We start from the raw sequence: 57,671 nt of genomic DNA on the forward strand, positions 1-57,671 counted from the left end.
TGTCGGTAACGGTGGTCGAAACCGGGGTTTTGTCAGCGACCAGATTTTCGTAGTTGCCACCGGTGACGCCGGTAATCGAGTTGGTCAGCGGCTCGTGACCATTCAGCGCATCGTTCGGTGCGGTGGCGGTGACGGTACCGGTGGTTTTGCCGACTTCGATAGTGATGGTCTGGCCGTTCGCCAAGGTCACAACAACCGGCGAGCCGGTTACCGGTGCACCGACGGTGGCGGTGTAAGTGACAGTCCCGCCCTCAGCGACCGAAGTGTCGGCGGTGAGTTTGACCGTCGACGTATCGATGGTATCGGTAACTTCGGTAACAGCCGGAACGGTGCTCGGCACCAGGTTCTCGAAATTGCCGCCTGCGGCGTCTTTGATCGTGACTTCAACCTTGCCAGCGTCTTTGTAAACGTCATCGGCTGGTGCTGGAACGGTCACGGTGCCGGTAGTTTTACCGGCTTCGATAGTGATCACCGAGCCGTTCGACAAGGTCACGGTCACCGGCGTACCGGCCGGATTGGTCAAGGTCGCGGTGTAAACGATCGAACCACCTTCGGCAACGGAGCCAGTGGCGCTCAACGTCAGGTCGGTGGTGTCGACGGTGTCGGTAACGGTGGTCGAAACCGGGGTTTTGTCAGCGACCAGATTTTCGTAGTTGCCACCGGTGACGCCGGTAATCGAGTTGGTCAGCGGTTCGTGACCGTTCAGCGCATCATTTGGCGCGGTGGTGGTCACGGTGCCGGTGGTTTTGCCCACTTCGATGGTGATGTTCTGACCATTGGCCAAGGTCACGACTACAGGCGAGCCGGTTACCGGAGCACCGACGGTGGCGGTGTAGGTGACGGTGCCACCTTCAGCCACCGAGGTATCGGCGGTCAGCTTGACGGTCGAGGTGTCGATGGTGTCAGTCACTTCAGTGACCGCAGGGACGGTGCTCGGCACCAGGTTCTCGAAATTGCCGCCGGTTGTTCCGGTAATGCTGACCTCAACCTTGCCGGCATCTTTGTAGACGTCATCGGCTGGCGCCGGAACGGTCACGGTGCCGGTGGTTTTACCCGCTTCGATGGTGATGACGGAGCCATTGCTCAGGGTCACGGTTACCGGCGTGCCGGCCGGATTGGTCAGGGTCGCGGTGTAGATGATCGAGCCACCTTCAGCCACGGTGCCGGTCGCAGTCAGCGACAGGTTGGTGGTGTCGACGGTATCGGTGACGGTGGTGCTGACAGGGGTTTTGTCGGCCACGAGATTTTCGTAGTTGCCACCGCTCACGTCAGTGATCGCGTTGCTCAGTGGCTCATGACCATTCAACGCATCGTTCGGCGCGGTGGTGGTCACGGTGCCAGTGGTTTTGCCCACTTCGATGGTGATGGTCTGACCGTTGGCCAAGGTCACAACCACCGGCGAGCCAGTCACCGGCGCACCAACCGTAGCGGTGTAAGTGACAGTGCCGCCTTCAGCGACCGAAGTATCAGCGGTCAGTTTGACGGTCGAAGTATCGATGGTGTCAGTGACTTCGGTGACAGCCGGAACGGTGCTCGGAACAAGGTTCTCGAAATTGCCACCGCTGGTTCCGGTAATGCTGACTTCGACTTTGCCGGCATCTTTGTAGACGTCATCGGCAGGCGCCGGAACGGTCACGGTACCGGTGGTCTTACCGGCCTCGATGGTGATGACGGAGCCATTGCTCAGGGTCACGGTCACCGGGGTGCCGGCCGGGTTGGTCAGGGTCGCGGTGTAGACAATCGAACCGCCTTCAGCGACGGAGCCAGTGGCGCTCAACGTCAGGTTGGTGGTGTCGACGGTGTCGGTCACGGTGGTGCTGACCGGCGTCTTGTCGGCGACCAGATTTTCGTAGTTGCCACCGCTCACGCCAGTGATCGAGTTGCTCAGCGGCGCCTGGCCGTTGAGCACGTCGTTCGGTGCGGTGGTGGTCACGGTGCCAGTGGTTTTACCCACTTCGATGGTGATGGACTGACCGTTGGCCAGAGTCACGACAACCGGCGAGCCCGTCACAGGCGCACCAACGGTCGCGGTGTAAGTGACGGTGCCACCCTCGGCGACGGAGGTGTCAGCGGACAGTTTGACCGTCGAAGTGTCGATGGTATCGGTCACTTCGGTGACCGCAGGGACAGTGCTTGGCACCAGATTTTCGAAGTTGCCGCCGGTTGCACCGTTGATGGTGACTTCGACTTTGCCGGCATCTTTGTAGACGTCATCCGCAGGCGCCGGAACCGTCACGGTGCCGGTGGTTTTACCGGCTTCGATGGTGATCACGGCGCCGTTGCTCAGGGTCACGGTGACCGGCGAGCCGGCAGCATTGGTCAACGTCGCGGTGTAAACGATCGAACCGCCCTCAGCCACGGTACCGGTCGCGCTCAACGACAGGTTGGTGGTGTCGACGGTGTCGGTAACGGTGGTCGAAACCGGAGTTTTATCGGCGACGAGGTTCTCGTAGTTACCGCCACTGACATTGGTGATGGCGTTGGTCAGCGGTGGGTTGCCGGTCAACGCATCGTTCGGCGCGGTGGTGGTCACGGTGCCGGTGGTTTTGCCGACTTCGATGGTGATGGTCTGACCATTGGCCAGGGTCACGACAACCGGCGAACCGGTCACAGGTGCACCGACGGTGGCGGTGTAAGTGACGATGCCGCCCTCAGCGACTGAGGTATCGGCAGTCAGTTTGACGGTCGAGGTATCGATGGTGTCGGTGACTTCGGTGACCGCCGGAACGGTGCTCGGCACCAGGTTCTCGAAATTGCCGCCGGTGGTGCCGGTGATGCTGACTTCGACCTTGCCGGCGTCTTTGTAGACGTCATCCGCAGGCGCCGGAACGGTCACAGTGCCGGTGGTTTTGCCAGCCTCGATGGTGATGACGGAGCCATTGCTCAACGTCACGGTCACCGGGGTGCCGGCCGGGTTGGTCAGGGTGGCGGTATAAACGATCGAGCCGCCTTCAGCGACGGTGCCGGTGGCACTCAGCGACAGGTTGGTGGTGTCGATGGAGTCGGTGACGGTGGTGGTCGCCGGCGTGGTGTTCGGCACCAGATTCTCGAAGTTGCCGCCGGTCGCACCGGTAATCGTGGTGCTGACGGTGCCGCCGTTGTTGTAGACGTCGTTCGGCGCGGTCGGCACGTTGACCGTGCCAGTGGTCTGGCCGGCTTCGATGGTGATGGTCGAACCGTTGGACAGGGTGACGGTGACCGGGGTCTGTGCCGGATTGGTCAGGGTCGCGGTGTAGGTGATCTGGCCACCTTCGACCACGCTGCCGGTGGCGGTGAGGGTCAGGCCGGTGGTGTCGCGCGAATCGACGATGTTCGTCACGGCTGGCGTCGTGTTCGGCACCAGGTTCTCGAAGTTGCCGCCGGTGGCACCGGTGATGGTGGTGCTGACGGTGCTGCCGTTGTTGTAGACGTCATTCGGCGCGGTTGGCACGTTGACGGTGCCGGTGGTCTGGCCGGCTTCGATGGTGATGGTCGAACCGTTGGACAGGGTGACGGTGACCGGTGTCTGCGCCGGGTTGGTCAGTGTCGCGGTATAGGTGATCTGACCGCCTTCGGTGACGCTGTTGCCAGCGGTCAGGGTGACGGTGGTGGTGTCGATGGTGTCGGTGACCTGAGTCGTCGCCGGGGTGGTCGGCGGGGTCACGGTAATGCCGTTGCCGCCGGTGGTGCCGGTGACGGTCACGTTGATCTGGGTCGGGTCGTTATAAACGGTGTCGTTCGGTGCCAGCGGCACGTTGACGGTGCCGGTGGTGGAGCCGGCCGGAATTACGATCACCGAGCCGTTGGACAGAGTGATGGTCAGGTCGGTCAGCGGCGCCTGGGTCAGGGTCGCGGTGTACACCAGCACGCCGCCGGCTTCGGTGATGGTCGGCGTGGCGCTGAGGCTCAGAGTCGACTCACGCAGGGCGTTGGTGGTGGTGTCGGTGGTCTGGCCACCGGTGATGTTCTGTGCCGCTTGTGCACCGGCGTTGATGCCCGCGGTCGGGAAGCCGATGGTCGGGTCGACGCGGCCAGCCGTGGCATCGAGCATCACGAAGCTGTGGCCGCCGCCTGCCGCGCCGCCAGTCCCTGCGGCGGTAGCGCCGGCAGCGGTGGCTTCAAGGGCGGTGGTCGGGTCGGCACCGGCGGCGATGGCCTGCTGCAGCTCGGCTACGGACGGTGCGGCCTGCGCGGTGGCCTCGGCCAGGTCAGTGCTGGAGTCGGGCGCGTTGGCGCTCCACTGGGTTTCACGGCCCAGGTCCAGGGTGCGGCCATCCGCCAGTTCCAGCGACACGGCGCCGGAGAGGCCGGTATCGATCTGGTCGCCGACGAACAGGCGATCGCCTTCAACGAGCACGCGGCGTACACCCTCGGGGGAGACCACGAATACCTGACCGACAATGCTTTTGACGATGGCAACAACACTGCTCATTGAAGACTCTCCGGGTGTCACGTTCAGTTGACTTCCATAGCCTGATGGCTTCGGCGCCGATTCAGTCTGGACGTACTTTAAAAATTTGCGAATCAAGATTGACGCTGTTCTTCGTCAATAATTTGGCTAGATTCTTTCGCTATTAACTTTATGCCAAACTATTGACCTTCTGGGTGCCATCCTAAACAATCGCCCCACTAATGTCACATTGATATTTCCGCGGCGACCTGTCCCTCAGCGTGTGATCCAGTTCCTATTTTGAACTTTCCGACATACGGTCATTCCGGTTGCCAATCATCCGACGCAGCAGCACGTTTTGCTGTGATTCAAGACAAGAAGTCCTGGGAAATCTTTACCATGCGTTTGCACTTGTTCAAGGCTCTACCGTTCGCCCTCGCCGCCTCTTTCGTCCAAGCACAATCCTTACCAGAAGCCATGCAACAGGCACTGGATGTCCATCCGGAAATCCAGGCGGGGGTCAACAGTCGTTTGGCCGCGGATTATCAGTTAAAGGCAGCCAAAGGTGGATACCTGCCCAAGGTAGATCTGCTGGGCGGTTATGGCCGTGAGGGCACTGACAGCGTGACCACGCGCGCCAACGGTGGCGGCAACCACTGGGAAACTTTGAACCGCAGCGAGTCAAGTTTACGTCTCTCGCAAATGGTTTTTGACGGTTTTGCCACGTCCAGCGAAGTCGGGCGTCAACAAGCCACCGTCAACTCCCGCGCCTACTCGCTGCTCGGCACTTCCGAGCGCACCGCGCTGACCGTCGCCCAGGTGTACCTGGACGTGCTGACCCGCCGCGAATTCGTGCGTCTGGCCGAAGAAAACCTCAAAAGCCACCAGCGCATCTATGATCAGATCCAGCTACGCACCCAGCGCGGCGTTGGTAGCGGCGCTGACCTTGATCAGGCTGAAGCGCGGATGGCTCAGGCCCGCAACAACCTGATCACCGAACAGACCAACCTCGCCGACTCCGAGACCAACTTCCTCAGTGCCGTCGGCCAGATGCCTGACCAGTTGGAGCGCCCGGCGCCGTTCATGGCGATGATGCCGGCCAACCTCAATGAAGCCCGTACGCAGATGCTGGAAAACAGCCCGATCCTGCGCTCGGCCGAGTCCGATATCGCCGCTGCCGAGAAGCAGTACGAAACCGCCAAGTCGACGTTCTACCCACGTTTCGACGCCGAGCTGGGACGCACCGCCGACAACGATCTCGATGGTCAGAACGGCCACAACAACGAGTGGCAGGCGATGCTGCGCATGCGCTTCAACCTGTATTCGGGCGGCAGCAACAAGGCCGATCTGGAATCCAAGTCGTACCTGTCGAACCAGGCGCTGGACATCCGCAACAACGCCCTGCGTCAGTTGAACGAAGAACTGGGCCTGGCCTGGAACGCCCTGAACAACGCCAATGCGCAGGTGCCGATCGCGCAGCAGTACGTTGATCACAGCACCGCCGTGCGTACCGCCTACCAGCGTCAGTTCAGCCTCGGCGAGCGCACCCTGCTCGATTTGCTCGACAGCGAAAACGAGTTGTTCACCGCTTCGCGCCGTCTGGCCGAGATCAAGAACATTCAGTTATTTACTCAGTATCGAATCAAGGCGACCATGGGCGAGTTGCTCAAGAGCCAGGGAGTGGTCGCACCATTGGCATCCGTCGTGCAGAACGATGTGAAGCCGAAGGTCCAACTGCCGGGTATGAATTGAGCAGAACCTTCATTGTTCAATTGTTAGCCAAGAGTGCCGAGCGTGGAATCAGAAGTCAGTCGAGTTCAACTCATTCATGATCCGCGCGCGATGCACGACGATCCGTTACTGGATGGCTTGCTCGCTCTATGCATGTTGCACCAGAAGCCGGCCAGTGCCGCGATGCTCACCACTGGCCTGCCGTTGCCCAAGCAGCGCCTGAGTGTCGAGTTGCTGCCCCGCGCAGCGGCTCGCGCCGGGCTGCAGGGTCGGGTGCTGCAACGCAAGCTGGAAGAGATTCCGGCGATTGCCATGCCGGCGCTGTTGCTGCTCAAGGATGGCCGCAGCGCCGTCCTGCTCGGCTGGCAAGGTGACAACGAAGCCCGGGTGCTGCTCAGCGAAAGCGACGGCGGCGAATCGGTGGTCAGCCGCGAACTGCTGGCTGACGACTACACCGGCAAAGTGTTCTTCGCCCAGCCGCAGCACAAATTCGACGTCAACCACGGCACGCTGATCCCGCGTGCGCGCTCGTGGTTCCGCGACACCCTCAAGCGCTCGCGCTGGCTGTATGCCGATGCGATCGCCGCCAGTTTCCTGATCAACATCATCGCCATGGCCGCACCGCTGTTCGTGATGAACGTCTACGACCGCGTGGTGCCGAACCAGGCCGAAGCGACCCTGTGGGTGCTGGCGCTGGGCATCACCGGTGCCTACATCTTCGACCTGATTCTCAAAAGCCTGCGCAGCCTGTGCCTGGATCTGGCCGGCAAGAAAACCGACCTGATCATCTCCGCAACGCTGTTCGAGCGTATCGTCGGCATGGCCATGAAGTACCGCCCGGCGCGGGTCGGCAGCTTCGCGCAGAACATCCATGAGTTTCAGAGCCTGCGCGACTTCCTCGCCTCGCTGACCCTGACCAGTCTGATCGACCTGCCGTTCACCATCCTGATCTTCATCGTCATCGCGATTCTCGGCGGGCATCTGGTGTGGATTCCGGTGCTGGCGTTCCCGATTGCGCTACTGATCGGCTACGCGTTGCAGAAGCCGCTGGTCGCGACCATGGAACGCACCATGGCGCTCGGTGCCGAGCGTCAGTCGAGCCTGATCGAAACCCTCGCCGGCCTCGACGCGGTCAAGGTCAACAACGCCGAAAGCGAACGCCAGTATCAGTGGGAGCAGACCATCGGCACCCTCAGCCGCCTCGAACTGCGGGTGAAAATGCTCTCCGGTCTGGCGATGAATATCACCCTGCTGATCCAGCAACTGGCCGGGGTGATCATGATCGTCTTCGGCGTGTACCAGATCATCGCCGGCAACCTGAGCATGGGCGGTCTGATTGCCTGCTACATGCTCAGCGGCCGCGCGCTCAGCCCGCTGGCGTCGCTGTCCGGTCTGTTGACCCGCTACCAGCAGGCACGGGTAACCATGACTTCCGTCGACCAGATGATGGAGCTGCCGCAGGAGCGCAATTTCGAAGAACGTCCGCTGAGCCGCAAGGTGTTGCAGGGCGCGATCGAGTGCCGTCAGTTGAACTTCACCTACCCGGAACAGCAGAACCCGGCGCTGAAGAACATCAACCTGGTGATTCGTCCCGGCGAGAAGATCGGCATCATCGGTCGCAGCGGTTCGGGCAAAAGCTCACTGGCGAAACTGCTGGTGGGCCTGTATCAGCCGGACGACGGCGCGTTGCTGGTGGACGGCGTCGACATCCGCCAGATCGACGTCAGCGAGCTGCGCTACAACATCGGCTACGTGCCGCAGGACATCCAGCTGCTGGCCGGCACCCTGCGTGACAACCTGGTCTCCGGCGCGCGCTATGTAGAAGACGAGCTGGTACTGCAAGCCGCCGAACTGGCCGGCGTGCACGAATTCGCCCGCCTGCACCCGCAGGGTTATGAGCTGCAAGTCGGCGAGCGCGGGCAGAACCTGTCCGGTGGCCAACGGCAGAACGTTGCTCTGGCGCGGGCGCTGCTGCTCAATCCGCCGATCCTGCTGCTCGACGAACCGACCAGCGCCATGGACAACACCGGCGAAGAACGCCTCAAGCAACGCCTGGCCGCCGTCGTTGAAAACAAGACCGTGGTGCTGGTGACGCACCGGGCCTCGCTGCTGTCGCTGGTCGACCGCCTGCTGGTGGTCGACCGTGGACAGATTCTCGCCGATGGCCCGAAAGCCGCCGTGATGGAAGCGTTGAAGAAGGGGCAGATCAGTGTTGCTTAAGTCGGGTGTCAAAGAGTCGATCCGTCGCTACTTCAAGGGTTCTGCCTCGCTGCAGGGCCAGCCGCTGCCGGAGGTCAACAAGGCGCTGATCGAGGACGCCCCGCGCGTCGTGCGCCTGACCATCTGGGCAATCATCGGCTTCTTCCTGTTCCTGCTGCTGTGGGCCAACTTCGCCGTGATCGACGAAGTGACCAAGGGCGACGGCAAGGCGATTCCGTCGTCGAAGATCCAGAAAATCCAGAACCTTGAGGGCGGGATCGTCTCGGAAATGTTCGTCAAGGAAGGTCAGATCGTCGAGGCCGGCGCACCGCTGATTCGTCTGGACGACACGCGATTTGCTTCCAACGTCGGCGAAACCGAGGCTGATCGGCTGTCGATGCTGCTGCGCGTCGAGCGTCTGAGCGCCGAGGTCGATGACCGTCCGCTGAATTTCCCTGAAGACGTGCTCAAAGCCGTGCCGGGCCAGGCGAAAAGCGAAGAATCGTTGTACATCAGTCGTCGTCAGCAACTGCACGACGAGATCGGCGGTTTGCAGGAGCAGTTGATCCAGCGTCAGCAAGAGCTGCGCGAGTTCAGCTCCAAGCAGGCGCAGTATCGCCAGCAACTGGGCCTGCAACGTCAGGAAATCAACATGTCCGAGCCGCTGGTGGCTCAGGGCGCCGTATCGCCGGTAGAAGTGCTGCGGCTCAAGCGTGCCGAAGTCGAAACCCGTGGTCAGCTCGACGCCACCACGCTGGCGATCCCGCGCGCCGAATCGGCCATCAAGGAAGTCCAGCGCAAGATCGACGAGACTCGCGGCAAATTTCGCAGCGATGCGCTGACCCAGCTCAACGAAGCCCGCACCGACCTGAACAAGGCCCAGGCCACCGGCAAGGCCCTGGAAGACCGGGTCAGCCGGACGCTGGTCACCTCGCCGGTACGCGGGATCGTCAACAAGTTGCTGGTCAACACCATCGGCGGCGTGATCCAGCCGGGCAGCGACATGGTGGAAATCGTGCCGCTGGATGACACCTTGCTGGTCGAAGCCAAGATCCGTCCGCAGGACATTGCGTTCCTGCACCCGGGGCAGGAAGCGATCGTCAAATTCACCGCGTACGACTACACCATTTATGGCGGGCTGAAAGCCAAACTGGAGCAGATCGGTGCCGACACCATCACCGACGAAGACAAGAAAACCACCTACTACATCATCAAGGTGCGCACCGAGCGCAGCCACCTGGGCACTGATGAAAAGCCGTTGCTGATCATCCCGGGGATGGTGGCGTCGGTGGATATCATCACCGGCAAGAAATCGGTGTTGAGCTATCTGCTCAAGCCGATCATTCGGGCGCGGGCCGAGGCACTGCACGAGCGGTAGGTCTTCAGCGCGGCACATGGCCCCTTCGCGAGCAAGCCCGCTCCCACAGTGGATCCCGGTCGAACACAGAACTTGTGTCCACTGAAGATCAAATGTGGGAGCGGGCTTGCTCGCGAAGGGGCCAGCAAAATCACCACACCCCTGTCAGTAAGTGACACAAATCGTCACTCACCATCCAGTCCATTCCTCACCATCTGCCATATCGTTATTCATTAACGGTATTTAATTTCCAGTTCTTATAGCTTTAAAGTCATCCACCTGCGTACCTGCCGACCAATCGGCGCGCCGCACGACCTGAACCAACACGCAATCCAGCGTGAGTGTCTGATCGACGTGCGCGCCTGTGAGCGCGCCGTGCGTGGGAGATTGAAAGATGTCCGCAGCTACTGCCACCCCAAGCGCCGCGACTGCCGCGCCGCAAACCTTTGAAATTCGTCCGTTCAGCGGTGCCGTCGGTGCCGAGATCATCGGCCTGGACCTGACCCGGCCGGTCAACGATCAGGACTTCGCGCGCATTCATCGTGCGCACCTGGATCACCACGTGGTGGTGTTCCGCGATCAGCGCATCACCCCGCAACAGCAGATCGATTTCAGCCGTCGCTTCGGCGTGTTGCAGATTCACGTGCTCAAGCAGTTCCTGCTGGCCAATCACCCGGAAATCCTCATCGTTTCCAACATCGTCGAGAACGGCCAGAACATCGGCCTCGGCGATGCCGGCAAGTTCTGGCACTCCGACCTTTCCTATAAAGAGCTGCCGAGTCTCGGCTCGATGCTGCATGCGCAGGAATTACCGTCCGAGGGCGGCGACACCTTGTTTGCCGACATGCACAAAGCCTGGGACAGCCTGCCCGAAGCGCTGCGTAAAGCCGTAGAAGGGCGCTCCGCCGCACACTCCTACACCGCGCGTTACAGCGAGACCAAATTCGAGGGCAACTGGCGCCCGACCCTGACCCCGGAACAACTGGCGCAGGTCGCCGAAGTGGTGCATCCGATCGTTCGCACACACCCGGAAAACGGCCGCAAGGCGTTGTTCGTCAGCGAAGGCTTCACCACCCGCATCGTCGGTCTGCCGGAGGACGAGAGCCAGCACCTGCTGGCCGAGCTCTACGCCCACAGCGTGCTGCCGCAAAACATCTACCGCCATCAGTGGCAGCCCCACGACATGGTGTTCTGGGACAATCGTTCGCTGATCCACCTCGCCGCCGGCTGCCCCGCGCACCTGCGCCGCAAGCTGTATCGCACGACCATTCAGGGCGACGCGCCTTTCTGATTTGCCGGAGATTCGATCATGTCCAAACGTCTTCCATTTGCACCGCTGGCGGCGGCCATTGGCCTCGGTTTCAGTCTCATCGCCGGCAGCCTGGTGGCGCCGGCCGTGGCCCACGCCGAAGGTGAAATCCGCATCGCCGAACAGTTCGGGATTGTCTATTTATTGCTCAATGTGGTGCGCGATCAGGGCCTGATCGAGAAGTACGGCAAGCAGGAAGGCCTCGACATCAAGGTCGACTGGACGCAGCTCTCGGGCGGCGCCGCGGTCAACGATGCGCTGTTGTCCGGTTCCATCGACATTGCCGGTGCCGGCGTCGGCCCGCTGTTGACCATCTGGGATCGCACCCACGGCAAGCAGAACGTCAAGGCAGTCGCCTCGCTCGGCAACTTCCCGTACTACCTGGTGAGCAACAATCCCAAGGTCAAAACCATTGCCGATTTCACCGAGAAGGACCGCATTGCGGTGCCGGCGGTGGGCGTGTCGGTGCAGTCGCGCTTCCTCCAATACGCGGCGGCCAAACAGTGGGGTGACAAGGAATTCAATCGCCTCGACAAGTACACCATCGCCGTGCCGCACCCGGATGCGACCGCTGCGCTGATTGCCGGCGGCACCGAGCTGACCGGGCATTTCTCCAACCCACCGTTCCAGGATCAGGCGCTGCAGAACCCGAACGTGCACGTGGTGCTCAACTCCTACGACATCTTCGGCCCGAACTCGCCAACCGTGCTGTTCGCCACCGAGAAATTCCGCAACGACAACCCGAAAACCTACAAGGCCTTCGTCGAAGCGCTGACCGAAGCCGCGCAATTTGCGCAGAACGATAAGGGCGCGGCGGCGGACACCTACATCCGCGTGACCAAGGCCAAGATCGACCGCGCCGAGCTGCTGAAAATCATCGACAACCCGCAATTCGAATTCAGCGTCACGCCGAAAAATACCTATCCACTGGCCGAATTCCTCTACCGCGTCGGTGCGATCAAGAACAAACCGGAATCGTGGAAGGACTACTTCTTCCAGGATGCCAAACCGCTGCAGGGGAGCTGATCGAGATGAATGCCCCTTTGCAAGGCCACGCGGCCAGCAACCCGGTCGCCAGTACGCAAGCGCTGCTGGCGGTGGATAACGTCAGCCTCGAATACCGCACCCCGCAGCGGGTGGTGCGCGCCACGCATCAGGTCAGTTTCGAAATCGATCCGGCGGATCGCTTCGTGCTGCTTGGCCCGTCCGGCTGCGGCAAGTCGACTTTGCTCAAGGCGGCCGCCGGTTTCATTGCGCCGAGCGAAGGCGAGATTCGCCTGCAAGGTCAGCGGGTCGATGGACCCGGTCCGGACCGGATCGTGGTGTTCCAGGAATTCGATCAACTGCCGCCGTGGAAAACCGTCAAACAGAACGTGATGTTTCCGCTGCTGGCCTCGCGAACCTTGAACAAAAAAGACGCCGAAGAACGTGCACTGCACTACCTGGAAAAAGTCGGTCTGGCAGCATTCGCCGACGCCTATCCCCACACTTTGTCCGGCGGCATGAAGGCGCGGGTGGCGATTGCCCGGGCGTTGGCGATGCAGCCGAAAATCCTTCTGATGGACGAGCCATTCGCCGCACTGGATGCGCTGACCCGGCGCAAGATGCAGGAAGAATTGCTGCTGCTCTGGGAAGAAGTGCGCTTCACCTTGCTGTTCGTCACCCACTCGATCGAAGAGGCGCTGGTGGTCGGCAATCGCATCCTGCTGCTGTCGCCACATCCGGGGCGGGTGCGCGCTGAAGTGCACAGCCATCAATACGATCTGCAAAGCCTCGGCGGCGTGGCGTTTCAGGAATCGGCGCGGCGCATTCACCGTTTGCTGTTCGATGAGGGCCAGTCGCCGGAAACCGAGCGTGACCATGACTTCAACGACATTCGTATCGCTTATTGAGCGTTCTGGAGGATTGCCCGATGAGCCAGCCATCGTCTGTACGACAAGAGTTTGAAACCGTCCTTGAACCATTGAACAGCGTGCCGCTCGAGCGCGAACTGCCGCTGGGCCAACGCCTGTGGCAACAGGGCTGGTTGCGTAAGAGTGTGATCCTGATTCTGCTGGCGATCCTCTGGGAAGTGATCGCCCGGGTGCAGAACAACGACCTGCTGCTGCCGAGTTTTCTGCAGACCAGTCATGCGCTGTATGACGGCCTGCTCAGCGGCGAGTTGCTGGGCAAGGTGTGGATATCGTTGGTGGTGCTGATCAAGGGTTACCTGATCGGCATCGTGCTGGCGTTCGCCCTGACCACGTTGGCGGTGTCGACCCAGTTTGGCCGGGATCTGCTGAGTACCCTGACCTCGATGTTCAATCCGCTGCCGGCGATTGCCTTGCTGCCGCTGGCCTTGCTCTGGTTCGGGCTGGGGCAGAACAGCCTGATTTTCGTGCTGGTGCATTCGGTGTTGTGGGCGCTGGCGCTGAACACTTACGCAGGCTTTCTCGGGGTCTCGGAAACCCAGCGCATGGCCGGGCGCAACTATGGGCTGAAGGGCATGCGTTTTGTGCTGTTCATCCTGATTCCGGCTGCGCTGCCGTCGATCCTCGCCGGGCTGAAAATCGGCTGGGCGTTTGCCTGGCGCACGCTGATCGCCGCCGAACTGGTGTTCGGCGCTACCAGTGGCAAGGGCGGGTTGGGTTGGTACATCTTCCAGAACCGCAATGAGCTGTACACCGACAAGGTGTTCGCCGGGTTGGCGGTGGTGATTCTGATCGGGTTGTTGGTGGAGAATCTGGTGTTCGATACGCTGGAGCGGGTGACGGTGAAGCGTTGGGGCATGCAGCGCTGAGATTTGTGTTGGCAGGACCGGCGCCTTCGCGAGCAAGCCCGCTCCCACATTTTGGAATGCGTTCCCCTGTGGGAGCGGGCTTGCTCGCGAAGGCGTCCTTTCAGCCGCCGTCAAATTTGAAGGATGTTTGCTAGCATTGCACCCAGATCAATCCAGATCAGCCAAGAGTGCTCAGCATGCAACTCCCGGACATGAACCTTCTGGTCGCCCTCGACGCCTTGCTCGACGAGGGCAGTGTGGTCGGCGCCGCGCGGCGGATGAACCTCAGCCCCGCCGCCATGAGCCGCACTCTGACGCGGATCCGCGAGGCGATCGGCGATCCGATCCTGGTACGCGCCGGTCGCGGCCTGGTGCCAACCCCCAAAGCCCTCGAATTGCGCGAGCAGGTGCGCGATGTCGTCGAGCAAGCGGCGCTGCTGTTTCGCTCCGCCGACAGCGTGGATCTGGGCACCCTGCGCCGGCGCTTCAGCATTCGCGCCAACGACTTTTTCATTGGCGTATATGGCGGCAAGCTGTTCGATACCCTCGACCAGCAGGCGCCACACTGCGAGTTGCGCTTCGTCCCCGAGGGCGATGGCGACGACGAAGCGCTGCGCGAAGGTCGGATTGATCTGAGTGTCAGCAACACCCGTCCGGTAACCCCGGAAGTCAAAGTGCAGAACCTGTTCTCCACGCATTTCGTCGGTCTGGTGCGTGAGGATCATCCGTTGCTCGACGGCGAAGTCACCGCCGAGCGCTATGCCGGCTACTCGCATATCAGCATGTCGCGCCGTGGCATTGCTCGCGGCCCCATCGACACCGCGTTGAACGCCCTGGGTCTGGAGCGGCGGGTGGCGGTGATCGCTCCGAGTTTCCACGCGGCGATGTTTGCCTTGCCCGATTCCGACCTGATCCTGCCGGTGCCCAAGGAAGCGTTGCTCAGCGTGCGCCGACTGGGCCTGAAACTGCGTTCGTTCAATCTGCCGATACCGTTGCCGACGCTGATGCTGACCCAGGCCTGGCACCCGCGCTTCGACAAGGACCCGGCGCACCGCTGGCTGCGTGAAACGCTCAAGGCGTGTTGTGACGAGACGTGGCTGGCCGCGCAGCCCTGACACCGAATCAATGTGGGAGGGGGGCTTGCTCCCGAAGGCGTCGTGTCAGGCAATGCATAGGGTGAATGACCCACCGCTTTCGCGAGCAAGCCCGCTCCCACATTGGATATTCATTGCTGCACTGAGCGCACTTATAACCTGCCAATAAGTCAATTTTCGTCAGCAGTAAGCCTTACTAAAATGCTCCGGTATTTTTCCTTCCGGAGTGTGTATCCATGACATCCCTGTCGGTTCCGGCGCCCATTGCTGCGGCCAGTCCGGCGACGGCGGCTGCGCCACCGGTGTTCGGGGCGCGAATCATCGCCGGCCTGGTTGGTGTGCTGCTGGCGGTGCTGGTCTCGGGCCTCAACGAAATGGTGACCAAAGTCGCACTGGCCGACATTCGGGGCGCGCTGAACATCGGTTATGACGAAGGCACCTGGCTGGTGTCCTGCTACGCCGCGACCTCGGTCGCCGCGATGGCATTCGCCCCTTGGTGCTCGGTGACCTTCTCACTGCGTCGTTTTACCCTCTGCGCGATCAGCGTCTTTACGCTGCTCGGCGTGCTGTGCCCATTCGCCCCGAATTACGAAAGCCTGCTGCTGATGCGCACCCTGCAAGGTCTGGCCGGCGGCGCGTTGCCGCCGATGCTGATGACCGTCGCCCTGCGTTTTCTGCCGGCCAACTTCAAGCTCTATGGTTTGGCCGGTTATGCGTTGACGGCGACGTTCGGCCCAGGACTCGGCACGCCGCTGGCCGGGCTGTGGAGTGAGTATGTCGGCTGGCAATGGACGTTCTGGCAAATCATCGTGCCGTGCCTGATCGCCATGGCGATGGTGGCCTGGGGGATTCCGCAGGATCCGCTGCGCCTGGAGCGCCTCAAGACCTTCAACTGGAAGGGCCTGCTGCTGGGCTTCCCGGCGATCTGCATGCTGGTGATCGGCTTGCTCCAGGGCAATCGGCTGGACTGGTTCGAGTCGAGCCTGATCTGCGGTTTGCTCGGCGCCGGTTCGCTGTTGCTGGTGGCGTTTCTGATCAATGAATGGTCGCAGCCGATTCCGTTTTTCAAGTTGCAGATGCTCGGCATCCGCAACCTGTCGTTTGCACTGATGACCCTGGCCGGGGTGCTGGTGGTGTTGCAGGCGGTGGTGCTGATTCCGTCGAGCTACTTGGCGCAGGTCCAGGGTTATCGCCCGGTGCAGACCGCGCCGATCATGCTGATCGCCGCGTTGCCGCAGTTGATCGCGCTGCCGCTGGTGGCGGCGCTGTGCAACTTGCGTTGGGTCGATTGCCGCTGGGTGCTCGGCATCGGTTTGAGCATGTTGACCCTGTCCTGCCTGGGCGGCTCGCTGCTGACTTCGGAGTGGATCCGCGACAATTTCTACGTCCTGCAATGGCTGCAGATTTTCGGTCAGCCAATGTCGGTGCTGCCGCTGTTGATGCTCTCGACCGGCAGCATCCAGCCGCAGGACGGGCCGTTCGCCTCGGCGTGGTTCAACACGGTGAAAGGCCTGGCGGCGGTGATCGCCACCGGAGTCATTGAGGCGCTGACCACCGCGCGCCTGCATTTCCACTCGACCATGTTGATCGACAACCTCGGCAACTCACCGCTGGCCGATCGCAGCGACCCGGGCCTCGCCCATCGCCTGCACGAACAGGCCGTGGTGCTGACTTCGTCCGATCTCTATGTGTGCATGGCCGGCGTCGCGGTGGCGCTGATCCTGCTGATTTTCTGGCTGCCGACGCGGATCTTTCCGCCCCGTGCGCCGACCTGATTGCTTCACTGATACCGAAGGTTTTTATGACGACTCAAGCAAAGCAAAAACTCGCGGTGGCCGTGGCGGCCGCACTGGCGGTCGGCGTGTTGCTGTACCTGGCGGTGCCGGGACTGTTCGGCAAGCGCACCCAGCAAAACACCAACGATGCGTTTGTTTCCGCCGACTTCACCCTGGTGGTGCCGCGCGTGGCCGGATTCATCAAGGAAGTGCTGGTGGAAGACAACCAGCAGGTCAAGGCCGGGCAGTTGCTGGCGCTGATCGATGATCGCGATTTGCGCGCCGCCGCTGAAGCGGCCGATGCGCAAACCCTGGTCGCCCGCGCTCAGTTGCAAAACGCCAAGGCGACGCTGGAGCGGCAGACCTCGGTGATTGCTCAGGCGCAGGCCTCGGTGGTCTCGGCCAAGGCAGAAATGGCCTTCGCCCAGCAGGAACTCAATCGCTACAACCACCTCGCCGGTGTAGGTGCCGGCACGGTGCAGAACGCGCAACAGGCCCGCACGCGTATTGATCAGGCAACCGCTCGGCTCGATACCGCCAGCGCGAAGCTCGCGGCTGAACGCAAGCAGGTCGAGATTCTCACCGCGCAGCGCGATGCTGCCGAAGGCAATCTGAAGCACGCGCAAGCGGCGCTGGAAATTGCCAGTTTCGAGCTGTCGTATACCCGGATCACCGCGCCGCAGGACGGCATGATCGGCGAGCGTGCTGTGCGCGTCGGTGCCTACGTGACGCCGGGCAGCAAGCTGCTGGCGGTGGTGCCGTTGCAGCAGGCGTATGTGGTCGCCAATTTTCAAGAAACCCAACTGACGGACGTGCAGCCGGGCCAGCACGTGCAGGTGCGCGTCGACAGCCTTGGTGGCGAGGCCTTGAGCGGTCGCGTCGAAAGCATCGCCCCGGCGACTGGCGTGACATTCGCCGCGGTGAAACCGGACAACGCCACGGGTAACTTCACCAAGGTCGTGCAGCGGATTCCGGTGAAGATCGTGCTTGAACCGGGTCAGCCGTTGGCCGAGCGTTTGCGTGTGGGCATGTCGGTGGAGGCGAGTATTGACACTCGCAGCTCGGCGCCGGCGGAGCGCGAGGTGACTCAGCGATGAACAGCGTTGATAGAACTGACGCCTTCGCGAGCAAGCCCGCTCCCACCGGGGGAACGCATTACCCAATGTGGGAGCGGGCTTGCTCGCGAAGAGGCCAGTGGCAGCAACTCACCCTCGGTGCATTGCTCGCTATTGGCCTCAGCGCCTGCACCGTCGGCCCGGACTTCCGCAAGCCCGAAGCCACAAAGATCGCCGACTGGGCCAAACCCGCCAAATCCGCCCCCAGCCAAGCCGTCAGCGAACCGCTGAACGAACGCTGGTGGGAGGTTTTCCACGACCCGCAACTCTCAGCCCTGACCCAGCGGGCGATGAACAGCAACCTCGATCTGCAACTGGCCAGCAGCCGCCTGCAACAAAGCCGTGCCGCGCGCCAGGTGATCACCGCGGATCGCTACCCGAACACCGCCGCTACCGGCAGCTACGCGCGTAAACGCAACAGTGGCGAAGGCCTGAATGACCCGTCCGGGCACAACGGCGATTCCGCCTTCAACTTGTGGGACGCCGGTTTCTCCGCGTCCTGGGAACTGGATTTCTGGGGCCGCGTGCGACGTGAAACCGAAGCCGCCGATGCCAACCTCGAAGTCGCCGAAAACGACCGTCGCGGTGTGCTTCTGGCGGTGCTCGCCGACACCGCGCAGAACTACATCCAGCTGCGCGGCGTGCAAAACACCCGCGCGGTCACCGAGCAGAACCTCGACGTCGCCCGGCACAGCCTCAAGCTTTCGCAACTGCGCCTGAGCGATGGTGTGGCAACCGATCTGGACGTCGCCGAAGCCGCCGCGCAGGTCGCGGCCATCGAATCGCGCCTGCCGGCCCTCGAGCAGCGTCAGTCGCAATTGATCAACGCGATCAGCCTGCTGATGGGCGAACCGCCGCAGGCCCTGGCCAAGGAGTTATCCACAGACGGCGCGGTGCCGCAGTCACCGCTGCAAGTCGCCATCGGCCTGCCGTCGCAGCTGGCCGAACGCCGGCCGGACATCCGGCAGGCCGAGGCGCGCCTGCATGCCGCCACCGCCAACATCGGCGTGGCCAAGGGCGATTTTTATCCGCGCATCACCCTGTCCGGCAACCTCGGCTCGCAAGCGATGCAACTGAGCGACTTCGGCTCCTGGGGCTCGCGCGCGTTCGGTATCGGCCCGCAATTCAGCCTGCCGCTGTTCGACGGCGGACGCCTGCGCGGCATGTTGCAACTGCGCGAGGCCCAGCAACAGGAAGCGGCCATCGCCTACCAGCAGACCGTGCTGCGCGCCTGGCATGAAATCGACGACCAGTTGACCGCCTACAACGCCAGCCAGCGTCGCCGCGACAGCCTCGCCGAAGCCGTGCGGCAGAACCAGATCGCCCTGCGCACCGCACAACAGCAGTACGTCGAAGGCGTGGTCGATTTCGTCAACGTCCTCACCGTTCAAGGCGCGTTGCTGGCGACTCAGGAGCAGTGGGTGGAGAGCTCGACCGGGGTGTCGCTGGCGATGGTCGGGTTGTACAAGGCGCTGGGTGGGGGATGGGAGGCGGTGTATCCGGTGGGGGAGGTGGCGCGGCGCTGAGATTGCGCCTGAGGGAGCAAATCGGCGAATTCGATTGGCCACTATACGGCTATTGCACAGTGGAAGATTCACAGGTTGAAGCGGGTTATGGCTGTTCAGCCTGCGAAATTTTCGATTTTGATTTGCCCGTCGGGAAAGGTCGCGATGATTTCAAGTTCGCCACCCATTGCCCGGATATAGTTGCGCAGCGTGCTGATGTACATATCGGTACGGCGCTCCATTTTCGAGATGGCCGCTTGGTTGACGTGCAGCATTTCAGCCAGCGTGGCCTGGCTCAAGGCCTTGGCTTGTCGCAGTTCGTTAAGCGGCATTTCCTTGATGTGTTGTTCGTAGATCGAATCGGCAAGCGCCCGTGCTTCGGGTGTCATGCGTGCTTCGAGGTCGGCGAATTTCTTAGCCATTGTTGCAACCCTCTTTGCGCAATGTTTCGAGATGCTCATCGTACAGTCGATCGGCGAGCGGGACGTTGAGTTCATACCAGCGGTCCTGACCGGTTTTATCTCCACCGATCAAAAGCAACGCGCAGCGTCTTGGATCAAACGCATAGAGCACGCGATACGGTCGCCCGCCATGCTGGACGCGCAATTCCCGTAAATGACCATGCCGCGCGCCATTGATTGCACTGCTATGCGGAAAACGCAGGCCTGGGCCGAATTGCCCAAGCAGTTTGACGCTTGCCGCCACAGAACTCTGCTCGCTCTCAGTCAGTTCTTCCCACCAGTTGCCGAACTCGTCGGTGTATTCGATATCCCAATTCATGGGCACTAATATGAGTGTTATGGAATATTCCATCAAAGTCATATTTTCGATGGGTTGACCATAGCGCTTCGGTCGGATTACAGCAAGCGTAACGGCACAGTGATGGCCTTTCGCTTGACGCTAATCCCCGCTGTCGTAGACTCCGCTCATCCGTCAGGGAGTAGCGGTTATGCAGCGTTTGCGCGGTTGGGTTATCGGATTGACCTTTGTTACGTGTGCAGTTCAGGCGCAAACGCCCGGGCCAGACGATCCGCTGCTGGATAACGCAGCGCCTGCGGCAACCACGGCGAGCAGTGAGGCGCGGGGTGTGTTGCGAGCTCGGGATCAGGCGACGCTGGCCAGCGAGCTGTCGGGGCGGATTGTCGAGTTGCCGTTCAGCGAGGGCGAGTCGTTCAAGAAGGGCGATGTGCTGGCGAAGTTCGATTGCTCGGCGTATCAGGCTCAGCTCAATGCAGCGCAGGCTGCCAATCGCGGTGCCGGTGAGGAGTTGGCGCACAACCGGCAGTTGGCCGCGCTCAATTCCGTCGGGCGTTTCGAAGTGGCGCGGGCCGAGGCCAAGGTCAGCGAAACCCAGGCGCAATCTCAGGTTTATCAGGTTCAGGTCAAACGCTGCAGCGTGGTCGCGCCATTCGACGGGCAAGTGGTCGAGCGCAAGGTCCAGCGTTTCGAAAGCGTGGCGGCCGGCGCGCCGCTGCTGGACGTGGTGGATAACCGCACCCTGGAGATCCACTTGTTGGTGCCGTCGCGCTGGATGGCCAGGCTTAAACCCGGCCAGACCTTCAGCTTTGTCCCCGACGAAACCGGCCAGCCGCTTGATGCCACGGTCAAACGCCTCGGTGCGCGCATCGACGAAGGCAGCCAGACACTTTTGCTGGTCGCCACACTTCCCGAAGCCAAGGGCTTGCTCGCCGGCATGAGCGGCACGGCGCACTTTGCGGAGCTTAAATGAACGCCCCGGTAGCCGGCGCTGCCGAGCAGGTGTTCGCGCGGTTCCTTGACCTCGAACGCCAGACCCGCGCCGCCCGCGATGCCTCGCAACTGGCCTACAGTCTGGTCAATGACGGCCAGTCGTTGTTCGGCTTTCGTCATGCAGCGCTGCTGATCGCCGGCAAGGTACAGGCGGTGACCGGCGTCAGCGCGGTGGAGCCGAATGCGCCGTTCGTGGCGTTTGTCGAGCAAGCCGTGACGCAGTTGTTCCATCAGGATGTGCTGAAGCAGGCGCGGGTGATTACCCCGCAACTGCTTGCCGAGTCGATTCAGGCCGACTGGCGCTCGCTGTCGGCGGCGCAGGTGTTCTGGCTGCCGCTGATCGACCGTCAGGGCGAGGTGTTCGGCGGTCTGTGGCTGGCCCGCGATGTGCCGTGGAATCCTTCCGAACAAGTGCTGCTGTCGCAACTGGGCGACACCTACAGTCACGCCTGGCTGGCGCTGCAGCCGCGCAAACCGTGGCGCCTGCGCTGGACGCGCAAGCGTCAGGTGGCGTTGGTGGCGTTGCTGTTGCTCGGGTTGCTGATCCCGGTGCGCCAGTCGGTATTGGCTCCGGCGGAGGTGGTGCCGCAGGGCGGGCGCGTGGTCGCGGCGCCGCTGGACGGGGTGATCGCCGAGTTTCTGGTCAAGCCCAATCAACCGGTGAAAACCGGCGACCTGTTGCTGCGGTTTGAAAGCACCACCCTCAAGGCCCAGGCCGATGTGGCCGAGCGTGCCTTGGGCGTGGCGGAAGCGGAACTGAAATCCAACTCGCAACGTTCATTTGCCGATGCCGAATCCAGTGCCAGGGTCGATTTGCTCGCCGCCCGTGCCGAGCAAAAACGCGCCGAGCGCGATTACGCCCGCGAGTTGCTGGCGCGCAGCGAAGTGCGCGCGGAGCGTGACGGCATTGCAGTGTTCGCCGATGCCGAGCGCCTGACCGGCAGACCGGTGCAGACCGGCGAGCGGTTGATGGAAATCGCTGACCCGAATCAAGCCGAACTGCGCATCGAACTGGCGGTGGGCGACGCGATTGCGTTGGCGCCGGGTGCCGAAGTCGCGCTGTTTCTCGACAGCGATCCGTTGCAGCGCCACCTCGCCACGCTGGAGCGCTCGGCTTACGAGGCGCAACCGACGGCGGGCGGGCAACTGGCTTATCGACTGGATGCCAATTTTGCTGATGCGCCACCGCGTATCGGCCTGCGCGGCACGGCAAAAATTTTCGGTGATCGCGCCCCGCTGGCCTTGTACCTGCTGCGCCGCCCTCTGGCCGGTCTGCGCCAGAGCGTGGGCCTGTAAATGAATCTGCCGAGCCTGCGTGCCGACCTGCAACTGTCGCCCGCGGCGCCGGCACTGGACGGTTCACCGCGCTGGACCCTGGCCGATCCGGTGCGCGGTCGCTATTTCAAACTCGGCACGGCGGCGATGCGTCTGCTGCGCCATTGGTCGCTGGGCGATGCCGAACAGGTGCTGCGCGCCGCCAACCGCGAACCGGGCTTGCCGCTGGACGGCGTCGAGCTGGAGCAACTGCTGACATTTCTGCGCGGGCATGATCTGATCAGCGCCCTCGACGATCAGCAGCGTGCCAGTTACTCGCTCAAGGCCCTCGCGCAACGCCAGAGTCTGTGGAAAATCCTGCTGCATCAATACCTGTTTTTCCGTATTCCGCTGTGGCGCCCGGACGCCTTTCTCAACCGCGCCTGGCCCTGGCTGGAGCGCTTCGGCCCGCGGGTGTTGCGCTACGGTTTGCCGCTGACGCTGGGTCTGGGAGTGTTTCTGGTGTCGCGGGACTGGCAGCGCTTTGTCGGTACTTTCCCGCACCTGTTCAGCCTTGGCGGCGCATTGGCGTTCGGCGTTGCGTTGTTCTTTGCCAAGCTGTGCCACGAGTTCGGCCATGCATTCATGGCCAAGCGTGCCGGGTGTCGGGTGCAGAGCATGGGCGTGGCGTTCATGGTCTTGCTGCCGATGTTTTACACCGATGTCAGCGATGCCTGGCGGGTCAATGATCGGCGTGCGCGGCTGCTGATCGGTGCCGGTGGGGTACTCGCGGAACTGCTGCTGGCGTGCATCGCGCTGCTGGCCTGGTCGCTGTTGCCCGATGGCCCTGGGCGCACGGCAGCGTTCATGCTCGCCAGCGCCACGTGGATCACTACGCTGGTGGTCAACCTCAACCCGTTCATGCGTTTTGATGGCTATTTTCTGCTCAGTGATCTGTGGGAGGTCGACAATCTTCAGGGGCGAGCCTTTGCCCTGTGTCGCTGGCGGTTACGCGAATTTTTGTTCGGCTATGGCGCTCCGGCGCCGGAGCCTTGGTCGCCGAAGATGCAACGGCGTTTGCTGATCTGGGGGTATGGCTCGTGGTTGTGGCGCGCGGCGTTGTTTTTCGGGATCGCGCTGGCGGTCTATCACCTGTTCTTCAAGGTGTTGGGGATTTTCCTCATGCTGGTGGAACTGGTCTGGTTCATCTTCCTGCCAATCATGAATGAGTGGCGCCAGTGGTGGAGCCGCCGCGAACAGGCCCACGGTGCGCGTGTGCTGCTCAGCAGCCTGGCTGTGCTTGGTCTGCTGCTGGTGCTGATTGTGCCGTGGCGCAGCGCGGTGGAACTGCCGACGATGCTTGAGAGCGGCCGGGCCAGTGCGTTGCATGCGCCGGTGGCGGCGCGAGTCAAATCAGTCAAGGTCGCGGATGGCCAGAAAGTCGCTCAGGGCGATGTGCTGATCGAACTGGAGTCGCCGGACCTCGATTCGCAGCAGGCCATCGTCCGTCGGGAAATCCAGATCCAGCAATTGCTGATGCGCCGACAGGCCGGTCGCAGCGAAACCGCTGCCGACGCCAGTATCATCGAGCAACGCCTCGCCGAAGCCGTGGCGCAATATCGTGGTCTGAGCGCTCGACGCGAGCGCCTGCTGTTGCGCGCGCCCCATGCCGGCACTGTGCGTGATCTGCTGCCGAATCTGACGCCGGGGCGCTGGCTGTCGAGCAAGGATGCGCTGGCGCGGGTGGTCGAGGATGGTTTGCGCCTGCGCGGCTATATCGCCGAGGCCGAGTTGTGGCGGGTCAAACCGGGTGCAACCGGGCGGTTCATCGCCGATGATCCGATGCATCCGGCGATCAGCGTAAAACTGGATGAAATCGATACCAATGGCGTGGCCTATGTCGATCAGGAGGCGCTGACCTCCGATCATCACGGGCCGATTGCCGTGCGCCGTGATCAACAGCAACGAGCCGAGCCTGTACAGGCGCAATATGGCGCGCGATTGACAACGCTGGATCAGCCACCAGCCCCGGTTCAGCCGTTGCGCGGTGTGGTGGTGTTGCAGGGCAGGGGCGAGTCGGTACTCGGCGTGGCCTGGCGCCGGCTGGCGGCGCTGGGGGTCAGGGAAAGCGGTTTCTAGGGAGCGTGAACATGGCGAGCAACGCAGATGTGACGGCAGACGGATTGGTGGTGCGACCTGCGCGGGCCACCGACGAGCCGTTTTTGCACCACCTCTATCAGTCGGCGCGCCCGGATCTGCAATGGATCGACGGCGAGCAGGAAGTGGTGCAGCAAGTGATCGCCCAGCAATTCCAGGTGCAGGAACAGGGCGTGGGTGAAAACCATCCCAACGCCATGCACTACGTCGTGGAAAAACTCGGCACGGCCATCGGTGCACTGAGCACCGACTTCGGCCCCAATGAAATCCGCGTGTTATACATCGCCTTCATCCCCCAGGCGCGGGGCAAGGGTTACGGCCGCGCGGTATTGCAAGGCGTGCAAAAGGCCGCGCAGCAGGTTCGCTGCCCGGTGGCAACGGTGGTCTGGGCCAACAATCCCCACGCGCGGCAACACTATCTGGCGTTGGGCTTTGCGGTGGAGGAGCGTAATCCGGCGGCGGAGCGGCTGGTGTGGTATCCGCAATGAGGTGGGATTTCAGTTGAAGGAAATACAGAAATAACCCAGTTGCGGATCCCGCCCCATTGCTGGCACTCGTGACACGAAAATATCCTCCACTCGCCCCAGTTCCGGCAGTTCCAGTGCGCACAGGCCGTCGACGAACCCGGTCGGCACCAGACTGTTGAATTCGAGGCAGAACGGCATGCGCTCGCTGTAGCGCGTCTTCGCGGCGGGGACTTCGTCGAGGTACTCGATGTGGATCGGCAGCGCCGTGCCATCCGGCAGGTGCAGCGTGTGTTGCTGGCCCAGCAATGCCTGGACGTGTTGGATCTGAACCGCTTGCAACATGGTCTGACTCCAGTGAAGAGAAAAACGGTCGGGGGCCCGAGGCCCCCGACAGTGGTTCAGTTGCGCGAAGGGAACAGCCCGTTCAGCGCAATGCTGAAGTTGACGACCAGAGAGGGGTTGACGATGGGCAACGGCTGACTGCCGCCCGTGGAGGAAATGTCCCCGGTGACAGTCGTGGTCAGGCCTTTGATGGGAACCGGCGTGGCACCTTGGGCATCGGAATAGATGTTCGCCGAGCCAGGGCCGCCGCCGGACGCGCCGATGTACGAGTTGGTGGCGGTCGGCACGGTCGCCGGATTGCTTGCAGGCACAGCCAGTTGCAGGGCGGTGTTGGCAGAAAGGCCGGTCATCGCGTGGGTGTGGTTAGGCATGTTGGCGATCGTGGCCGTGACGTTTTCCGTGCCATACACCTGACCGATGACACGCGGCGTAAGCCCCTGTCCGTTACCCTGTGCCACGGGTACGCGACCTTGCAGGTCAGGCAACTGAAAATTGGTCGTGCCGTTGCCGCCGTAGAAGGTGCCCAGCAAAGCGAACAATGCCTGGTATTGCGAGATGCTCAGGATTTGTCCGTTGCACAAGGCCCAGCCACTGGGGGCGAAGTTGAAGGCGAACGGTTGAATCGTACCCATAAAGACTTCCATGGTTCCTCATCCTTCTGTTATGTGGTCGGCGCGCCGCGCGTTAGCCTTGGTTGCAGGACAGGCACAGATGCTGTGCTGACGCCTTGCGTTTGCGCGGGCAGGTCACGCCAAGCGGTAGCGTAGACCCGGATCGGCGGACTTGCCGGACGTCGTCGTGGCCGCGCGTCGACTTCGACTCTGGCCTACAGTGTGCGCAATGAATGGCGCTGGTTTTTACTCGGTAAATCTGTAAGGGAAGGTTGATGGAAGCGCGTCGCGAGACTCCGCTGGGGGATACCCAGGACCCGTTTGCCGCACCGAATGCCGGTGTCCGGCGTTTATGGCGCTGGGCTCGCCGGCAGTGGCTGATACCGATTCTGTTGTTGGCGACGGTGGTGCGTTTTTATGACCTGAACGCCGCCGCGATCTGGGGCGACGAAGGCTCAAGCCTGTTGCTGGCGAACTATTCGCTGAGTGGTATCTGGGAGCACGCGGCGTTCGACGTGCATCCGCCGTTGTATTTCATGCTGCTGCACGGCTGGATCGGGTTGTTCGGCGACACGATTCTGTCGATCCGCAGCCTCAGCGCGCTGGCCGGCATCGCCACGGTCGGGCTGGGTGTGTGCCTGGTCGATCGCCTGGCCACTCGTCGCGCCGCAATCATTGCCGGGGTGCTGCTGGCGTTGCTGCCGACGGCGGTGCGCTACAGCCAGGAAGTGCGCATGTACTCGCTGCTCGGCCTGCTCCTGATCGGTTCCACACTGGCGCTGATTTGTTGGGTCAGGCGTCCGCAGCGCCACCGGTATCTGCTGATCTATGCATTGCTGATGAGCGCCGCGTTGTATACCCACTACTTCGCCGTGCTGGCGGCGCTGAGCCATTGGCTGTATCTGGGGCTGATTCGCCTGCTGCCTGGCTATCGCCTGCGGCATATCCAGCGCAAGGACTGGTGGCTGGCCAATCTGGCCATCGTTGTGCTCTACCTGCCGTGGTTGCCGAACCTGCTTGATCTGACGCAACACATGGAAGAACTCAAGGTCGGTGGCGATGTGGGCTGGGAAGATCCAGTGACCCTGTCCTCGCTGCCGTCGATGATCTGGCTCTGGTTGATCCAGGACGAGGGCGAGCATCTGCCATTGCTGCTGTTCTGCGGCGTACCGCTGGCTCTGCTGGCGCTGGCGGGCGTGGCCGTGGCCCGCGACCGCAGCGTGAACCATGGCAGCGTTTTGCTGGCGCTTTACACCGGTGTGCCGTTGTTGCTGGTGTTCGCGGTGTCCTTCATCAGTCCGGTGTTCATCGAGCGTTACCTGACAGCCTATGCGCTGGGATTGCCGATGCTGGCGGCGCTGGCCATCGACCGGTTGTACCGCCGCGCTCGTGTGCTGGCAGTGGCGGTTCTGGTGTCATGGGTCGGGGTTGAGCTGGTGGGCGTAAACACCAACGCCACGGTCGACCCGCACGATCAGTTCAATGTCATGGTCGATTACATCAACCGGCATTTCGTCAGCGGTGACCGGATCGTCACCAGCGACATGCTCTGGTATCTCAGTTACGTCTACTACAACCGCACTGACGCTCAGGTGCGCCTGTTTACCCCGCCCGCCGCCGATGGTCGTTCGACGCGCCCGAATCACTACGGTTTCGGCACCCTGGTGTCTGAGGAGGTCTATCTGGATCGACTCGACGACCTGCCCAAGGGCAGTGCTCGCGTCTGGTTGATCGGTGATCTGGATGTGGACGTGCCCGATCCGTTCCGACCCTTGCCGAAGAACTGGCAGTTGCGTGATCAGACCCATGCCGGCGGCGCGAATGCGCGACTTTTTTCGTTGACCACCGATAACGGGACAGCGATGCAATGACTTAAACGGTTCACCTTTTCTTTGGCGATAAAAACAGATCTTCATAGTCCGTTTTGCTCTGTTTTGATATCAAAACACTACTAGTCGAAAGGGTATTGTTGGACTACGCTCGTCGGACAAAAGGACTTACAAAGTAGGGTGAAGGGATTGCAGCAGTTCCACTTTATCTCCGGCTTGCCGCGCTCAGGCTCTACCCTGCTTTCTGCGATTCTTCTGCAGAACCCGCGCTTTCATGCCGGCATGACCAGTCCGGTCGGCGCACTCTTCTCCGGTGTCCTTGAACAGTGCGGCGCCGGCAGCGAATTCGGCGCGGTGATCGACACCGAAATGCGCCGGCGCCTGCTGCGCGGGCTGTTCGATTCCTACTATGCCGACAAGGCTGACAAACCGGTGGTGTTCGACACCAACCGGCAGTGGAGTTCGCGCCTGCCGGCGATCAGCGATCTGTTCCCCAAAGCCAAAGTCATTGCCTGCGTGCGCAACGTCGCCTGGGTGATGGACAGCCTGGAACGGTTGTACCGCGCCAATCCTTATGAAAACACCAAGCTGTTCGGCGATGCTGTCGAACGCAACACGGTCTACAGCCGCTGCGAAACCCTGGCCCAGCGCAATCGTCTGGTTGGTTTTGCCTGGGCAGCGCTCAAAGAAGCCTATTACGGCGAGCACGCCGATTCGCTGCTGATCGTCGATTACGACTTGTTGACCCAGGCCCCGGAGCGGGTGCTGCGGCTGGTCTACGACTTCATTGGCGAACCCTGGTTCGAGCACGATTTCGAACACCTGGCCTATGACGCGCCGGAGTTCGACCAGGCCCTGGGTGTGGCCGGCCTGCACAAGGTCAAACCCAAGGTCGCCCTGCAGTCCCGACGCACGATTCTGCCGCCGGACCTGTTCAAGCAATACGCCGATCTGTCCTTTTGGCTCGATGGCTCAGCCAGCGCTGCCAATGTGATTCGTATGAAGTCCGACGCCGCGATCAGTTGATCGCGGCGTTTTTCATTGATGCGTTTACAACTGTTCGAGTCCGGGTGAGCAACATGTGGTGGAGCAAGCAAAAGTTGCGGGTAACCGAAGGCCAACGGACGCTGGCTGCGCCGCTGATCATGTCGCTGGAACCGCGCATGCTGTTCGACGGCGCTGTCGCGGCCACCGTGGCCGATACCGCTGCGGCCCAGCCCGACAGCCACCCCACTGCCGATGCAGCGAAGGCGCCCACGGCCGATCATCCGTCGGTCAGCAAGGACACCCACGGCCAGGCCGATGCCACGCCGGCTGCCAGCCCTGTCGCCGTACCGGGCCAGAGCGTGGTGTTCGTCGATGCCCGGGTCAAGGATGCCGACAGCCTGCTCAAAGGCGTTGCTCCCGGCGCGCAGGTGGTCAAGCTCGATGCCAGCAAGGACGGCTTGCAGCAGATCGCTGATTACCTCGACCAGCATTCGGGTGTCAGCTCGGTGCAGATCATCGCTCACGGCAACGCCGGTGACCTGTGGCTCGGCAACAGCTATCTGTCGGCGGACAACGTCGCGCAACGCAGTGCGGTGCTGGCGGAAATCGGCAAGGACATGAACGTCGGCGGCGACATTCTCATTTACGGCTGCTACACCGCCGAAGGTGACCGCGGCCTGAGTTTCGTCGATTCGCTGGCACAATTGACCGGCCGCGATGTGGCCGCCTCGAACAACCGCACCGGGGTGGGCGGCGACTGGGATCTGGAAATCGCCACGGGCAGGATCGAGAGCGCCAACGTGCTGTCGACCCTGTCGATGAGCGAGTACCAGTGGGGCCTCGCCACCTGGACTGCCACCAACAATGCGAACACCGGGGTCGGCTCGCTGCGCGCAGCGCTGGCGTCGGCGCAGAACGGCGACATCGTGACCTTCAGCAGCGGCATGACGGTGCAGCTCACCTCGGAATTGCTGATCAACAAGAACATCACCGTTGATGGCGACCTGAACAACGACGGGGTGGCGGACGTCACCCTCGATGGCCAGTACCGGACGCGGGTGGTGGAAATCACCTCCAGCAGCACGGTGACACTCGATGGTCTGGTCATTACTCGCGGATTGGTCTCGGGCAATGGCGGAAATGGCGGCTATGGCGCAACCGGGGCCATGGGCGGGGGGATTTTCAACGCCGGCGTCCTGACCTTGAACAACGTTTCGGTCACCGGTAACGCGGCGGCCGGTGGTGGCGGTGGTGGGGGGGTCACGGGAGCCAACTACGGCGGCGGCGGTGGCGGTGGCGGCGGCCTCGGTGGTCAGGGCGGCGGCCATGGCGGTACGGCCGGGCCGGGCACCGGGACGTTGGGCGGCCAGGCCGGCAGTGGTGGCGTCGGTGGCTACGGCGGTGGCTACGACGCCACGCACATGGGCGGCCGCGGCGGCTCCACCGTCGGCGGTGCCGGCGGCGTGGGCGTGTCCTATTACAGCAACGGCGGCAATGGCGGCACCGTGAACAACGGCACCATTTCGATTGGCGGCGGCGGTGGCGGCTCCGGCTGGGACAAGGTGGGCGGCGTCGGCGGCAATGCGGCCGGCGGCATTTACAACGCCTCCACCGGCACCCTGAAAATTGTCGGCACCTCGGTCATCAGCAACAACCTCGGTGCGGGCGGCGGTGGCGGCGGTGGTAGCGGCCAGGGCAGCAACAACCTGAACGGCGGCGACGGCGGACGGGGTGTCGGTGCGATCTGGAACCAGGGCGGCACGGTACTGATCACCGCCGCCAACTTCAGCGCCATCAGCGGCAACGCGGCCGGCAGCGGCGCCGGCGGCGCAGAACTGGGCGGCGGCGTGACGGGCTCTGTACCGTTGGCCTTCGCGGCGATCTACAACAATGGCGGCACACTCAATACCGCTTATGTGGAACCACCCACCGCAACCATCGTGATGGCGGACACGGCGTTGAAAATCGGCGAAACCTCGCTGGTGACCATCACCTTCAGCCGCGCGGTCACCGGTTTCACCAACGCCGACCTGACCATTGCCAACGGTACGCTGACAGCGGTCAGCAGCAGCGACGGTGGCCTGACCTGGACCGCGACCTTCACTCCGACCAACAACATCACCGACGCCACCAACCTGATCACCCTCGATAACACCGGGGTCAATGCGATCAGCGACGGCGTGGCGGGCGTCGGCACGACCAGTTCCGTCAACTATGCGATCGACACCGTGCGGCCGACCGTGACCATCGTGATGGCCGACACGGCGTTGAAGATCGGCGACACGTCGCTGGTGACCTTTACCTTCAGCGAAGCGGTCACCGGTTTCACCAACGCCGACCTGACCATCGCGAATGGCACACTGTCAGCAGTCAGCAGCAGTGACGGTGGCATCACCTGGACCGGAACGTTCACCCCGACCGCCAGCATCACCGATACCACCAACCTGATCACTCTGGACAACACTGGTATCGCCGACCTCGCCGGCAACGCCGGCAGCGGCACGACTGATTCGGCCAACTACGTGATCGATACCGTGCGGCCAACCGCGACCATTGTCGTGGCCGACAGCAATCTGGCAGCGGGTGAAACCTCGCTGGTGACCATCACCTTCAGCGAAGCGGTCAGCGGCTTCACCACCGCCGACCTGACGGTGGCCAACGGCACCCTGAGCGGTCTGAGCAGCAGCGACGGCGGCATCACCTGGACCGCCACGCTCACCCCGACCACCAACATCACCGACACCACCAACCTGGTCACCCTGGACAACACCGGGGTCGTCGATCTGGCCGGCAATGCCGGCAGCGGCACCACCAATTCCAACAACTACGCCATCGACACTGCGCGGCCGACCGCGACCATCGTGGTGGCCGACAACAACCTGCGGATCGGCGAAACCTCGCTGGTGACCATCACCTTCAGCGAAGCCGTGACCGGCTTCACCAATGCCGACCTGACCATTGCCAACGGCACGTTGTCGGCGCTCAGCAGCAGCGATGGCGGCATCACCTGGACGGCGACCTTCACGCCGACTGCCAGCATCACTGATGCGACCAATCTGATCACGCTGAACAATACCGGCATCGCTGACCTGAACGGCAACGCCGGCAGCGGCACCACCGACTCCAACAATTACGCCATCGACACCGTGCGCCCGACCGCGACCATCGTGGTGGCTGATAACAACCTGCGGATCGGCGAAACCTCGCTGGTAACCATCACCTTCAGCGAAGCGGTGACCGGTTTCACCAACGCCGACCTGACCATTGCCAACGGCACGCTGAGCGCAGTCAGCAGCAGCGACGGCGGCATCACCTGGACCGCGACGTTCACTCCGAGCGCCAGCGTCACCGATACCACCAACCTGATTACCCTGGACAACACCGGCATTGCCGACCTGGCGGGCAACGCCGGTAGCGGCACCACCGACTCCAACAACTACGCCATTGACACCCAGCGCCCGACCGCAACCATCGTGGTCGCCGACAGCAACCTTACGGCCGGCGAAACCTCGTTGGTGACCATCACGTTCAGCGAAGCGGTGAGCGGTTTCACCAACGCCGACCTGACCATCGCCAATGGCACGTTGACGGCGGTGAGTAGCAGCGATGGCGGCATCACCTGGACGGCAACATTCACGCCGAACGTGGGCATCAACGACGCAAGCAACCTGATCACGCTGGCCAATACCGGTATCGCCGACCTGGCGGGCAACGCCGGCAGCGGCACGACCAACTCCAACAACTACACCATCGACACCGTGGTGCCGACCGCGACCATCATCGTGGCGGACTCCAGTCTGAAGATCGGCGAGTCCTCACTGGTGACCATCACCTTCAGCGAAGCGGTGACCGGTTTCAGCAATGCCGACCTGACGATAGCCAACGGCACATTGTCGGCAGTCAGCAGCAGCGACGGTGGCATCACCTGGACAGCGACCTTCACGCCGACCAGCAACATCACCGACGCCACCAACCTGATCACCCTGGACAACGCCGGCGTACAGAACCTGTCGGGCAATGCCGGCAGCGGCACCACCGATTCCAACAATTACTCGATCGACACTCAGCGCCCGACCGCCACCATCGTGGTGGCTGACACCGCGCTCGGCGTCGGCCAGAGCAGTCTGGTGACCATCACCTTCAGCGAAGCGGTGACCGGTTTCACCAACGCCGACCTGACCATCGCCAACGGCACGCTGAGTGCGGTGAGCAGCAGCGACGGCGGCCTCACCTGGACGGCGACGTTCACGCCGGCGGCGGGGATCACCGACACCACCAACCTGATCACCCTGGACAACACCGGCATCGCCGATCTGGCGGGCAACGTCGGCAGCGGTACCACCGACTCCAACAACTATGCGGTCGACAGTCAGCGTCCGACGGCGACCATTGTCATGACCGACAGCGATCTGCGTCCCGGTGAAACCGCGCAGGTGACCATCACCTTCAGTGAGGCCGTGACCGGATTCGACAACTCCGATCTGAGCGTCGCCAACGGCACCCTGAGCAATGTTTCGTCTAGCGACGGCGGCATTACCTGGACGGCCACGTTCACGCCGAACATCGGTATCACCGACCTCACCAACCTGATTGTCCTGAACAACACCGGCATCACCGACCTGGCCGGCAACACCGGCACCGGCACCACCAGTTCGGCCAACTATCAGATCCAGACTCAGGTGCCGACCGCCACCATCGTGGTTGCCGACACGTCGCTCAGGGCCGGGGAAACCTCGCTGGTGACCATCACCTTCAGCGAAGCGGTCAGCGGTTTTGACAACAGCGACCTGACCATCGCCAACGGCACGTTGAGCAATGTCAGCAGCAGCGACGGCGGTATCACCTGGACGGCCACCTTCACGCCGATAGCCAATGTCACCGACGCCATCAACCTGATCACCCTGAACAATGCCGGGGTGGCCAACCTGTCGGGCAACAGCGGCATCGGTACCACCGATTCCAACAACTTCGCCATCGACACCGCGCTGCCGACCGCCACCATCGTGGTTGCCGACAACCGCCTGGGCATCGGTGAAACCACCACAGTGACCATCACCTTCAGCGAGGCGGTGAGCGGGTTTGACCTGTCGGACATCAGCGTCGCCAACGGTGCGCTGTCGAACCTGACCAGCAGCGACGGTGGCGTGACCTGGACGGCGACTTTCACCCCGACAGCCGGCGTCAATGACGCGACCAACCTGATTCTGATCGACACCGCCGGTGTTCAGGATCTGGCCGGCAATGCTGGGGCGAGTATCGCCATCTCCAACAGCTACATCCTCGATGCAACCCGGCCGACGGTGGACATCGTGGTCGCCAATCCGCATCTGGGCATCGGCCAGACCACCACGGTGACCTTCACCTTCAGCGAGGCGGTGAGCAATTTCGACCTGTCCGACCTGAGCGTGACCAACGGCGACCTGAGCAATCTGACCAGCAGCGATGGCGGCAAGACCTGGACCGCGACGTTCACCCCGACCGCGAATGTCACCGACCCGAGCAATTTCATTGCGCTGGACACCAGCAACGTCAGCGACCTGGCGGGCAACGCCGGCAGCACGGTGGCGGTGTCGAACAACTACGCCCTCGACAGCGAACGGCCGACCGCCACGGTGGTGGTTGCCAATCCGAATCTGGGTGTGGGCCAGACCTCGCAGGTGACCATCAGCTTCAATGAGGCGGTGACCGGGTTTGATCTCAGTGACATCAATGTCGGCAACGGCACCCTGTCGAACCTGAGCAGCAACGACGGCGGCAAGACCTGGACCGCGACGCTGACCCCGGGCGCCAACATCAACAGCGCCAGTAATGCGATCAGCGTCAACAGCGCCGGGGTCAGTGACCTGTCCGGCAACAGCGGCAGCGGTGTCAGCAGCTCCAATAACTACGCGATCAATACCGTGCCGCCGGTTATTCCGCCAACGGTGCCGACTACGCCGATCAATGGGGTGATTCCCGATCCGCTGTCCCGCAGCAGCGATCCGGTCGCACCGCCGCCGGCCCCGGACGTGCCGTTGCAACCGTTCGTATTTACGCCACCGACCGGCAATCTCGGCTCGCCGCTGACCTTCCCGCCGCTGTTCGAGCAGCGTGTACTGGGCGACGGCATCCGGCCGCTGGGGGACATTTTCATCAATCACGGTGCTCTGAGCCCGAGCTTCATCGCCCAGGTATTCAGCAGCAGCGACGGAAGCGGTGACGGCAGCGGGCACGGCTTCCTCGGTTTCGGTGGCGGTGATGGCGGAGTCTTCGCCAGCAGTACGCTGTCGAGCCTGTTCCACCAGAACGACGGCGCCGAGCGGGAGGCGCTGAACGCCTTCGACAGTCACTCGCTCAAGGCCGGTGACATTTCCCAAGGGCTGCGCGGGGTATTTGGCGCGCCGACCCTTGGGCAGCAATTGCAACAACTCAAGGACAGCGAGCAGCACCGGGTCGACGACCTGGCAGCGGCATTGCGCCAGGTCGGCATCAGCGAAATGCAGGCCTGAACACACAACTACTCAACACGGTGCGGCACCTAGGGGCGATCCAGGGATGAAGAAAAGTCAGAAGTTGTTCAGCGCCAGCCTGCTGGCGCTGGCGATCAGCGGATGTGCAGTGACCAGTGAGCCGATCGAACGCAGCGTCAGTGAGCAGCGGGCCAGAACCGACCTGCAGAGCATGTACAAGGATCAGGAGCCGCTACGTGGCCCGCTGACCCTGCATCAGGCCATGGCCCGCGCGGTGAAATACAACCTCGAAGGCCGTTTGAAGATCATGGAGGAAGCGCTGGCCAAGCGGCAGCTCGACCTCGCCAGTTTCGACATGCTGCCGCGCATGGCGCTGGACGCCGGTTACGTCGGGCGCAACAACGTCAACGCCTCCAGCAGCCAGAGCGTGCGCACCGGCACTCAGTCTCTGGAACCCTCGACCTCGCAGGACCGCGACCGCGATGTCGCCGACCTGACCATGGTCTGGAACGTCCTCGACTTCGGCGTCAGCTACATCAGCGCCAAGCAGCAGGGCGACCAGCGCCTGATCGTGCAGGAACGCCGGCGCAAGGTGATCAACACCATCGTTCAGGACGTGCGCTCAGCCTATTGGCGCGCGATGGCTGCCGAACGGTTGCTCAAGCAGATCGACAGCCTGATGGCCCGCGTCGACACCGCCCGGCGTGACAGCCAGAGCCTGAGCGATCAGCGCATCGGCGACCCGGTGCAGGCACTCGGTTACCAGCGCTCGCTGATCGAAGCCACGCGGCAACTGGAAGAACAGCGCCGCGCCCTGTCGCTGGCGAAAACCGAATTGGCAACGCTGATCAACCTGCCGCTGGGCACCAACCTGACGCTAGCGACCGATGACGGTTATCAGATTCCCGAACTCAAGGTCGCCATGGCCAAACTCGAGCAGGAAGCCCTGACCAGCCGTCCGGAACTGCGCGAGCAGGATTATCAGAGCCGCATCAGCGCCGCCGAAACCCGCAAGGCGATGTTGCGCCTGCTGCCGGGTCTGGAGTTTTCCGCCGGCGGGCATTACGACAGCAACTCGTTCCTCGTCGAACAGGGTTGGGCCGACTACGGCGTGAAAGTCACCTGGAACCTGTTCAACGTTATTTCCGCTCCGGCGGCCATCGACGTCGCCAAGGCGGGTGAGGAAGTCGCCACCGCCCGGCGTCAGGCGATATCGATCGCGGTGCTGGCGCAGCTGTATGTGGCGAACGCCAACTATCAGGAGGCGCTGCGGCAGTTCAAGACCAATCAGCAACTGTCGGACATCGACGGGCAGATCGTTGGCCAATTGCGCAATCGGCATCAGGCCGCCGGTATCGGTGAACTTGAACTGATTCAGGGCGAGCTGAACAACCTGCAAGCCGACCTGCGCCGTGACTTGTCGTATGCCGATCTGCGCAACGCCTATGGACAGATCTTCGCCAGCGCTGGTCTCGACCCGCTGCCGGATCAGGTGCAGTCCACCGAAGTGCAGTCGATCGCCACGGCGTTGGCCAACCGCGAGTCCGCGTGGGCGTCGGGGGATATCTCGGTGCCTGTGGTGGCGCATGCCGCTGCCCGATAATCTGCTGGCGCCCGTCGCCAGCGTCAGCCGCTCGCAACGCGAAGCCCGCAACGGCCATCGCGGCGCGGCGATTTTGTTGACTGGCCTGCCGGCGGCGGGCAAATCGACGCTGGCTCAGGCGTTGCACGCCGAGCTATTCGCCTGTGGATTGCACAGCGTGGTGCTCGATGGCGACGGCTTGCGGGTCGGGCTCAATCGCGATCTGGGGTTCAGCGACGCCGATCGCCTGGAGAACATCCGCCGTGCCAGCGAGCTGGCAGCGCTGCTGGTGGAGAACGGGCAGATCGTGATTCTGGCGATGATCGCGCCGTTGCTGGAGCTGCGCGAGGTGTTCGCCCAGCGTTTGGGTGCGGACTATCGCGAGGTCTGGTGCAGCGCGTCGTTGGCGGTGTGCGAGCGGCGTGATCCGAAGGGGCATTACGCCCGCGCGCGGCGTGGCGAAATGGCCGGTTTCACCGGGGTTTCGGCACCGTACGAGCCGCCCGCGCAGCCCTCGCTGGTGCTCGACACCGGCGTGCAGACTGTGGAGGCCTGCCTGGATCGGCTGCTGACCTGGCTTGGCGAATGCGCGGTGTTGCCCAAGGCATGAGCCGCCCGGTCTGTTCGCGTCTGCCGGTGGCGGTGGACTTGCCGCTGCTGTTGCAGGCGCTGCAGGCGATTGCCGAAGAGGCATGGCACGGCCACTTCAACACGGATTACTTCACGGGCGACTGGAGCGGTGTGGCACTGATTTCCGCCGCCGATGCGCTGACCGAGTTATCGCCCGGGCGCGGCGAAACGCTGCAGCGCACGCCTTGGCTGTGCGATGAACGCTGGCGGTTGGGGCTGCGCGATCTGACGCTGGATATCGTCTGTGCGCGCTTGTTGCGACTGGGGCCGGGCGGGCGAATTCACGAGCATCGTGATTACGACCTGGAAGGGCCGGATGCCGATCTGCGCCTGCATATTCCGTTGCTCAGCCCACCTGCAGTGGATTTCTGGCTCGATGATCAACGGGTGCCGATGGCGGCGGGGGAGTGCTGGTTTCTCGATCTTGCTCGTGCGCATCGGGTGGATAATTTCGATACCTGCGCGCGGATTCATCTGGTGCTCGACTGCCGGCCCGGGGCCTGGCTCAAGCAGAAGATCGCCGAAGGTTTGCGCGACACTCCTGCAACGCAACCGGCCGATTCGGCGTTACAGCAATTCCAGCGACTGGTTGCAGGTGACGCAGCGTTGGCGGCGACTCTGCAGCACATGGCGGAGCCTGAGTCGTTCATCGAGCGCACTCTGGAGCTGGCCGCCAAACACGGCTTGCCATTCTCCCGCGAAGAACTGCGCGCCGCGATGCGCAGCGGTCGTCGGCAATGGAACGAACAATGGAGCGGCTGAATCTGCACGGTTGGTTGCCGATCCGGATCTGGCCGCTGGCGGGGCAGTGGCAAGTCGACTGGTGCTGGTTTGCTGACACGCCACTGCATCAGCCTTTTTTTCGTGACGCCGTCGAAGAGGCGCTGCGGTTGCCGTTCAATCAGGCTTTTCGCCGGCAGACATCGCTGTCGGTGCTGACCGAGTGGCAAGCGCAAAGCCCGGGGTTGGCGCCGAGTGCCTTTATCCTGCACGCCTCGCGTTGCGGTTCGACGTTGATCAGCCAGATGCTCGCGCGGCTCGATGACCATATTGTGGTCTCGGAGCCACCGCCGCTTGATGCGCTTTTGCGAGGTGAGCTGCCCGAAGTCGAGCGGCGTGCAGCGATCCGTGGATTGCTCTCGGCCTACGGTCAACGTCGACGCGGTGTCGAGCAGCGACTGGTGATCAAGCTCGACGCCTGGAACATCGGCGAGTGGCCGCTGTTGCAGGCATGCTTTCCCGATACGCCATGGTTGTTCGTGTACCGCGATCCGCTGGAAATCGCCGTGTCGCACGTGCGCCGTCCGGGGATGCACATGGTGCCGGGGATGCTTGGGAACTGTGTGCTCGACGATGGTTTGCCGTTTACCGGCAGTGAAGACTTCATCGCACGACGGCTTGGTCGCTTGCTGGCGTCGGCTTATCTGCACTGCCGTGAGGGTGATGGACTGCTGGTGAACTACAGCGAATTGCCCGAGGCCATGGCCGGCCGATTGGCGAATTTTTTCCGCTTGAATGCCGAGCAGCGGCAGCAGGTGTTGGCGGCGACGGTGCAGCACGCCAAGCAGCCGTCCCAGCGTTTTGTCGCTGATGGCGAAGACAAGCGCCGCGAGGCTTCGCCGTGGTTGCGCGAACGGGTTCGGCAATGTGCCCAGGATGCCTTTGTGAATCTTGAGTTGCTGCGATCTTTTGCTGTCAGGTTTTTCCCGACAGATCCGCCATCCCCTTGAGCAACTCGATCGGCAACGGAAAGACAATCGTCGAGCTCTTGTCACCGGCAATCGAACTCAGCGTCTGCATGTAACGCAATTGCATGGCACCGGGCTGGCGGCCGAGCATTTCGGCGGCTTGCATGAGTTTTTCCGAGGCCTGCAGTTCGCCTTCGGCGTGGATCACCTTGGCCCGGCGTTCGCGTTCGGCTTCGGCCTGTTTGGCAATCGCACGCACCATCGATTCGTTGAGGTCGACGTGCTTGATCTCGACGTTGGCGACCTTGATGCCCCAGGCATCGGTCTGGGCGTCGAGCACCTGCTGGATGTCGATGTTCAACTGCTCGCGCTCGGCCAGCAGTTCATCCAGCTCATGTTTGCCGAGCACTGCGCGCAGGGTGGTCTGCGCCAGTTGGCTGGTGGCCGAAAGAAAATCTTCGACCTGAATGATCGCCTTCTGCGGATCGAGTACCCGGAAGTACAGCACCGCGTTGACCTTCACCGAGACGTTGTCGCGGGTGATCACATCCTGTGGCGGCACGTCGAGGACCACGGTGCGCAGGTCGACCCGGACCATTTGCTGCACCACCGGAATCAGCAGGATCAGCCCCGGGCCCTTGACCTGCCAGAAGCGTCCGAGCTGGAACACCACGCCGCGCTCGTACTCACGCAGGATGCGGAAGGTCGACCCGGCGAGGGCGATCACCAACAGCAGCAGTGCAACGAAACCGATTTGCAGACCCATGATCACTCTCCGTGTCGCACCGCATCAGTCGCGGCGACTTTCAGCAGTAAGCCTTTACGCCCGACCACGCGTACCGATTGTCCGGTGTGCAGCGGTGTCGTGCTGTGCACTTGCCAGTGTTCACCCTGCAATTGCACCCAACCGTTGTGGGCGTTTTGCGCTTGCACGGTGGTCACCGCCGTCACGCTGCCGACCAGCCCGGCATCGCCGCTGACGGCGTGGCGCGGGCGGGTTTTCAAGGCGCGGACGATCAATGCGATCAGCAGCAGAGCGCTGAGCAGGCCGAGGCCGATAATCATCGGTACCGGCAAATCGGCGTTGCCCAGAATCAGCGCGCCGATGACGAACATGATGATTCCGCCCAGGCCGATCACCCCGTAGTTGGGCAGCGCGGCTTCGGCAATCAGAAAGGCAATCCCGAGGGTGATCAGCCACAGGCCGACCGGATTGACCGCCGTCGGCAGGACATCAGCCGCGAGGGCCGAGCCGCTGGCCAGCAGTATCAGGAAAAACGTGCAACATCGGCTGTTCACGTGACCCTCCGGGAGAGTCATGGGGGTGTTTCCTTAAGTCTAGTTGAGCCTGACGTCGTATGAATTTTGATCAATAAGCGGATGTGTCCAATGAGCGGATTTCCCTTCATCAGCAACTGGCCGAACTAGACTCAGCAGAACAGGCACAACGTTCAGCGGGACACCGAGGTGCAGCATGCGTATGGCAAAAAAAGTGCAGAGCAGCCTGAACCGGGCGCATTGCGAATATGACATCGTGGCCCACCGCCACTCGGCCAGCAGTCTGGAAACCGCACGGGTTTCCGGGGTGCCCGCCGAACGCGTGGCCAAGTCGGTCATTCTCGACGACCATCACGGGCATTACCTGATGGCCGTGCTGCCCGCCAGCCGGCACCTGGATTTGAGCAAAGTGCGCAGCAGCGGTGAATGGCAGATCACTCGCGAGAGCAATCTGGCGCATATCTTCGATGACTGCGAACGCGGCGCGGTGCCGCCACTGGGTGATTCCTATGGCCTGGACATGGTCATCGACCCGCTGCTGACTCGGCAGAAAGACATTTACCTGGAAGCCGGCAACCACAACTACCTGCTGCACATGAGCATGCCCGAGTTTCTGAAAATGGTGCCGCATGCGCAGGTGCAGGAGTTGAGTCATTAGGTTTTGTGGTGCGGCCACTGACGCCTTCGCGAGCAAGCCCGCTCCCACAGGTTGACCGCAATCCCCTGTGGGAGCGGGCTTGCTCGCGAATAATCGCCCATCCACCGCATTCCTTAAGGAGTCCTCCATGGAGCAGCCCACCCACAGCCTCCCATCCCTGTTCAAGCAACTGGGACTGGACAGCGACCCGACTGGCATCGAGCAATTCATCGCCACCCATTCACCACTCAAACCCGAATTGCACCTCGCAGACGCGTTTTTCTGGAGCAAAAGCCAGGCGGATTTTTTGCGCGGCGAGATTCTTGATGATGCGGATTGGGCGGAGGTGGTGGATCAGTTGAATGTGTTGTTGCGCAATGGGCGGGAGGGATAACCATTATTTTGCGAACGGCCACATCTGTTTACGGTGCGCACGACCAACGGGCAGATTTGTTTCAAAACTTGACTGAAATTCCCCGCCAATGCGATATTGATAGTTAGCAAACTAACAGTGTGCATTTTCCCGTGCCGAATTCCCTCGACGCTCTTCAGATGAACATCAGCAGTGCCATGGTGGTGGCCGCCAGGCATTGGCGGAAGATCTGCCAGACCACGCTGGTCAACTATGGAATCTCCGAAGCCTGCGCCGTGCCGTTGTTGATGATCGGACGGCTGGGCGAGGGTGTGCGTCAGGTGCAGGTGGCGCAGGCAGCCGGGATGGAGAGTCCGTCGCTGGTGCGCCTGCTCGATCAGTTGTGCCACGCCGGCTACGTCTGCCGCACCGAAGATGCGCAGGATCGTCGGGCCAAGTGCCTGAGCCTGACCGACACCGGCCGTGAACTGGTGCAAGCGGTGGAGATCGAACTGGTGCGTCTGCGTCATGAAGTGCTCGAAGGCATCGACCAGAGTGATCTGGAGGCTACGCTTCGGGTACTGCGAGCTTTTGAGGCAGCCAATCCGCCTGTGGTGATCAATTCTTGAACGGTTTTTTCTCTGGCATCCCGCCTGCCCGCGACTGGTTCTACGGGGTCCGAACCTTTGCAGCGTCGATGATTGCGCTGTACATCGCCTTGCTCATGCAAATGCCGCGTCCGTATTGGGCGATGGCCACGGTGTACATTGTCTCCAGCCCGTTTCTCGGGCCGACCAGCTCCAAGGCGCTGTACCGCGCCATCGGCACTTTTCTCGGAGCGGCGGCGGCAGTGCTGTTCGTGCCGATGTTCGTGCAGAGTCCGTACGTGTTGGTGGTGGTGATTGCCTTGTGGACGGGGATCCTGTTGTTCCTGTCGCTGCACCTGCGTACCGCCAATAACTACGCACTGATGCTGGCCGGTTATACCTTGCCGCTGATCGCCCTGCCGACCGTGGATAATCCGCTGGCGGTGTGGGACGTGGCGGAAGCGCGTACCGAAGAGATTTTTCTCGGTATCGCCGTGGCGGCGGTGGTCGGCGCGATGTTCTGGCCGCGTCGCTTGGCGCCGGTGTTCAACGACGCGGTGGGCAAATGGTTCGCTGACGCCACCACCTACAGCCTGAAGTTTCTCAGCCGCGACGTGCAGCCGGAACAGATCGCCGCGCTGCGCATGGCCATGGTCGCCAATTTCAACAGCCTTGAATTGATGATCGGCCAGTTGCCCCACGAAGGCGCTCGACCGCAAACCGTGCGCAACACAAAGGAACTGCGCGGGCGGATGATCCACCTGCTGCCGGTGATCGACGCTCTGGAAGATTCGCTCTACGCGCTTGAACGGCGCACACCGGAACTGGTGGAAAAGTTTGCCCCGCTGTTGACCGCGACCCAGCAATGGCTCGGCCATAACGACGCCGATCTCGAACGGTGGCAGGCGCTCAAGGATCAACTTCAGGCCTTGCAGCCAAGCTGCGAGGCGCTGGAAGATCGCAAGCAATTGCTGTTCTCCAACGCGATTTATCGCCTCGGCGAATTCATCGATCTGTGGCAGGACTGCCGCAGCCTGCAGGACGCGATTCTCTGCGAGCGCCAGGACAGCTGGCGTGCGGTGTACCGGCACTGGCGCCTCGGGCGGCTGACGCCGTTTCTCGACCGCGGGATGATGCTGTATTCGGTGGCCTCGACCGTTCTGGCGATCATCGTCGCTTCGGTGCTGTGGATTCTGCTCGGCTGGCCGGACGGTGGCAGTGCGGTGATTCTGGCGGCGGTAGCGTGCAGTTTCTTCGCCTCGATGGACGACCCGGCACCGCAGATCTACCGGTTCTTTTTCTGGACCGGGATGTCGGTGCTGTTCGCCAGCCTTTACCTGTTTCTGATTCTGCCGAACCTGCACGATTTCCCGATGCTGGTACTGGCGTTTGCGGTTCCGTTCATCTGTGTCGGCACCCTGACGGTGCAGCCACGCTTCTTCCTCGGCATGCTCCTGACGCTGGTCAACACCTCGTCGTTCATCAGCATTCAGGGCGCTTACGACGCGGACTTCTTCGCCTTCGTGAACTCCAACCTGGCCGGCCCTCTGGGCCTGCTGTTCGCGTTTATCTGGACCCTGATCGCCCGCCCGTTCGGCGTCGAGCTGGCCGCCAAACGTCTGACCCGCTTCAGCTGGAAAGACATCGTGCGCATGACCGAGCCGGCCAATCTGGCCGAACATCGGCATCTGGGCGTGCAGTTGCTCGATCGTCTGATGCAGCACTTGCCGCGTCTGGCCATGACCGGCCAGGACACCGGGATTGCCATGCGTGAAGTGCGCGTGGGCCTGAACCTGCTCGATCTGCTGGCTTACACGCCACGGGTCAGCGGCGCGCCGAAGGCCCTGCTGCAGCAAGTGGTGGCTGAGGTCGGCGAGTATTTCCGCGCGTGTCTGAAGGCCGGCGAACGCTTGCCGGCGCCGAGTCCGTTGCTGATGACCATGGACCGCGCGCGCCGCGCGCTCAAAGGCCACGGCGACGAAGAAACCCGGCTAAACCTGTTGCATGCCTTGAGCGGTTTGCGCCTGGCGCTGCTGCCCGGCGTGGAATTCGTCAGCACCAGCGATGCCGAAGAACCGCTGCCCGATGGAGCGCCCCTATGATCGGTGATCTGGATATCAGCGGGATTTTCCTGCCGACCCTGCTGGTGTTGATGGGCATCACCTATGTGTTGTTTCTGCTGGTGCATGGCGTGCTCACGCGCCTGCACTTTTACCGTCTGGTCTGGCACCGGGCATTGTTCAACGTGGCCCTCTACGCCGTGATGCTGTACGGCGTGGACTCACTCAGTCGATACCTGATGACATGAAAAAACCGTTTCTGACTATCGGTCGCGTGGTACTGACCCTGCTGATCGTGACTTTTGCCGTTGTCCTCGTCTGGCGCATGGTGATGTATTACATGTTCGCGCCGTGGACCCGTGACGGCCACATCCGTGCCGACATCATCCAGATCGCTCCGGACGTGTCCGGGCTGATCCAGCAGGTCGAGGTCAAGGACAACCAGTTGATCAAGCGCGGTCAAGTGCTGTTCAGCATCGATCAGGACCGCTTCAAACTGGCCCTGCGTCAGGCTAAAGCGGCGGTTGCCGATCGCGAGGAAACCCTGGCTCAAGCCCAGCGCGAAGCCAAGCGTAACCGTGGCCTGGGCAATCTGGTGCCGGCCGAACAGCTGGAAGAAAGCCAGTCGAAAGTCGCCCGGGCGCAATCGGCGCTGGCCGAAGCGCTGGTGACGGTGGACAGCGCGCAGCTCAACCTCGACCGTTCGGTGATCCGCAGCCCGGTGGACGGCTACGTCAACGACCGCGCGCCGCGTGTGCAGGAATTCGTCACCGCCGGGCGTCCGGTGTTGTCGGTGGTCGACAGCAACTCGTTCCACATCGACGGCTATTTCGAAGAAACCAAACTCGATGGCATTCATGTCGGTCAGTCGGTGGATATCCGCGTGATCGGCGACAAAGCCAGGCTGCGTGGGCATGTCGAAAGCATCGTCGCCGGTATCGAAGACCGCGACCGCACCAGCGGCAACAACCTGCTGCCCAACGTCAACCCGGCGTTCAGCTGGGTGCGCCTGGCACAACGGATTCCGGTGCGTATCGCTTTTGACGAAGTGCCGGAAGACTTCCGCATGATCGCCGGGCGGACCGCCACCGTGTCGATCATCGACGACAAAACACAGGAGCCCGCGCAATGAACAAGGCCCTGATGATCGCCGGGTTGGGCGTGATGCTCTCGGCCTGTCAGATGGTCGGGCCGGACTATCACCTGCCCGCTGACGCGGCGGTACAGCGCAAGGACTTTCAGGGCGAACTGGCGGTGGAGGGCAAACCGGTGGTGTCAGCGCCGGTGCCGGCGGATTGGTGGCGGCTGTATAAGGACCCGCGTCTGGATCAACTGGTGCAGCAGGCCATGGCGTCCAACACGGATTTGCGCGTAGCGGCGGCGAACCTTCAACGGGCTCGCGCGCAAGTCGATGAGGCCGAAGCGGCGGGTGGCTGGAGCGCAGGCGTAAAGATGGGCGCCCAGCGTTTGCAGGAATCCGGTCAGGCGTTCTTGCTGCCGGAAAAAGTCCCGGTCGACAACGTCGGCGATATTGGCATCAGCGCGTCTTATCAGTTCGATCTGTGGGGCACCCTGCAACGCGGTATCGAAGGCGCGAAGGCTAACGCCGATGCGACTCAAGCAGCGGCTGACACCGCACGCATCACTTTGGTGGCCGATGTGGTTCGCGCCTACACCCAAGTGTGCGCGGCCAACGAAGAGCGGGAAATTGCCCAGCATTCCCTCGATCTGCAATCGCAGAGCACCACGCTGATCCAGCGCCTGCGCGATGCCGGGCGTGGTGATGAGACCCAAGTCACCCGTTCGCAAACCCAATTCAAGTCGTTGCGCGCCGACCTGCCGCGCTATGAGGCAGCGCGTCAGGCCGGGTTGTTCCGCCTGTCGATGCTGCTGGCCAAACCGGTCGAGCAATTGCCGGCCGGTACCGCCACTTGTGCCGAACTGCCGAAAATTGCCCAACTGGTGCCGGTGGGCGACGGTGCGGCGCTGCTCAAGCGTCGTCCCGATATCCGTCAGGCGGAACGTCGCTTGGCGGCCTCGACAGCGGGCATCGGCGTCGCCACGGGCGAGCTGTATCCGGACATCAGCATCGGCGCGACCATCGGCACCGTCGGTCTTATTGACGACTTGGGCGATCCGTCGACCAACCGCTGGGGCTTCGGCCCGTCGTTGAGTTGGAAGGTGCCGACCAACGGCGCCCGTGCGCGGATCCGTGAAGCCGAGGCCAACACCCAGGCCGCACTGGCGCATTTCGACGGCGTGGTGCTCAACGCCATCCGCGAAACCCAGACCGGTCTGGCCCAATACAGCGCGCTGCTGCAACGCCGCGACGCCCTGGCCGATGCCGAGCAGTCGGCGAAACTGGCGGCGGACCAGACCCACCGCTTCTTCCAGGCCGGGCGCGAGTCGTTCCTCGCCGACCTGCAGGCGACCCGCACCTACACCGACGTCACCGCGCAACTGGCCGCCGCCAACACCCAGGTCGCCATGAGCCAGATCGATTTGTTCCTCGCCCTCGGTGGCGGTTGGGAAAGCGGACGAACGCAAGCCTCGAGCGCCAGCAAACCCTGAAGCCGTTGCTATGCTTTGAAGTGTTGAAGGGGTGCCACGTGCAACGCACCCTTTCAGCGCACATTGCTAGCGCTGGTCTAGGGGAAACCAATAATGAAAAACCCTTACGCTCTCGGCTTCTGGTGCGCCCTTGTAGCGCTGGTGCTGCTATCGGCCACCTATTTCTACGGCATCATGCTGGCCCATCAGATCGACAAGGCCATGGTCTTCCTCGACAGCGCCACGGCGTTGATCGCGGTGATGGCAATTGTCGTGGTGGCCTGGGCGTCGATCCAGGTGCAGCGAGTCAAGAAAAGACAACTTGAACAAGGCAAGACCCTGGTGCTGATCTGGGACACCAAAGTCGCCCTGCGCCGGGTCGAAACCGTATTCGACCGCTACTTCTGGGGCAGTTACTGGCAACCGGGACGTACCTTCGCCGAAGTCATGGGCGAACTCACCGGCACGCCGCTGGAAAAAAGCCTCGAAGCCTTGAAAAAACAGTGCCTGGAACTCGACAAGCAGATTGCCGACGAAGGCTGGCACTGGCTCAACAATGCCCGCGAGCTGTCGGATGTCGCCACGGCCATGGCCCGCGAGCGCTATCAGCTGGATTTCTGTGACCCGCGCGCTGACGGGCCGGGCGGGGCGGTGATCGATCGCGACTTTGAAGTGCTGGTGTATACCTGGACGGCGCGGTTGAAGAGCTTCGATCATCAACTCGATGAGATCGAGGTTCAGTATTCCTGAGCTTCTGGGAATCCAGTGGCCCTATCGCGAGCAGGCTCACTCCTACAGGGGAACGCATTTCAATTGTAGGAGTGAGCCTGCTCGCGATAGCGTCATCAAAAACACTGCAACTCTCCCCGCCTGTCAGCTGTCCACACTCCCCATAGACACTCTTTAACCTTTAAACATTGGGCCGCCTCGCGCTGCCAGTGCTAATCTCCACCGCTAATTTCAGCGGAGTCGAGCCGCGACCCGGTCACGGGTTCAGGGAAGACGACGACACTTACAGCCACGGACATTGATCAGGTCATTCATGAATAAATCAGCAGGCGTGCTTCTCGGGATTGTTGTTGCCATCGGTGCGATCAGCGCCGGCGGGGCCTGGTATACCGGGACCAAGATTGAAGGCGTACTGAACAACGCCGTCAGCAACGCCAACAAAGAGCTGCAGACCGCGATGGCCGGCTCCAATGGCACCGCGTCGCTGGAGCTGGTGTCGCTGGAGCGTCACACTTTCACCAGCACCGCGCACTACCGTCTCAAGGGCGAGGGCGAGATGTTCGGCGACCAGCCGGTCGAGCTGCTGTTTGTCGACCACATCGAGCACGGCCCACTGCCGTTCTCGCGCCTGGTGTCGCTGAAGTGGCTGCCGGTCATGGCCACCAGCAATTACGAGCTGGAAAAGAGCCCGGCCACCGAAAAATGGTTTGCCGCCACCAAGGGCGCCGCGCCGCTTAAAGGTGTGACCAACATCGGCTACGACGAATCCACCACCAGCAGCCTCGAGTTGCTGCCGCTGGAAACCGCGCTGGACGAGCAGTCGAGCCTGAAATTCTCCGGCCTGACCATGAACATCTCCGCCAGTGCCCAGGCGCAGAAGGTCAAGGCTGACGGCTACATGGACAACCTGAAACTGGTCACCGTGTCGCAGGATCAGGCGCCGGTGCAGGTCGAACTCAACGGTCTGACCCTGGCCAGCAACCTTACCAAGAGCAGCTACGGCTACTACACCGGGGAAAACACCCTGGAGCTGACCAACAGCAAAACCACTTTCGGTCCCAAGCAGTCGGTACTCGGCGTGAAGAACTTCGAAATGAAGAACCTCACTGAAGAGAGCGGCAGCAATGCCTCGGGCCGCGCTGATTACAAGGTGGGTGAAGTCACCCTCAACGACAAGAAAATCGGTTCGGCCAACATGGCCATGAGCCTGAAGAACCTCGACATCCCGTCGACCATGTCGCTGATGCAGATCTACCAGACCAAATTGCAGCCGTACGAGAAGGAAGCGGCGGCCGCTGCCGAAGCCGGCCTGCCGGCACCGGTACTGAACCTGACCGAAGCCGAGTCGGCACAGGTCAAGGCTGACCTGCAGAAACTGCTGGCCGCCAGTCCACAGATCGCGCTGGAAAACCTGTCGCTGAAAACCGCCAACGGTGAAAGCCGCGCCAGCCTGGTGATTGATCTGACCAAGCCACAGTCGATGGATCTGCCGCCGGATCAACTGGGTAAACAGTTGGTCGCGCTGCTGGACCTGAACATTCAGGTGTCCAAGCCGATGCTGATCGATCTGCTCAGCGTGCAAGCGCAGCTCGACGGTCAGACTGACGCCAAAGCCATCGTCGACCAGGCGAGCGCCGGTGCCGACATGTTCTCCGGCATGGCCGTCGGTTCGCAGTTGGCGACCGTCGATGGCACCAATGTCGTGACCAAGCTGCATTACGCTGCCAATCAGGTGGAGTTCAACGGCCAGAAGATGACCGTTGAGCAGTTCGTCGGCTTCCTGATGAGCAAGTTCGCTGGCGTCACGCAAGTGCAGTAATCCTGCGTTCTAAATAACAACGCCCGGCCTCTGATCCACAGACGCCGGGCGTTTTGCTGTCTGGTGTGCGGGTTTTCGTCTGAGCCGGCGCCGCGATTCTGAACAATTATTGCGTTCTGGATATTCGACTACGCTTGCATGCAAGACTGCCTGACTAAGCTTGGCTGGGTCTCTTTTGACTCGGTCTCCGTTACGAATGGGCAAGGGGGGCATTGCGACCCGGCTGGCCATGTAAGGATGCTGACGAATGCCGCGTATAGATGTTCCTGTTTTACATCGTGGTTTACGCCCGTTGTTTCGCGTTGCGCTGTGCAGCCAGTTGCTCTGGCCGGCACTGGCGTTTGCCGATACGCCCTATGATCAGATGGTGCGTGATGCCCGTGCCGGGCAGACCACGCCTGCGCTGAACGTGCTGCGCCAGGTGCCACCGGGGCAATCGACCACCGGGCAGATCAGCGATCACCTGCAGATCGCCAGTTGGGCCGGCCTCGATGCCGAGGTGGTGCAGGTCTATGAGACCCAGGGCCGTGACCGGGTGCTGCCGGTGCAGGCACTGACCGCCACCGCACGCGCCTATCGCAACCTCAAGCGTTGGGAGCAGGCGACCCAGGTCTACAACAAGGCCCTGGCGCTGGAGCCGGACAACGCTGACCTGCAACTGGGGCTGGCCCTGACCCAGGCTGACGCGGGCAAACCCGACGAAGCCGTGACCCGCGCCAAGGCTCTGGTTGCCGCCAAACCCGACGATCCCTCGCGCCGTCTCGCACTGGGCTATGCCCTGACCCGCGCCGGCAAGCAGTACGACGCACTGTTTGAATACGATCAGGCTTTCATGCGTGCCGGCAGCAAGCCCGAAGTCGCCCGTGAATACGTGGTCGCCCTGCAAAAGGCGCGGCTGCCGGAACCGGCGCTGCGCCTGGCCAATCAACGTCCGGGGCTGATCGACCCGGTCACCCTGCGCCGCCTCGAAGGTGATCTGGCTGCAGAACGCGTGCGTCTGGCCGAACTCGCCACCCGCAGCGAAAAAGAACGCTATGTGATCGCTGACCGCGCGTTGGCCGATTACGACAAATTGCTCGCCACCTGGACCCCGGACGCCAGTGCCCACGATGACGTGATTCGCTGGCGCATCGATCGCATGGGCGCACTCAAGGCTCGGGCGCGCACCGCCGACGTGATCAATGAATATCAGAAGCTGCAAAGCGAAGGCGTGAAGATTCCGACCTACGCCATGCGCTGGGTGGCGGCGTCGTATCTGGATCAGCGCCAGCCGGAAGTCTCCACTGACCTGTATCGCCAGGTGCTGTCGGCCCCCGACGCTGATGTCGGTGATCGTCTCGAAGACACCACCGCGTTGTACTACTCGCTGCTGGAAAGTGACCGCGCCGATGAAGCGCGCAAAGTCGCCGAGGATCTGGCCAAGACCCAGAAGCCGCGCGTCGAACTCAAGGGCTTGCCGATCGGCAACCCCAACGACGAATGGATGGACGCCCAGCAGCTCGCGGCGCAGGCCGGTACCTACGGTTCCGATCTGCCACACGGGGAGGAACGTCTGCAAACCCTGGTCGATCAGGCCCCGGGCAACCTCGGTTTGCGTCTGGCCCAGGCCGATCTGTATCTGGCCCGACAGTGGCCACGCCGCGCGGAAAACCAGCTCAAGGAAACCGAAAGCATGGCCCCGCGCGACATGGGCCTGGAACTGGCGCAGGCGCGCACCGCGATGACCCTGCAGGAATGGCGGCAAATGGATGCGCTGACCGATGACGTGGTCGCGCGTTTTCCCGACAACCGTCAGGTGCAGCGCGCGGCCCGTGAGCGTGAAGTGCACGACATGTCCGAACTGCGTGTCGAAGCCTACGGCGGCAAAGCCAATGGGGGCGGCGGCAGCGGTGGTGCGGGCGCGGTCAGTGGCAGCCGCGATTTCGGCATCCAGAGCACCCTGTACAGCCCGCCGATCGATGAAGACTGGCGGGTGTTCGTCGGCGCCGGTTATGCCACCGGCGATTTCGCCGAAGGCACCGGCACCGACCGCTTCCAGCGCGTTGGCCTGGAACGGCGCACCCGTGACATGAGCCTGGAAGCCGAAGTTTCCAATCACGATTACGGTTACGGCGCCAAACAGGGCGCACGCATCGCGATTGCCCGCGACATCAACGACCACTGGCAGTACGGCGGCAGCTTCGCCTACCTGTCGGCCGAGACGCCGTTGCGGGCGCTCAACAGCGACATCAAGGCCAATGGCGGCAACGCGTTCATCCGCTGGCGCGCCAACGAGAGCCGCGAGTGGAAACTGTCGGTCAGCCCGTCGCACTTCAGCGACGGCAACAACCGTGTCGAAGCCTTGCTCACCGGGCGCGAGGGCGTTTACAGCGCGCCGAACGTGCAGGTCGATGCCGGTCTGGAAGTCGGCACCAGCCACAACTCCAATTCCGAGGATGTGCCGTACTTCAACCCGAAGTCGGACTTCAGCGTCATGCCGACGGTCAACGTCAACCATGTGCTTTATCACCGCTACGAAACCTCCTGGAGCCAGCAATTCCAGGCCGGGGCGGGGACCTACAGCCAGCGTGACCACGGCACCGGCGGCATGGCGATGCTCGGCTACGGCCAGCGTTATGCCTGGAACGACGTGTTCGAGGTGGGCGTTTTGTTCAGTGTGATCAACCGGCCCTACGACGGTGATCGGGAGACCGATCTGCGTCTGCTTGTCGACCTCACTTTCCGCTTCTAGAAGAGTTTGAAGATGCCTTTGATGACGCGTTTCATCCTTCTGCTGGGAGTGCTGCTGATCAGCGCCTGCGCCCAGCAAGCCCCGGCTTTCGCGCCGCCCTCGCAACGTCCCGTTGCGGCCAATGAAAAACCGTGGCCGAAAAACCACGTGCTGGGTATCGCCTATCACGATATCGAAGACCGCGACCCCGATCAGGCAGTGGTAGCCGTGCGCACCGAGCGCATGATCGAACAGTTGGCCTGGCTGCGCGAGAACGGCTACAAGCCGGTAACCGTCGATCAGATCATGGCGGCGCGCAAGGGCGGCCCGGAACTGCCGGCCAAAGCGATTCTGCTCAGTTTCGACGACGGTTATTCAAGCTTCTATACCCGCGTGCTGCCGGTGCTGCGCGCCTACAACTGGCACGCCTTGCTGGCGCCGGTCGGCGTATGGATCGACACTCCGCTCAATCAACCGGTGGATTTTGCTGGTGCACCCCGCGCACGCTCCGACTTCCTGACCTGGGATCAGGTGCGGGAAATCTCGAAATCGGGTCTGGTGGAAATCGCCGCGCACACCGACGCCAGCCACAAAGGCATCCTCGCCAACCCGCAAGGCAACATGCAGCCGGCTGCCGCGACCCGCCGCTACGATCCAGTCACCAAACGCTATGAGTCCGAAGAGGATTTCCGCGCCCGAATCCGCAATGACGTTGCGACCATTTCGGAAAAGATCCGCAAGGTCACCGGCAAGAAGCCGCGCATCTGGGTCTGGCCGTACGGCACGGCGGACGGCACTTCGCTGACCGTGGTCGGCGAGCAGGGCTACGAGATGGCCCTGACCCTGGACGACGGTCTGGACGCCCTCGACAACCTGATGAGCAGCCCGCGCTTCCTGGTGGCCTCCGATCCTGACGGCGAGCATTTCGCCAACAGCATCGTCGGCGTGCAATCGGACTTCGCCATGCGCGTGGTGCATGTCGATCTGGATAACGTCTACGACCCTGATCCGGCGCAGCAGGAAATCAACCTCGGCAAACTGATCCAGCGCATGGCCGACATGGGCGCGAACACCGTGTTCCTGCAGGCCTTCGCCGATCCGAAGGGCGACGGGCTGGTGCACTCGCTGTACTTCCCCAACCGTCACCTGCCGGTACGTGCCGACATCTTCGACCGCGTTGCCTGGCAACTGCGCACTCGGGCGCACGTGAAAGTGTTCGCGTGGATGCCGGTCCTGAGTTTCGGCCTCGATGCGAAGCTGCCGCGTGTCACGCGCTGGGATCCGAAGACCGGCACCACTTCGGTCGATCCGGGCCAGTATCAACGCCTGTCGCCATTCGATCCGCAAGTACGGCGGATCATCGGTGAAATCTACGAAGACGTGGCGCGCCTGACCTCGGTCGACGGCATTCTTTATCACGACGACGCGGTGCTGTCGGACTTCGAAGACGCCAGCCCCGAGGCCCTGAAGGCTTATGCCGCGCATGGCTTGCCGGGGTCCATTGCTGCGCTTCGCGATGATCCGGCAGCCATGCAGCGCTGGACGCGGTTCAAGAGCAAATACCTGATCGACTTCACCAATGAGCTGACCGCCAAGGTACGTGCGATCCGTGGCCCGCAAGTGCTGACCGCACGCAACATCTTCGCCGAGCCGGTGCTCAATCCTGAGAGCGAAGCCTGGTTTGCGCAGAACCTCGACGACTTCCTCGTGACCTACGACTGGACGGCACCGATGGCCATGCCGCTGATGGAAAAACAGACCCAGGCGCAATCCGGCCCGTGGCTCGAAGAACTGGTGGCAAAGATCAAGCAGCGCCCCGGTGCACTGGATCGCACGGTGTTCGAATTGCAGGCCCGCGACTGGACGAAAAAGGATCAGGCCGACATCGACGGTGCGCAACTCGCCGACTGGATGGGCCGGCTCAAGCGTCAGGGTGCGACCAGTTTCGGTTACTACCCGGACAACTTCCTCGACAACCTGCCGGACCTGAAAACCGTAAGGCCTGCGCTCTCCAACAAATGGAACCCATGACATGCTGGATAGACTGTTAGCCCTGCTTGTTCTGGCGCTCGTCCTCGGCGTGCCGCTGGGGTTGATCTTCCTGGTCACCGGGCAGTTCCTGATGGACTTCGTGTTCTTCTACCCGTTGTTCATGTCCGGGCTGTGGATTGCCGGCGGCCTGTATTTCTGGCTGCACTGGGAACGCCACTGGCCATGGAAGGACGACACTTTGCCGCCGCCACTGGAAGGCGAGCCGCTGATCTCGATCCTGATCCCTTGCTACAACGAAGGCGAAAACGCTGCCGACACCATTCACGCGGCGCTGGCCCAGCACTACCCGAACATCGAAGTCATCGCGATCAACGACGGCTCCAAGGACAACACCGCCGAAGTGCTCGACCGGCTCGCTCAGGAAGACCCGCGGCTGCGGGTCCTGCATCTGGCGGAAAACCAGGGCAAGGCCGTGGCCCTGCGCATGGGCGCCATCGCCGCGCGCAGCGAATATCTGGTGTGCATCGACGGCGACGCGCTGTTGGCGCCGAACACCGCGGCCTATCTGGTGGCGCCGATGCTCGACAACGCGCGGCTGGGCGCAGTGACCGGCAACCCACGGATTCGCACACGTTCGACCCTGGTCGGGCGGGTGCAGGTCGGTGAGTTCTCGTCGATCATCGGTCTGATCAAGCGTACGCAACGGGTGTTCGGGCGGATCTTCACCGTGTCCGGGGTGATCGTCGCGTTCCGTCGTACCGCGTTGAACCGGGTCGGCTACTGGAGCCCGGACATGATCACCGAAGACATCGACATCAGCTGGAAGCTGCAACTCGATCACTGGAGCATCTTCTACGAGCCGCGCGCGCTGTGCTGGATCCTGATGCCGGAAACCCTGCGCGGTCTGTGGAAGCAGCGACTGCGCTGGGCCCAAGGCGGTGCCGAGGTGCTGTTCAAGAACATTCGCGGCATCTGGCAGTACCGCCATCGTTACTTGTGGCCGCTGCTGTTCGAATACTGCCTGTCGACCGGGTGGGCCTTCACCTTCCTGCTGTCGGTGATCTTTTGGGGCGTGGGCAAGTTCGTGGTCATGCCGGAATCGATTGCCGTGCATCACTTGATGCCCCCGGCGTTCACCGGTCTGTTGCTGGCCTTCGTCTGCCTGGTGCAATTCGCGGTCAGCATCATCATCGACCGGCGCTATGAACCGGGTCTGGGCCGAACCATGTTCTGGGTGGTCTGGTATCCGATCGCGTTCTGGCTGGTCAGCCTGCTCACCACCTTGGTCAGTTTCCCCAAAGTGCTGTTTGGTCAGCATCAGAAGCGTGCACGCTGGGTCAGCCCTGACCGCGGCATCAAGCCGGTTGGCGACGACGAAGAGGAGGTCATCAAATGAAAATCATCCGGACCCGGCAGCGGCCCTTCCTGGTGGTGGTCGATGTGGTCCTCACCGTGCTGGCCTGGGTCGGCCTGCTGTTTCTGCTGATTCGCGGACTGTGGCCGTTGATCGAGACCCACGCCGGTGGGCCGCGCATCGACAATTCGGCATTCGAGGCTCTGGGTACGTTGCAGATCTACCTGTGGGTGGCGCTGGTCAACGCAGTGATCCTGATTGGTTGGGCGCGTTATCAGCAGCGCAAAAGCAGAAGCTTCGCCCAGCGTCGCTTGCCGGCACCGGTGGTCGATGATGAAGGGCTGAGCAAGAGCTTCCGCCTGTGCGATGACCGCCTGGAGAAGCTGCGCACGCCCGGGGTGATGACCATTCATAACGATCAAGAGGGTGACATCAGCCATGTGGTGCTGAACTTCCGTCCGCTGCAGCCAGCGGAGTTGCCGCCACCACTGGCGCCGCCGGAACACCCACGGGTGATCTTTCTGCACGCCGAGGATGATGACAATCGCGACCCGGTGAATCGCCCCACCTGAACAACGACTCCCCTGTAGGAGCTGCCGAAGGCTGCGATCTTTTGATCTTGATTTTAAAGATCAAAAGATCGCAGCCTTCGGCAGCTCCTACATTGTTCAGCATTCAGCAGCGAATCAGTTCCCACGCGTCTTCCATCGTCAGCGGCTGTTTCATCCGCTCGGCCAGCATCGCCATGGCCCGCTCTTCCTCGCATGCCACAGCGCCAACAACCACGCCGTTGTGGCCGAACAGGCCAATAAAGGGCGGATGCTCGGGCTCGCCCTTGAACTCGATTTCATCCCACTGACTGGCGTGGCCCAGGTAGTCGTAGTTCCTGCCGAAGTGCGAGGTCCAGAAAAACGGCACATCCAGATAATGCTCATCGGCGCCCAACATGTTGGCGGCAGCGATGCGTGCGTGCTGCTGGGCCAGGCGCCAATGCTCAATGCGTTGCGGCTGGCCGCTCAGGGTGAACGTGGCGATATCGCCAATCGCCCATAGACCTTCGCAGACCCGCAGACCGGCATCGACGCGCAGTGACTGGTCTTTCTCCCTTGGCAGCGAAGCGAACGCTTCTGTGGCCGGATGCACACCAACCCCCGCCAGCACCAGATCCGCCGAAACGCGCAAACCGTTGTCCAGCAGCACCGCCTCGACTTTGCCATCACCGGTGATTTCCCGGGCTTCGTGATCGGTGATGAATTTCACCCCGTGTTGTTCGTGGAGCGCGCGGATCGCCCTGCCTACTGCTTCGCCAAATTGCGCGGCAAACGGAATGGCGTGGCGGGCGATGACCGTGACGTCGAGGCCGAACTGACGCAGGGCCGAGGCGCATTCGAGGGCGATAAAGCTGTCGCCGATGATCAGCGCCCGCTGTTCGGGGTTGGCGGTGCGCATGATCTGTTCGGCCTGGGCTTTCGAGCGCAGGACGAACACCTGCGGCAGGTCGGCGCCGGGTAGTTGCAGCGGATTCGGCTCGGCGCCGGTGGCGAGTACCGCGGCGTCGTAGCGCAGGGATTGGCCGTCGTGCAAATGCAGGGTTTTCGCTGAGGAGTCGATGGCAGTGATTGCGCCTTGCTGGCGTTCGATGCGCTGCTCTTGATAAAAATCTTCATCGCGCAGTGGCGGAGTTTCTTGCGCCGACATCTCGCCGGCGAGGACGAATTTGCTCAGTACCGTGCGGTCGTAACCGGCCTCCGCTTCGCGGTCGAGCATGATGATCCGGCCACCGAAACCTTTCTCCCGCAGAGCCGCCGCACATGCCGTGCCCGCTGCACCTGCGCCGACAATCACAAAGATGCGCGGATCATCGGCCGGAGGCGTGTGCGCATCCGGCAGCGGTTGATCATCGACCCAGACCTCATCACCGCGTAACTCCAGCGGATAACGCTTGAGGCTGTCGAGGGCCGGTGGCTCGCACAACGCGCCGTCTTCGACGCGAAATGCGGCTTTATGCCAAGGACAGATTAGGCGTCCGTTGCACAGCGCGCCGTCAGCCAGTGGCGCCCCGGCATGTGGGCATTCGCCCTGAAATGCGCGCAGTTGGCCATTGGCATGGAGCAGAACAATCTTGCGCTCGCCGATTTCGACTTGCAGGCCACGGTCTTCGGGGACATCGGCGACACGGGCGACACGGTGCAGGCTCATGTTCGTGCTCCTGACAGGCATTTCTCTTACGAGTTTGCGCCGCCGTGCGAGGTTCAGCCAATTGCCACTGCCAAGGTACGAACGGTACAGCTATAGTTTGCAGGCCGACGAAGGCCCAACTGCACAAGGTGCTCCCGGAATGACCCGATTGACCTCTCTCAACCCTTGGCTGGCGGCTGTCGCCGTCGCCCTTTGCGTGCAGTTTCCGGCGCAGGCGGCCGAGCGCTTTACCCTCGACATCCCCGGTGTCTCGGACAATCGCCTGTTCACCTCGGCCGCCGCGAGCGATGCGGCCGGTTGCGGTGGCAAGAACCAGTCCCCGGCACTGGCCTGGAACGCCGGGCCTGCCGGCACTCTGAGCTACGCGATCGTCATGCACGACCCGGACGGCCAGAAAGGTGCTGGCGTCGATCACTGGATTCACTACGGCATCAAGGCCACCACCCG

44 protein-coding genes (1 of these 44 running past the window's edge) are annotated in these 57,671 nt (G+C 62.3%); 36 read left to right on the top strand and 8 right to left on the bottom strand.

The genetic code is table 11. The features are described from left to right. Positions 1 to 4,411 (bottom strand): retention module-containing protein (locus J1G18_RS20780; RefSeq protein ID WP_223008377.1); only part of this gene is annotated, 4,411 nt, incomplete at its 3' end. 357 nt (positions 4,412 to 4,768) lie between these two features. On the opposite strand from J1G18_RS20780, the gene J1G18_RS20785 reads away from it, so the two are divergent. The 11 genes from J1G18_RS20785 to J1G18_RS20835 all read left to right on the top strand — a co-directional run bounded on the left by J1G18_RS20785 (position 4,769) and on the right by J1G18_RS20835 (position 19,233). Next, positions 4,769 to 6,121: a TolC family outer membrane protein gene (locus J1G18_RS20785; protein ID WP_007961502.1), complete on the top strand. Its 1,353-nt coding sequence runs from the start codon at positions 4,769 to 4,771 to the stop codon at positions 6,119 to 6,121. Between the two features lie 42 nt (positions 6,122 to 6,163). Then, positions 6,164 to 8,320: a type I secretion system permease/ATPase gene (locus J1G18_RS20790; protein ID WP_027611114.1), complete on the top strand. Its 2,157-nt coding sequence runs from the start codon at positions 6,164 to 6,166 to the stop codon at positions 8,318 to 8,320. After that, positions 8,310 to 9,677 (top strand): HlyD family type I secretion periplasmic adaptor subunit, encoded by a 1,368-nt coding sequence (locus J1G18_RS20795; protein WP_096796933.1) that lies wholly within the window; start codon positions 8,310 to 8,312, stop codon positions 9,675 to 9,677. Before J1G18_RS20790 ends, J1G18_RS20795 begins: the two co-directional genes overlap by 11 nt. 373 nt (positions 9,678 to 10,050) lie before the next feature. Further along, on the top strand, positions 10,051 to 10,947 hold the full coding sequence (locus J1G18_RS20800) for a TauD/TfdA dioxygenase family protein (RefSeq protein WP_223008378.1): 897 nt from the start codon (positions 10,051 to 10,053) through the stop codon (positions 10,945 to 10,947). Between the two features lie 18 nt (positions 10,948 to 10,965). Continuing rightward, positions 10,966 to 11,991 (top strand): ABC transporter substrate-binding protein, encoded by a 1,026-nt coding sequence (locus J1G18_RS20805; protein ID WP_223008379.1) that lies wholly within the window; start codon positions 10,966 to 10,968, stop codon positions 11,989 to 11,991. 5 nt (positions 11,992 to 11,996) lie between these two features. After that, positions 11,997 to 12,857 carry an ABC transporter ATP-binding protein gene (locus J1G18_RS20810; RefSeq protein ID WP_027611118.1) on the top strand — a complete coding sequence of 287 codons (861 nt, stop codon included), beginning with the start codon at positions 11,997 to 11,999 and terminating at the stop codon, positions 12,855 to 12,857. A gap of 20 nt (positions 12,858 to 12,877) precedes the next feature. Further along, a complete protein-coding gene (locus J1G18_RS20815) occupies positions 12,878 to 13,744 on the top strand; it encodes an ABC transporter permease (RefSeq protein ID WP_098966548.1) in 867 nt (288 codons plus the stop codon). 176 nt (positions 13,745 to 13,920) lie between these two features. After that, positions 13,921 to 14,838 (top strand): LysR family transcriptional regulator, encoded by a 918-nt coding sequence (locus J1G18_RS20820; protein WP_098966549.1) that lies wholly within the window; start codon positions 13,921 to 13,923, stop codon positions 14,836 to 14,838. Between the two features lie 215 nt (positions 14,839 to 15,053). Continuing rightward, positions 15,054 to 16,592: an MFS transporter gene (locus J1G18_RS20825; RefSeq protein ID WP_098966551.1), complete on the top strand. Its 1,539-nt coding sequence runs from the start codon at positions 15,054 to 15,056 to the stop codon at positions 16,590 to 16,592. A gap of 26 nt (positions 16,593 to 16,618) precedes the next feature. Continuing rightward, positions 16,619 to 17,689: an HlyD family secretion protein gene (locus J1G18_RS20830; RefSeq protein WP_134785128.1), complete on the top strand. Its 1,071-nt coding sequence runs from the start codon at positions 16,619 to 16,621 to the stop codon at positions 17,687 to 17,689. Beyond that, on the top strand, positions 17,686 to 19,233 hold the full coding sequence (locus J1G18_RS20835) for an efflux transporter outer membrane subunit (RefSeq protein ID WP_223008380.1): 1,548 nt from the start codon (positions 17,686 to 17,688) through the stop codon (positions 19,231 to 19,233). Before J1G18_RS20830 ends, J1G18_RS20835 begins: the two co-directional genes overlap by 4 nt. A 95-nt stretch (positions 19,234 to 19,328) precedes the next feature. Here J1G18_RS20835 and J1G18_RS20840 read toward each other — a convergent pair whose 3' ends face one another. Further along, entirely contained in the window at positions 19,329 to 19,634 is a 306-nt protein-coding gene (locus J1G18_RS20840; RefSeq protein WP_098966556.1) for an XRE family transcriptional regulator, read from the bottom strand. Further along, a complete protein-coding gene (locus J1G18_RS20845) occupies positions 19,627 to 19,992 on the bottom strand; it encodes a type II toxin-antitoxin system RelE/ParE family toxin (RefSeq protein WP_047290723.1) in 366 nt (121 codons plus the stop codon). Before J1G18_RS20845 ends, J1G18_RS20840 begins: the two co-directional genes overlap by 8 nt. Before the next feature lie 169 nt (positions 19,993 to 20,161). Between J1G18_RS20845 and J1G18_RS20850 the strand changes: the two genes are divergently transcribed. From J1G18_RS20850 to J1G18_RS20865, 4 genes are read left to right on the top strand one after another with little or no spacing between them, the layout of a single operon-like run. Continuing rightward, on the top strand, positions 20,162 to 20,941 hold the full coding sequence (locus J1G18_RS20850) for an efflux RND transporter periplasmic adaptor subunit (protein WP_098966558.1): 780 nt from the start codon (positions 20,162 to 20,164) through the stop codon (positions 20,939 to 20,941). After that, entirely contained in the window at positions 20,938 to 22,257 is a 1,320-nt protein-coding gene (locus J1G18_RS20855) for an efflux RND transporter periplasmic adaptor subunit (RefSeq protein WP_223008381.1), read from the top strand. Before J1G18_RS20850 ends, J1G18_RS20855 begins: the two co-directional genes overlap by 4 nt. Further along, a complete protein-coding gene (locus tag J1G18_RS20860; protein WP_210556919.1) occupies positions 22,258 to 24,354 on the top strand; it encodes an efflux RND transporter periplasmic adaptor subunit in 2,097 nt (698 codons plus the stop codon). 11 nt (positions 24,355 to 24,365) lie between these two features. Further along, a complete protein-coding gene (locus tag J1G18_RS20865; RefSeq protein ID WP_098966563.1) occupies positions 24,366 to 24,860 on the top strand; it encodes a GNAT family N-acetyltransferase in 495 nt (164 codons plus the stop codon). A 9-nt stretch (positions 24,861 to 24,869) separates the two neighbouring features. Here the strand turns inward: J1G18_RS20865 and J1G18_RS20870 are convergent, their stop codons facing one another. Next, positions 24,870 to 25,181, bottom strand: coding sequence for a DUF6916 family protein (locus J1G18_RS20870; RefSeq protein ID WP_139053654.1), 312 nt, complete (start codon positions 25,179 to 25,181; stop codon positions 24,870 to 24,872). A 56-nt stretch (positions 25,182 to 25,237) separates the two neighbouring features. Beyond that, on the bottom strand, positions 25,238 to 25,825 hold the full coding sequence (locus J1G18_RS20875; RefSeq protein WP_098966567.1) for a phage tail protein: 588 nt from the start codon (positions 25,823 to 25,825) through the stop codon (positions 25,238 to 25,240). 242 nt (positions 25,826 to 26,067) lie between these two features. Here J1G18_RS20875 and J1G18_RS20880 point away from each other — a divergent pair, with 242 nt between their 5' ends. From J1G18_RS20880 to J1G18_RS20910, 7 genes are all read left to right on the top strand, one after another. Next, positions 26,068 to 27,663 (top strand): glycosyltransferase family 39 protein, encoded by a 1,596-nt coding sequence (locus tag J1G18_RS20880; protein ID WP_098966569.1) that lies wholly within the window; start codon positions 26,068 to 26,070, stop codon positions 27,661 to 27,663. 138 nt (positions 27,664 to 27,801) lie between these two features. Next, positions 27,802 to 28,647: a sulfotransferase family protein gene (locus J1G18_RS20885; RefSeq protein ID WP_135294699.1), complete on the top strand. Its 846-nt coding sequence runs from the start codon at positions 27,802 to 27,804 to the stop codon at positions 28,645 to 28,647. A 137-nt stretch (positions 28,648 to 28,784) separates the two neighbouring features. Continuing rightward, positions 28,785 to 35,096: an Ig-like domain-containing protein gene (locus J1G18_RS20890; protein WP_262415643.1), complete on the top strand. Its 6,312-nt coding sequence runs from the start codon at positions 28,785 to 28,787 to the stop codon at positions 35,094 to 35,096. Between the two features lie 46 nt (positions 35,097 to 35,142). Beyond that, positions 35,143 to 36,660, top strand: a complete 1,518-nt coding sequence (locus J1G18_RS20895; RefSeq protein WP_223008383.1) for a TolC family protein — start codon at positions 35,143 to 35,145, stop codon at positions 36,658 to 36,660. Beyond that, entirely contained in the window at positions 36,644 to 37,249 is a 606-nt protein-coding gene (gene cysC, locus J1G18_RS20900) for an adenylyl-sulfate kinase (protein WP_223008384.1), read from the top strand. The genes J1G18_RS20895 and cysC overlap by 17 nt, the downstream gene beginning before the upstream one ends. Further along, positions 37,246 to 38,031 (top strand): aspartyl/asparaginyl beta-hydroxylase domain-containing protein, encoded by a 786-nt coding sequence (locus J1G18_RS20905; RefSeq protein ID WP_223008410.1) that lies wholly within the window; start codon positions 37,246 to 37,248, stop codon positions 38,029 to 38,031. Before cysC ends, J1G18_RS20905 begins: the two co-directional genes overlap by 4 nt. Continuing rightward, positions 38,019 to 38,999: a sulfotransferase family protein gene (locus J1G18_RS20910; RefSeq protein ID WP_223008385.1), complete on the top strand. Its 981-nt coding sequence runs from the start codon at positions 38,019 to 38,021 to the stop codon at positions 38,997 to 38,999. Before J1G18_RS20905 ends, J1G18_RS20910 begins: the two co-directional genes overlap by 13 nt. On the opposite strand, the gene J1G18_RS20915 is transcribed toward J1G18_RS20910, so the two are convergent. Both J1G18_RS20915 and J1G18_RS20920 read right to left on the bottom strand, forming a co-directional pair. After that, on the bottom strand, positions 38,965 to 39,723 hold the full coding sequence (locus tag J1G18_RS20915; RefSeq protein WP_041070974.1) for a slipin family protein: 759 nt from the start codon (positions 39,721 to 39,723) through the stop codon (positions 38,965 to 38,967). The two genes, J1G18_RS20910 and J1G18_RS20915, sit on opposite strands and share 35 nt — an antisense overlap. A gap of 2 nt (positions 39,724 to 39,725) precedes the next feature. After that, a complete protein-coding gene (locus J1G18_RS20920; protein ID WP_223008386.1) occupies positions 39,726 to 40,277 on the bottom strand; it encodes an NfeD family protein in 552 nt (183 codons plus the stop codon). Positions 40,278 to 40,431: 154 nt separating this feature from the next. On the opposite strand from J1G18_RS20920, the gene J1G18_RS20925 reads away from it, so the two are divergent. From J1G18_RS20925 to pgaD, 13 genes are all read left to right on the top strand, one after another. After that, complete coding sequence (locus J1G18_RS20925) at positions 40,432 to 40,893, top strand: aminoacyl-tRNA deacylase (protein ID WP_134785138.1); 462 nt, start codon at positions 40,432 to 40,434, stop codon at positions 40,891 to 40,893. 127 nt (positions 40,894 to 41,020) lie between these two features. Then, the gene (locus tag J1G18_RS20930; protein ID WP_098966581.1) at positions 41,021 to 41,266 is read left to right on the top strand and encodes a DUF2789 domain-containing protein; all 246 of its coding nucleotides are present in this window, start codon (positions 41,021 to 41,023) and stop codon (positions 41,264 to 41,266) included. A gap of 158 nt (positions 41,267 to 41,424) precedes the next feature. Beyond that, complete coding sequence (locus tag J1G18_RS20935) at positions 41,425 to 41,853, top strand: MarR family winged helix-turn-helix transcriptional regulator (protein ID WP_007961473.1); 429 nt, start codon at positions 41,425 to 41,427, stop codon at positions 41,851 to 41,853. Further along, a complete protein-coding gene (locus J1G18_RS20940; protein ID WP_096796923.1) occupies positions 41,850 to 43,913 on the top strand; it encodes an FUSC family protein in 2,064 nt (687 codons plus the stop codon). The genes J1G18_RS20935 and J1G18_RS20940 overlap by 4 nt, the downstream gene beginning before the upstream one ends. Beyond that, the gene (locus J1G18_RS20945) at positions 43,910 to 44,119 is read left to right on the top strand and encodes a DUF1656 domain-containing protein (RefSeq protein ID WP_098966584.1); all 210 of its coding nucleotides are present in this window, start codon (positions 43,910 to 43,912) and stop codon (positions 44,117 to 44,119) included. The genes J1G18_RS20940 and J1G18_RS20945 overlap by 4 nt, the downstream gene beginning before the upstream one ends. Then, the gene (locus tag J1G18_RS20950; RefSeq protein WP_041070994.1) at positions 44,116 to 45,003 is read left to right on the top strand and encodes an HlyD family secretion protein; all 888 of its coding nucleotides are present in this window, start codon (positions 44,116 to 44,118) and stop codon (positions 45,001 to 45,003) included. The genes J1G18_RS20945 and J1G18_RS20950 overlap by 4 nt, the downstream gene beginning before the upstream one ends. Further along, positions 45,000 to 46,442 (top strand): efflux transporter outer membrane subunit, encoded by a 1,443-nt coding sequence (locus tag J1G18_RS20955; protein ID WP_098966586.1) that lies wholly within the window; start codon positions 45,000 to 45,002, stop codon positions 46,440 to 46,442. The genes J1G18_RS20950 and J1G18_RS20955 overlap by 4 nt, the downstream gene beginning before the upstream one ends. Positions 46,443 to 46,535: 93 nt before the next feature. Next, the gene (locus J1G18_RS20960; protein WP_025113416.1) at positions 46,536 to 47,171 is read left to right on the top strand and encodes a hypothetical protein; all 636 of its coding nucleotides are present in this window, start codon (positions 46,536 to 46,538) and stop codon (positions 47,169 to 47,171) included. Between the two features lie 292 nt (positions 47,172 to 47,463). After that, complete coding sequence (locus tag J1G18_RS20965; RefSeq protein WP_098966588.1) at positions 47,464 to 48,969, top strand: YdgA family protein; 1,506 nt, start codon at positions 47,464 to 47,466, stop codon at positions 48,967 to 48,969. Between the two features lie 247 nt (positions 48,970 to 49,216). Next, positions 49,217 to 51,700: a poly-beta-1,6 N-acetyl-D-glucosamine export porin PgaA gene (gene pgaA, locus J1G18_RS20970; RefSeq protein ID WP_223008387.1), complete on the top strand. Its 2,484-nt coding sequence runs from the start codon at positions 49,217 to 49,219 to the stop codon at positions 51,698 to 51,700. A gap of 12 nt (positions 51,701 to 51,712) precedes the next feature. Beyond that, the gene (pgaB, locus tag J1G18_RS20975; RefSeq protein ID WP_223008388.1) at positions 51,713 to 53,710 is read left to right on the top strand and encodes a poly-beta-1,6-N-acetyl-D-glucosamine N-deacetylase PgaB; all 1,998 of its coding nucleotides are present in this window, start codon (positions 51,713 to 51,715) and stop codon (positions 53,708 to 53,710) included. Position 53,711: 1 nt separating this feature from the next. Next, positions 53,712 to 55,067 (top strand): poly-beta-1,6-N-acetyl-D-glucosamine synthase, encoded by a 1,356-nt coding sequence (pgaC, locus tag J1G18_RS20980; RefSeq protein WP_007961454.1) that lies wholly within the window; start codon positions 53,712 to 53,714, stop codon positions 55,065 to 55,067. After that, positions 55,064 to 55,597, top strand: a complete 534-nt coding sequence (gene pgaD, locus J1G18_RS20985; RefSeq protein WP_135294709.1) for a poly-beta-1,6-N-acetyl-D-glucosamine biosynthesis protein PgaD — start codon at positions 55,064 to 55,066, stop codon at positions 55,595 to 55,597. The genes pgaC and pgaD overlap by 4 nt, the downstream gene beginning before the upstream one ends. Before the next feature lie 103 nt (positions 55,598 to 55,700). Here pgaD and J1G18_RS20990 read toward each other — a convergent pair whose 3' ends face one another. Further along, positions 55,701 to 57,224, bottom strand: coding sequence for an FAD-dependent oxidoreductase (locus tag J1G18_RS20990; RefSeq protein WP_223008389.1), 1,524 nt, complete (start codon positions 57,222 to 57,224; stop codon positions 55,701 to 55,703). A gap of 139 nt (positions 57,225 to 57,363) precedes the next feature. On the opposite strand from J1G18_RS20990, the gene J1G18_RS20995 reads away from it, so the two are divergent. Beyond that, positions 57,364 to 57,671, top strand: the 5' portion of a protein-coding gene (locus tag J1G18_RS20995; RefSeq protein ID WP_027611137.1) for a YbhB/YbcL family Raf kinase inhibitor-like protein. 253 nt of this gene lie beyond the right edge of the window; 308 of the gene's 561 nt are visible here — the first part of the coding sequence; the start codon lies at positions 57,364 to 57,366; the stop codon falls past the right edge of the window.

The sequence above is a fragment of the Pseudomonas sp. MIS38 genome (assembly GCF_019891575.1).
Taxonomy (GTDB): domain Bacteria; phylum Pseudomonadota; class Gammaproteobacteria; order Pseudomonadales; family Pseudomonadaceae; genus Aquipseudomonas; species Aquipseudomonas putida_A.

What these genes read in the sequence shown, in the direction of transcription:
- J1G18_RS20825 (WP_098966551.1), top strand. Translation starts at nt 15,054, where the DNA reads ATGACATCCCTGTCGGTTCCGGCGCCCATTGCTGCGGCCAGTCCGGCG.
- J1G18_RS20910 (WP_223008385.1), top strand. Translation starts at nt 38,019, where the DNA reads ATGGAGCGGCTGAATCTGCACGGTTGGTTGCCGATCCGGATCTGGCCG.
- J1G18_RS20800 (WP_223008378.1), top strand. Translation starts at nt 10,051, where the DNA reads ATGTCCGCAGCTACTGCCACCCCAAGCGCCGCGACTGCCGCGCCGCAA.
- J1G18_RS20930 (WP_098966581.1), top strand. Translation starts at nt 41,021, where the DNA reads ATGGAGCAGCCCACCCACAGCCTCCCATCCCTGTTCAAGCAACTGGGA.
- J1G18_RS20820 (WP_098966549.1), top strand. Translation starts at nt 13,921, where the DNA reads ATGCAACTCCCGGACATGAACCTTCTGGTCGCCCTCGACGCCTTGCTC.
- J1G18_RS20840 (WP_098966556.1), bottom strand. Translation starts at nt 19,634, where the DNA reads ATGGCTAAGAAATTCGCCGACCTCGAAGCACGCATGACACCCGAAGCA.
- J1G18_RS20935 (WP_007961473.1), top strand. Translation starts at nt 41,425, where the DNA reads ATGAACATCAGCAGTGCCATGGTGGTGGCCGCCAGGCATTGGCGGAAG.
- J1G18_RS20955 (WP_098966586.1), top strand. Translation starts at nt 45,000, where the DNA reads ATGAACAAGGCCCTGATGATCGCCGGGTTGGGCGTGATGCTCTCGGCC.
- J1G18_RS20845 (WP_047290723.1), bottom strand. Translation starts at nt 19,992, where the DNA reads ATGAATTGGGATATCGAATACACCGACGAGTTCGGCAACTGGTGGGAA.
- J1G18_RS20855 (WP_223008381.1), top strand. Translation starts at nt 20,938, where the DNA reads ATGAACGCCCCGGTAGCCGGCGCTGCCGAGCAGGTGTTCGCGCGGTTC.
- pgaB (WP_223008388.1), top strand. Translation starts at nt 51,713, where the DNA reads ATGCCTTTGATGACGCGTTTCATCCTTCTGCTGGGAGTGCTGCTGATC.
- cysC (WP_223008384.1), top strand. Translation starts at nt 36,644, where the DNA reads ATGCCGCTGCCCGATAATCTGCTGGCGCCCGTCGCCAGCGTCAGCCGC.
- J1G18_RS20835 (WP_223008380.1), top strand. Translation starts at nt 17,686, where the DNA reads ATGAACAGCGTTGATAGAACTGACGCCTTCGCGAGCAAGCCCGCTCCC.
- J1G18_RS20880 (WP_098966569.1), top strand. Translation starts at nt 26,068, where the DNA reads ATGGAAGCGCGTCGCGAGACTCCGCTGGGGGATACCCAGGACCCGTTT.
- J1G18_RS20905 (WP_223008410.1), top strand. Translation starts at nt 37,246, where the DNA reads ATGAGCCGCCCGGTCTGTTCGCGTCTGCCGGTGGCGGTGGACTTGCCG.
- pgaD (WP_135294709.1), top strand. Translation starts at nt 55,064, where the DNA reads ATGAAAATCATCCGGACCCGGCAGCGGCCCTTCCTGGTGGTGGTCGAT.
- J1G18_RS20785 (WP_007961502.1), top strand. Translation starts at nt 4,769, where the DNA reads ATGCGTTTGCACTTGTTCAAGGCTCTACCGTTCGCCCTCGCCGCCTCT.
- J1G18_RS20810 (WP_027611118.1), top strand. Translation starts at nt 11,997, where the DNA reads ATGAATGCCCCTTTGCAAGGCCACGCGGCCAGCAACCCGGTCGCCAGT.
- pgaC (WP_007961454.1), top strand. Translation starts at nt 53,712, where the DNA reads ATGCTGGATAGACTGTTAGCCCTGCTTGTTCTGGCGCTCGTCCTCGGC.
- pgaA (WP_223008387.1), top strand. Translation starts at nt 49,217, where the DNA reads ATGCCGCGTATAGATGTTCCTGTTTTACATCGTGGTTTACGCCCGTTG.
- J1G18_RS20925 (WP_134785138.1), top strand. Translation starts at nt 40,432, where the DNA reads ATGCGTATGGCAAAAAAAGTGCAGAGCAGCCTGAACCGGGCGCATTGC.
- J1G18_RS20850 (WP_098966558.1), top strand. Translation starts at nt 20,162, where the DNA reads ATGCAGCGTTTGCGCGGTTGGGTTATCGGATTGACCTTTGTTACGTGT.
- J1G18_RS20870 (WP_139053654.1), bottom strand. Translation starts at nt 25,181, where the DNA reads ATGTTGCAAGCGGTTCAGATCCAACACGTCCAGGCATTGCTGGGCCAG.
- J1G18_RS20950 (WP_041070994.1), top strand. Translation starts at nt 44,116, where the DNA reads ATGAAAAAACCGTTTCTGACTATCGGTCGCGTGGTACTGACCCTGCTG.
- J1G18_RS20875 (WP_098966567.1), bottom strand. Translation starts at nt 25,825, where the DNA reads ATGGAAGTCTTTATGGGTACGATTCAACCGTTCGCCTTCAACTTCGCC.
- J1G18_RS20860 (WP_210556919.1), top strand. Translation starts at nt 22,258, where the DNA reads ATGAATCTGCCGAGCCTGCGTGCCGACCTGCAACTGTCGCCCGCGGCG.
- J1G18_RS20920 (WP_223008386.1), bottom strand. Translation starts at nt 40,277, where the DNA reads ATGACTCTCCCGGAGGGTCACGTGAACAGCCGATGTTGCACGTTTTTC.
- J1G18_RS20805 (WP_223008379.1), top strand. Translation starts at nt 10,966, where the DNA reads ATGTCCAAACGTCTTCCATTTGCACCGCTGGCGGCGGCCATTGGCCTC.
- J1G18_RS20945 (WP_098966584.1), top strand. Translation starts at nt 43,910, where the DNA reads ATGATCGGTGATCTGGATATCAGCGGGATTTTCCTGCCGACCCTGCTG.
- J1G18_RS20830 (WP_134785128.1), top strand. Translation starts at nt 16,619, where the DNA reads ATGACGACTCAAGCAAAGCAAAAACTCGCGGTGGCCGTGGCGGCCGCA.
- J1G18_RS20965 (WP_098966588.1), top strand. Translation starts at nt 47,464, where the DNA reads ATGAATAAATCAGCAGGCGTGCTTCTCGGGATTGTTGTTGCCATCGGT.
- J1G18_RS20890 (WP_262415643.1), top strand. Translation starts at nt 28,785, where the DNA reads ATGCTGTTCGACGGCGCTGTCGCGGCCACCGTGGCCGATACCGCTGCG.
- J1G18_RS20815 (WP_098966548.1), top strand. Translation starts at nt 12,878, where the DNA reads ATGAGCCAGCCATCGTCTGTACGACAAGAGTTTGAAACCGTCCTTGAA.
- J1G18_RS20895 (WP_223008383.1), top strand. Translation starts at nt 35,143, where the DNA reads ATGAAGAAAAGTCAGAAGTTGTTCAGCGCCAGCCTGCTGGCGCTGGCG.
- J1G18_RS20990 (WP_223008389.1), bottom strand. Translation starts at nt 57,224, where the DNA reads ATGAGCCTGCACCGTGTCGCCCGTGTCGCCGATGTCCCCGAAGACCGT.
- J1G18_RS20865 (WP_098966563.1), top strand. Translation starts at nt 24,366, where the DNA reads ATGGCGAGCAACGCAGATGTGACGGCAGACGGATTGGTGGTGCGACCT.
- J1G18_RS20960 (WP_025113416.1), top strand. Translation starts at nt 46,536, where the DNA reads ATGAAAAACCCTTACGCTCTCGGCTTCTGGTGCGCCCTTGTAGCGCTG.
- J1G18_RS20915 (WP_041070974.1), bottom strand. Translation starts at nt 39,723, where the DNA reads ATGGGTCTGCAAATCGGTTTCGTTGCACTGCTGCTGTTGGTGATCGCC.